Here is a 57671-nt window from a genome sequence, read left to right as displayed (position 1 = left end):
GTAATGCAAATCCTCCGATCTCAGATTTAGAAACAGTAATAATCTCTCTTTCTTTACTGGCTATTCTGGATGCGCGAATTACATCACGGTAGGCCAGTTCGGTATATCCACCGGCATAACCCAGGACGGTTTCCAGTGTTTCCCCTTCTTTAACTTCAAATATTGCAGGACGTTTTACCTGGCCTTCCAGCGTTACTCTGGTTTTGTAAGGGTTTATTTTAATAATATCCTGATCCTGCAAAATGATATTATTAGTAAGATCGCCTTTGGTAATGAAATCGTAAAGATCAAAAGTTGCGGTTATGTTACCGTTCCGGATAACCTGTATTGCACGGAATGAACCATTGCTATTGGGACCGCCGGAAACATATAATGCATTGGCAATAGAGGCAAGAGAAGGTAATGTGTAAGTCCCGGGCCTTGCAACTTCACCAATAAGCAGGACTTGTATACTGCGAATGGAACCTAATGTTACCTGTACAAAAGTATTTCCAGATCTGATACCGCTATATATCGTACCCAATTGCTTGGTTATTCTGGTTTTAGCCTCTTCCATAGTTAGTCCGTTTACGTATACCGGACCGATGTTTGGTATACGGACATAGCCTTCAGGACTTACTTTTAGTGAGTGCTGTACTTCGGAATAGCCATAAACATCAATCATCACTTCATCTCCGGCGGCAAGTCTGTAGTTAGTTGGAGTTGGCATTCTGAGGTTAGGCTCGAAAGTCAGGTTTTTGTTTGTAAACAAGTCAGAACCAAAGATGATGGTTTTTGAGCCTACCGCTTCCACTTTTCCGCCTTCGTCATTCGTCATTTTTACCATATCTATCCCACGGCTTGTTTCTTCCGATTCTGTTTGTGGGGCAGAAGAAAACTCCTTATCGAGATTGAGGTTCCGGATTCGGGATCTCAGTTTCGACACTTCAGATTGCGGGATGCCCTTTTGCTGTGCAAATGCATTCAACTGATGGAGACCTATATTGTTTTTCTTCATTTCTACTACCACCTGGCGAACCTGTTCATCCGTCAGATCGTCGACTTTCATCTGCTGAATTTGCGCAGGATCAATCACTTGTCCAAATGAGGAGCAGAGTCCGGTGAGGAGCAGGAAATGAATTATAAGAATTTTCTTCATGTAATTTTCAGATAAAAACTTCTCGAAATTTTGCGAATCCTTTGCAAACTCCTTGCCAATAGGGGGTTTACAGAAATTGATCGGCAAATTTATTAAAAATAACATATAAATGTTACGGGATTGATAAACAATGCTCTTGCTTGCCAGCGCTTCCCGGGCGAAATTACAATTCCCCCGGTTTATCTTCACCGCTAATTCTGGCAATGGGAATAGAGGCTGCTATAACCGAGCATCAACCAGGCTCCTGTCAAGTACTGATTTAGTATCAAATACTACCGTATCGCTGCCGTTTCGCAGGGCAGAGTAGTCAAGTTCAAGAAAGTTAAAGTGGGCCACGGCGAGGATTATCGCGTCGTATTGCCCGGTTGGGGCTGACTTTAGCTGAATATCAAATTCCTGGAAGACATCATTGTGGCTGGCATGCGGATCAAACACATCGACCTCCATCCCGAATTGCAGCAGCTCCCTGTAAATGTCTCCCACCCGTGAGTTCCTGATATCCGGACAGTTCTCTTTAAACGTAACTCCTAATATAAGCGCCCTGGCCCCATTCACCTTCATCCCTTTCCGGATCATCAGTTTCACCACCTTATTGGCCACGAACATCCCCATATTGTCGTTTACCCGTCTCCCGGAAAGGATCACCTGCGGGTGATACCCCAGTAACTGGGCTTTATGCGCCAGGTAATACGGGTCTACCCCAATGCAGTGCCCGCCAACGAGGCCAGGCCTGAATTTGAGGAAGTTCCACTTAGTGCCGGCAGCTTCCAGCACATCATGCGTGTCGATCCCGATCCGGTCAAAGATCAGGGCCAGCTCATTGACGAAGCTGATGTTTACATCCCGCTGGGCATTTTCAATAGCTTTGGCGGCTTCTGCCACCTTGATGCTGGGGGCGGGATGGGTACCTGCAGTAATAATGGTACGATAAAGGGCATCTATGGCAGCCGCAGCTTCCGGGGTGGAACCGGAAGTAACTTTGATAATACGGGTGAGAGTATTGATTTTGTCGCCCGGGTTGATCCTTTCCGGGGAATACCCGCAAAAGAAATCAATATTAAAGCGCAGGCCGGAGTGCTCTTCCAGGATGGGGACGCATACTTCTTCCGTGCAGCCGGGGTAAACGGTGGATTCATAAATCACGTAATCGCCCTTTTTGAGCACTTTGCCCAACATGGCGGATGCAGCGCTGAGGGGGCCGAGGTCGGGTGATTTATACGCATCTATGGGGGTGGGTACTGTTACAATATATACATTACAGCCTGCAAGATCTGCCGGGTTACCGGAAAACCGAAGACCCCGCAAGTTGGCGGATTCCGTGGCATCAGAAAGGGCAGTACGGAGGTCGGGTAAACTGGCTTCGCGGGTATGATCCTCAGCACGGGAAAGCTCTGCGATCCTGTCCGGGTCGATGTCGAAACCAAGCACGGGATAGTGCCTGGCGAATTCGATCGCCAGCGGAAGGCCAACATAACCCAGGCCGATAATAGCTATATGGTAGTTCGGATCCATTCGCGGATTCATTTTATTCGCAGGCAAGATAAGTCATTGGTAATTAGTAATAACAGTATCCGCATTTATAACCACTGTCTTTCGGCTCCGCAAATTTAAATCAGGCGGGGCGGAGTTGTTTTTGGGGCAATACGGTCAATAAAGGAAAATGGTTCAATTATTGGAAAATATTTTTGCAAAACTACAAACCTTCTGCCAATCTTCTGCGTATATACTACAGTCGAAGCGTGGACTTTTTGTGTTATATTCCTATATTTTTATATTCATTCTTAATATTACCCTCCTCCTTTTAAACAGTTATTTACCCCGTTAGCCAATATAATCGTGTGAAGAAATACGTCCCATATTTTGCATAATGCTGATTATGAAATTGTTAATGCCTGCTTTTCTGTGCCGATAACGAAAAAAAATCCAGGAAATTGTTTGGAGTAACGTGTTATTTTGTTTAAATTAGTCTAACAAAAATTAAACAATATGTCATCCGCTGAATTTAACACCCTATTGCTCAGCAACGCTGACTTCCTAAAGCCCTTCGCCATAACGTTGACCAAGGACGCCGAATCCGCCAAAGATCTTTATCAGGAAACCATGTTCAGGGCGCTTTCAAACCAGGAGAAATACCTGGCAGGCACCAACATACGCGCGTGGCTCTACACCATCATGCGTAACATTTTTATTAACAATTACAGAAGGAAATCTAAACAACACGTTTGCTTCGATAACTCGACAAACGATTTTTTACTCAACACCCAGCAGGTTATCATCGGCAACCAGGCGGAAAGCGGCCTGAGGATCAAGGACATCCAATCATCCGTTCACCACCTGCCCGTCATTTTCAAGAAACCCTTCATTTTGTACCTCGACGGATTTAAGTATTTCGAGATTGCTGAAATTCTGGAAGAACCCTTAGGAACCATCAAAAGCCGTATCCATTTCGCCCGTAAAATGTTGAAAGCCCAGGTAGCCCGCTATTAATCATTACTTATCGTCTGATTTCTACTTTCCATCTGCAAAAACATATATCCGACTGAGCCCCGGATATCACCCATCTGAACCAAATCCCTACATTACCTCTGATTGCACCTGCCCGAAATACGGTATCAGGATTGCCATGCCCTGTCTGTACACTGCCAGGCCTGCTTTCCAGATAACCCGCCCTTCCGGTACCTGCTTTCGCATGCCTGATCGTACTTCCGCTGCCGGTAGGCCGCAGCCGGATCATATTTTGCATGCTTTCATGGGAGAATGATGTCAAAATGCCGGGAACTTGCCCTATTTTTATAGCCAAATCATCTCCGATAAGCATGACATTGCCCCCCGTCATCCTCGTCAATGAAAAAGACGAACCAGTTGGCACCATGGAAAAACTGGAAGCTCACCAAAAGGGTCTCCTCCATCGCGCATTCTCCGTATTCGTAATAAACGATGAAGGACAGATGCTGCTGCAACAGCGCGCTGCCGGTAAATATCATTCCGGCGGACTATGGACCAATACCTGCTGCAGTCACCAGCTGCCGGGAGAAGATACCTCAGTGGCCGCACACCGCCGCCTGGCTGAGGAAATGGGCTTCGATTGCCCGCTGGAAGAAGTTTTTAGCTTTACCTACCGCGCAGAACTCGATAACGGACTCACCGAAAATGAGTTTGATCACGTATTACTGGGCAGATACAATGGCCCGGTACACCCCGATGCCGGTGAAGTACAGGCCTACCGTTATCTATCCCTCAACGATATACGTTCCCAACTCGCCACCGCCCCACAGCAGTATACCCACTGGTTCCATATCGCCTTCCCGCAGATCGCAGCTTTTATTGAGGGGAAGCCGGCAGACTGATGCCGCGGCGGAACATGGTGCAGCATTCCCTGATGTAACTGATAAAATCATAATCACTGGCATTGAGCACAAATTCATATGTCGGGCGGTACCTGTTCATGAACATGATCAGGCTGTCGGCCGAAAGCCCCGTTTGCCGGACCACCAGCTCCGCATTGTAACGCTCATTTACGAATTGTGCCCGCTCATGCTCTATGAGCCTTCGGCGGAATGTGCTTTTGGAACGATTGGAGGAAAAGGATAGCGCTTTGTACAATTTATGGATATTCACCCCTATACCCACAGGGGAGATCATAACCACTTCTCTGAAATGTGGCCGCCTGAAGTCGAACCCCGCCCTGAAATTCTCCCTGTCTGCCAACGAGTCCAGTTGCCGCTTCCGCTGTTTTACTTCCACACCCGCCAGCTGTTCTATTCTGGGCCGTAGGTAAATGCGCTGGGGAAGACTTGCCGCAGTGGAGGTCCAGAGCAGGTGCCCCATGGCCTGAATGATCAGGGTATCGCCCTGTTCTGCGGAAATAGTGAAGCGGCCCAGGGCATCTGTGAGTGTAGCCATTTTGTTGCGGATGTTGGCAACGGTGGTGCCGGAAAGTGGTAAGGAATCGAGGCCGTATACGGTGCCCTGTACCTGCTGTGCCCGGGAGGCGGCCGGTGCCAGGAGCCAAATGCAAACAATGAACAGGAACAGGGTACGCATCATACCCTGAAGATATCTCAGCCGTTTCTAACGAAAAGTTAAAAGATATAAGACTATTTTTCCCGGTCTGCCTTGAGCGACCGTATCATTTCTCCATACCCCATATGCCGCTCCAGAGCATTGAGCGATGCGGCTATACGGCGTGCCTTCGTTTCTTCGGTTTTAGCATCATCTATCCATTTGGAGAAATAGCGCCGGTGACTGGGTGCCAGTGATTCGAAGAATTCCTGTGCACCGGGCAGATCTGCGAGGCATTCTATAAAATCCCCGTTCATTTCGAATGGCTTGAGGTCTACTTCCAGTTGCAGCTGTACGGAAGCCCCCTGCTTTTTCCCGATCCCTTTACGCATAACGGCGTTTACGGGCAGTATAAAAGCTCCTTCGCCGGCGGGAAGTAAAGATGTTTGCGAAATAGGATGCTGGTCCAGCAGGCCTTTTACCCGGAACGACTGCTTCATTCCCGGCCTGATCTTTTCCGCAACTGCCGCAGGTATTTCAAGGTAGGTCCAGCCGGTTTTGTCGCCTGCATCGGCAAATTTCTTCAGGATGGCGGTGAATCGGGTCATGTGCCAAATTTCGACAATTCTGTTCAGTATCCATAACGCTGCCTGCGGTAATCACCTGCAGTATCGCGCTGATATTGATAATTGATCCGGCCACCTTTTACTTTCCGGTCGAACCTGCGGTATTCCACAATGCTGGAATCTTTTTTTGTAAAGGTGATTTGGCCGGTAAGGTCTACGCTGATGGTATGTTCATTATTGATCTTCGGGGCATACACGGGGGAATGCGCGAAATCGATGACCATGGAATCGAGGTATTGATATGAGATGTACAGGTAATGGAAGCCGGCTTCCCGCATGCTTTGCATACCGGTCCGGGTATAATCACTATGAAATTCGAAGGAGGTTAGATCGAAAGGGAAATGCCCTTTTTCTTTGGTGTACCGCTTAATGGCGCTGGAGAAGGCATAAGTGGGATAGACCCTGTTCTTTTTCTTCTTTTTCCCAATGGGCAGGCCTTCGAGTGGTTTGGAGGAATCGAAGGTATGGGGCCCGCTGCTGCAGGAAGTAATGAAGCAGATCATTGTCAGGTATAGTATGGCTTTGATCATATTGAGGGATTAATGTTGCAATATTAACCGATCAACTGTTAATCAAAATCCAAAATCATTATTGCATTTGTGTGAGATGGCAGGGATCGTGTCCGAAGTGTCGGATAATGGCGCTGCGAAGTTCCGATGGGGTTTCGAATCCGCAGCGGATGGCGGTTATGAGCATAGATTTTCTATTGCGGTGCAGCAGGTGAAAGGCATGGTACATCACCAGCATCTGGTGGTAATCTTTGGGTGAAATGCCGAATTCCTGCAGGAAGCCATTCTGGAATTTATGCCGGCTGATGTGGTATTGCTCGGTTAGTTCCAGCGTATCGGAAAGCAGCCCCACATCCTGGCGTGCTTTAGTAAATATATCATGGAGGGCTGATTTGTCGCTCCGGCTAAGACGTACATACCTTTTACTGCCGGCCATTCTGCTTTGCGTGGCAGCGGCAAGCATCAGATCGAGACAAACGCGGCGGAGAAAGCATTGGGCGGTATCCCCGATATAGCTGCAATGGATGACCTGGGTCAGTAACAGATTCACCAGCTCATTTGGACGGAGAGGAACTGCCGGCTGGGAGCCATGGAGCCAGCAGGCAGCTTTACCCGCAAGGGTGGTCAGCTGGGGCCAGGAGGCGGAAAGCCTGATGAGATCTTCCGGCCGCAACTCTGCCCTGAAAGTACAGTGGTATACATCCGCTGGCAGCTCGCTGATAGTTTCTGCTCCATGTATATCCTGCCTGGTGCCGCAGGAGAATGAGGCATTTTTCTCCACGGCTTCTGCTGGCTTAATAGATTGCTGCACCTCAATGGAACAACATGGCTCCGGGAGACTGGCCGGGAGCAGCATCATGGGTTCGTGGGTGATAATATCGTGGATGCGGATGGTAAATGGCGGGGCGTGGATGATCTGACTGATACGGTCGTGCGCTTCATCACGGAAGAAATGCTTTGAAGCACAGGGAATCTGCAGCGGCCAGTATTCCTGAGGAATCTGGCGTAAGTCCAGTGCGGCGTCCGTAGAAAGGACGGGAAGCCTCCTGGCTCCGTTGGGAGGTGCCTCAGGAACTGGTGCGGCCTGGCGGTGCGGACTGGTTTCCAGCAGAAAGTAGCGGTAAATGTTCCGCATGTTAAGCCGGAAGTGGGGTGCACCGTAATGGCGGGCCTCCAGGAGGTACATCATACTATAGCGTTCGTGGCGGAAGAAGAGGTCTTTCAGCCGAAGGAACTCCGCTACAGAATGCCTTGGTGCTGGATCTGTGTCGCGCACAGATTCATACATCCGTATAAAGGAAGGGTCTTCGTTTAGCGTAACGTAGCCCGGATGAAATGAAGGAGGCAGGGGATGAAAAAGAAGGTCGTGCAGCAGGAGTGATACCAGGTGACGGACAGGCTTCCGCCTGCGTCTGGTTTGCCGTGGACCGGCAGGGCGTATCCAGCTCCAGAATTTCATGCATTGCAGGGTATGGAGGTAAGCGGCGTGGTAATGGGCGCGGTATTGTATTACCATAGCTTCCAGCCATCGTTGCTCTTGTGGGGGGAGTGCATTGGGCGGTATGTATGCCTGAAGGCTTTTGGTGCCAAGGCCAAGGGAAGTGAGGAGGTCGCTGCCGTCGGCAGTTATACGAAGCAGGCCTGCGGTTTCCTTCAACAGCCGGATCTTTTCCAGGTGCGCCAACCCGCTTAATGCCAGGTCGAAAGGTTGATTACTCCCTGCCAGCGCTTCTTCCCGCGTACACATACCACTACGTTCCAGCCATAAGAGCATATGGAGGTTCTCCTTGGAAAGGATACCGGCATACCTACCGGCCAGCGGGCTACCCGGGGTTCTCATCATAGTCGTTTGGCGATGAAGGGGAATCTGGTCGCATATTAATCGCAGGGATGTGGCAGGTGAATAATTTCGGTTGATTATAAATATAGATGCACCCGGCACCTGTTGGGGGGAATAGGGGGTGGTCCTTTTTACGGACAAGATATGCACATGTCTTTGTCTACTCCGCTTCCGAAATGGTTGATTTGAGCCGGAGCTTTTCTTCCTCCAGGTCTATAAGCCCCAGGTATTTACGGATAACCCCTTCGTCGGTACTATACGATGCTTCGTTGAGATCGTGCAGATGCTTCCGTTGCAGCTCCAGCAATTCCAATGCTGCTTTGCGGTAAAGTATATGGTCGCCGTCGGTCACATTGCCATCTGCCGCCTCTTCCGCAGCATACCGTGCCCGCAGCTGCTGCAGCGGAACATTAGCAGCAAGCCCCGAGGGATACGTTTCATCGAGGTAACGTATGCTGAGCGATGCCAGGGTTTTACGCACCTGGTGATCCTGGTCTTCCACAGGCTCCGGATGGTCGGCATCTTCCATATCCAGTTTTTTGACCAGCCAGGGAAGCGTTAGCCCCTGCACCACCAATGTCAGTAATATCACCGTGAAGGTGATGAACAGTATAAGATTGCGTTGTGGAAAGTGAAGGGGGATAGATAATGCCGCTGCCAGCGATACCACCCCACGCATGCCTGCCCATCCAAAAATAAGCGGGCCTTTCCATCCCGGACTGGGATCGGCAGTAGTAATAAATCGGCTGATAAATACGGTAAAGGCGGATGCGAAATAAGTACAGGCCAGCCGGGTAATAATGAGCAGCACCGTGATGAGCACGCCATACCCAATGGCACTGGGCAGGGAAACACTCCCCAGCTCGCGGACTATCACCGGCATCTCGAGCCCTATCAGCAGGAAAACGAGGCCGTTCAGCACAAAGGCGAGTGTGCTCCAAACGGTGGAGCCGCGCAGCCTGCTGGTGGCATTGAGGAACTGATGGCTGCGGTACGAGAGGAACAGCCCGCCACTTACTACTGCCAGTACGCCTGAATATTCGAACATCTCGGCCGTGATATACATCACATACGGTGCCGTTAGCGTAAGCACGGTATCCATATTGGCCGAAGTGGGCAGCTTGCGGTGAAGGAAATAATATATTACGGCTACCCCAATGCCTATTGCCGTGCCCATTACAATAACCACTACAAAATTGATGGCTGCATCCTGGAACACGAACCTCCCGGTTTCCACGGCTATCAGGGCAAACCGGAATACAATAAGACTGGATGCGTCGTTCAGCAGGCTTTCCCCTTCAATTATGGCAGAGAGGCGCTTGGGTACTTTCACATGCTTCAGTACAGATGTGGCACTCACCGCATCCGGCGGCGATACGATGCCGCCAAGGAGGAAGCCAAGCGCCAGGGAGAAGCCGGGGATGAGCGAACTGCTGACGTATGCCACTATGAGCGAGGTGACGATCACCATAATGAAAGCGAACGAGCCGATGATACGGCGCCAGCGCCAGAGGTCTTTCCAGGAGGTGTACCAGGCCGCTTCATATAATAATGGGGGGAGGAAGATGAGGAAGATGTATTCGGGATTGATGGCCACGGCAGGCATGCCGGGAACGGCGCAAAGGGCCAGGCCGCCCAGCAGCAGCACGATGGGGTAGGCTACACGTATCTTGCGGGACAGCATTACCAGCAGCTGAATACAGATCAGGAGAATAATGAAAACGAAAAACTGATGCTCCATGTAGTTAATTATAGATTTTGCGGCCTGAATTTCTCCGGACGGGCGATGTTGCGTCCTGATTCCATGAATATGCCCTCTCCCCGGTAATGAACCGTTTTCGGAAACCGGGGCCATAAAGCACAGCGTGCATGTGTTACTTCCAAGATAAAGAAATTATACTTCGCGAGCATACGCCTGTCGGCCACCCGGCATTCAAAATGAGCGTAACATTCTTCTATGACCGGGGCGGATACCGTTTGTGCTTCTCCGGGAGTGAGCCCGTACTTCTTAAATTTGTTGACCCGCTTCCCGGAAGTATTGCCGATACCTACTATAGTGTCGAGCATATCAGCTGTAGGGATATTGATCACGCATTCCCCGCTTTTTTCTATCATGTTGTAACTGTGATTGGCGGAAGTGATCATACAGCCAATGAGGGAGGGCGTAAACTCCATGACGCAGTGCCATCCCATGGTGCTGATATTATGGTGGTTTTGCCAGTGGGAGCTGACGAGAACTATAGGTCCCGGTTCCAGCAGCCGCCTGATCCCTGCCAGATCCATTTCGGTTTTTCTGTACACACGTTTCATGATGGAAAGGGTTGATGTTTGTTAATAAAACGTACCGGCCGCAAGTAAGTTTGCGGATCGCAGGGTAATCGTGTCAGCTCCGCATTATCTTTTACAATTCGGGGAGAAGAATTTGTTGCAGTGTTTGGATTTATATAAAAGATCATGTACTTTTAACATATACCAATATCATTTGAACGATAATTATTCCACCGTTACTGGAAACGCATGAAATTTCATGCCTAACCCGCCGCCATTCTATTACCAGAAACGTATTGGGAAGATTGTAAACTCATTCTGTCAGGTTAAATAAATTCCATTACTAAATCGAAAGTTATGGGAACCGGCTATTACGTAAACCAAACTCGAAATCGACATCATTGAACCACGTTCGTTCAATTCATCTTTACTGTCCATTCTAAAAACCGGCGGCAGGTCCGTATCTGCAGACGTGTGCTTGTCCGTGTCCGGGATAATCGTTTGTGCTTAATGCGCATGCCCTATTATTCACCTTTTAAATCCCATGTTATGACATATAAGTAGGATTCCAACATAAACCGGCAATATGGGAGTATTGCCGGCAGGCTAAGCTGGGAGAAGCTTTGCCGAGATACAGTTCAAAATACTTCGCTGAACTATAACGCATCAAAAATATGAAAAAAAAGAGGAATATTGCTTTTTTGACAAAAGCGATAAGTGGAATCTTTTTCCTTATCACCCCCCTTTCCGGTACCCTTTCCGTTCATGCCTCAACCGCCTCCAGCCTGTATTTTCAGCAGGCGCAAACCGTCAAAGGCAGAATCATTAGTGAGCAGGACAAACAGCCGGTTCCCGGTGTTGCTGTTCAGATTAAAGGCACGAGCAAAGGCACCGTTACCAATGAAAACGGAGATTTTTCCATCCAGGCCAATGTGGGCGACGTGCTCATGATTTCCAGCATTGGTTTCACTGCACAGGAAGTTACCGTTGAAGCTGGCAAATCCTATAACATTTCACTCGCCTTTTCCAATACTTCGCTCGACGAAGTAGTGGTAACAGGCTATGGTTCACAACGTGTAAAAGACCTTACCGGGGCTGTAGCCGTTGTAAACGTAAACCAGATGAAGCAGCAGCCTGTGGCCAGCCCTGTGGAGTCCCTCCAGGGTAAAGCTACCGGTGTACAGATCATCAGCGATGGTGCCCCCGGTGCCACGCCTCAGATCCGTATCCGCGGCTTCTCTACCATTAACAACAACGATCCCTTATTCGTTATCGACGGTGTGCCTTACGAAGGGAAACTTTCCTGGCTCGACCAGAACGATATCGAATCCATGCAGGTACTGAAGGACGCATCTTCTGCTTCCATCTACGGTGCCCGCGCCAACAACGGTGTTGTGATTATCACCACACGCCAGGGCGTGAAAGGTCCGCCAAGGATCAACCTCAGCTCCTACTTTGGTACCCAGGTGCCAAATAAGAATCAGTTCCCCAAAATGATGAATCCCCAGCAGTACGCTGAGTATCTGTATGAGGCATTCCGCAACGCGGGCCTCACGCCCGGCCAGGAGGGAACTACCGGTAATAACTACGGCACCGGTGCTACACCCACACTGCCGGAATACCTGGTAGCCGGTGGCAAAACGGGTCAAAAGATCACTGCCGCCGATGCCGATCCTTCCAAATACAACTACAGCCGGTCGCTGTCGAATTTCTACCAGATCACCAAAGCTAACCAGCAGGGTACTGACTGGTTCAAGGAAATCACTGATAATGCTCCCATCCGGAATGTTCAGCTGGGCGTAAACGGTGGTGGTGAAAACGCCACCTATGCCATCGGTGCAGGCTATCTCGGTCAGGAAGGTACCATCAGGCATACCGGTTATAAAAGGTATAATGCCCGCGCCAATACAAGATTCAATGCTTTCAACAACCACTTCCGCTTCGGCGAAAACATGCAGTATAGCTATGAAGAGTTTGTAGGTGTAGGCGTAAACCCAAATGTTTCCGGCGACTATCAGGGAGAAGGCAGTGCACTGGGCTTTGCTTACCGTATCCCTGTAATTATTCCGGTTTATGACATTAAGGGAAACTTCGCAGGCAGCCGTGGCGATAAGCTCGGCAACGCACAAAATCCGCTCGCATTACTTTACCGCGCTAAGGATAACATTCAGAAGCGCAATTTCTTCTTTGGTAATGTGTTTGGGGAGGTAGATCTGATAAGAGGGCTTGTAGCCAAAACCTCGTTCGGTATCCGTTACGAAAACTACAGCGGCGTTTCTTACAACTACCCTAACCTCGAATTCTCCGAAGGCAGCGAGGCAAATGGTATGTCGGAAAACCAGGGCTTTAATACAGAATGGACCTGGACCAATACCCTGACTTATAAATGGGAAGTGGCCAATGTACATGCCCTTACAGTAATGGGTGGTACGGAAGCTTTCCAGTCGCGCAACAGATTCCTGTCTGCCGGCCGTAATGATTACTTCCTCCTCGGCCTTCCGGATTACTACTATCTGCCGGCAGGTTCTTCCAACATCAACAACACTTCCAGTGGTGGTGTTGGCTCACTGTTTTCCATCTTCGGCCGTGCCGATTATTCATTCCTCGACCGCTACCTCGTAAGCCTTACCGTTCGTCGTGACGGCTCCTCCAACTTCAGTAAGAACTACCGCTATGGTACCTTTCCCGCAGGTAGCGTGGCCTGGCGCCTTTCTGAAGAAGATTTCCTGAAAGGCAGTAAGTTTATTACCGACCTGAAGCTCCGTGCAGGTTATGGTATTACCGGTAACCAGCGTATCCCCGGGTTCCAGTACATCGACCGGTATGAAAGCCTTATCGCTAACGCCTTCTATCCATACAATGGAAAGAGCATCACATCAGGCGTTTGGCAGAAAGCATATAAGAATACGGAGATCAAATGGGAAGAGTTGAAATCCTTTAACATCGGTCTCGACTTTACCCTGCTGGATGGTGAGCTGGACGGTGCTATCGACTGGTATAGCCGTAAAACAACGGATATGCTGTATCCTGTTCCCCTGCCATCGGCAGCTATCGGCCAGGGTGCTGCTCCTTTCGTGAATATCGGTGATATGAAGAACTCGGGTATTGAAGTGGGCGTAGGTTACCACTACGGCCAGCGTGCGAACAAGCCCTTCAAGCTCGATCTTAACGTGAACGTTTCCCGTAACGTAAACCAGGTGATTTCACTGGCACCTTCCGTGAAAGAACAGCTTTACGGAACATTCCGCAGTCTTCAGACAACGATCCTTCGCCCGGGTGAACCTTTCGGATCCTTTTACGGATACAAATGGGAAGGGGTATACTCCAGTGCGGATGATCTCGGTAAGAGCCCTAAATATACCGGTGCCCGCGTTGGCGGTCCGAAGTATTCAGACGTAAACGGAGATGGTCAGATCACACCGGCCGACCGTACGGTTATCGGCAATCCGCACCCCGACTTCCTGTACAGCTTTGGTATCAATGCGAAGTATAAGAACTGGGATCTGTCTATGTTCTTCAACGGTTCGCAGGGTAATGATCTGTACGAAGCCACCCGGTATTTTACGGATTTCAGTACGTTCGACGGTACCGCCAGTGTACGGATGCTCGACCGCTGGTCGCCCACAAACACCGGTTCAAAAATCCATACGCCCAACAGGAGAGCGAGTGATTATGAGCTCGCATCTTCCGGCTACTATGTGCAGGATGGCAGCTACTTCCGTATGAAGAATCTGCAGATCGGGTACAATTTCAAGGTGGACAACTGGTTTAAAGGAAACATGCGTACACTCCGTGTGTATGGCGGTGCTTCCAACCTGTTCACAATCACGAAATACACCGGCCTCGATCCTGAAGTAAGCCAGACCAACTCTACCTTCTCTGCGTTGGGTGTTGATTTTGGTGTATATCCGGTAGCACGGCAGTTTATCATTGGTTTCAGTGCAGGTTTCTAATCTAAAAGACTTTTGAACATGAAAAGGATTCATAGCATCATAATAGTGGCATGCGCTACCATATTGGGCTCCTGTGGCGCGGACTTTCTGGAAAAGAACCCGCAGGGAGAATTGACCCAGGATCAGATCACTTCCTCCAGAGGTGTGGAAGGTATGCTGACGGGCGCGTATGGCCTTGTAAACGGAAACGTTAACGGCACCTGGGGTAACTATTCCTCTTCGCCCAGCCAGTGGCTGTTTGGAGAAGTTGGAGCCGATAATGCCCACAAAGGAAGTAACAACGGTGACCAGCCCAACATGAACCAGGTTGAGCTGCACGACGTGTCTGTCTCCAACGACAATACCGAGATCCTGTGGAACCGGTATTATGAAGGCATTGCCCGTTGCAACAATACGCTCAAGCTGTTGAAAGTAGTACAGGCCGGCTCGGCAGATAAGCTCTCCGATGAGCGTGCTAAGCAGGTGGAAGCGGAAGCCCGTTTCCTCCGGGCGCACTACTACTTTTTCCTGCAAAGGATATTTGCAAAAATCCCTTACGTAGACGAGTCTATGACGCCCGAACAGGCGCTTGCTGTTAAAAACGAAGGGGGGGTATATGCTAAAATTGAAGCGGATTTCAAATTCGCGGTAGACAATCTGCCTGCAGTAATGCCGGATGCCGGCCGCGCCAACAAAATTGCTGCGCAGGCATACCTGGGTAAAGTATTGCTGTATCAGAAGAAATACCCTGAAGCGCTTACGCTGCTGAATGCTGTTATTGCAGCAAAGCCCGATCTGGAGACGCTTGATTTCAGAGACAATTTCGATGTAACGAAAGAGAACGGTCCCGAAAGTATTTTCGCTGCTCAGCACGCCATCAACCCCGATGGTAGCGGAGATAATGCGAATGTGGGCGATATGCTCGGCGGTTTCTATGGTACCGCACCGGTTTCCTGCTGCGGGTTTTATCAGCCTACTTTCGACCTGGTTAACTCATTCCGCGTTACACCGGCCGGTTTACCCATGCTGGACGGAAGCTACCGGACCAATCCGTATCTGTCAGATTTCGGTCTCACCGGAAATGCCAAAACCAACTACCAGGTAGATGTAACCTGGGAGTTTGACCCCCGCCTGGATTATACCGTAGGCCGCAGAGGCGTACCGTATCGCGACTGGGGCATTATGCCCGGTGATGCCTGGATTCGTGACCCCGCCTATGCCGGACCATTTGTTGGCGTTAAGCATATGGTGGACGCTACCTCCCGCGGTACTGAAACCGTTGCAGGTGCGCCTTACATTACAAGCCTGAACGTAAACATCATCCGCCTGGCAGACGTATATCTGATGGCGGCAGAATGTTACATCGAGCAGAATAACCTGCCTGCTGCACTTGCGCTGGTGAACAAAGTACGCGCCCGGGCTTCTCACCTGCCGGGGAGGGTCGTAAATGGTGCACCTGCCGCAAACTATAAAGTGCAGCCATACGCAGCTTTTGCAAGCCAGGCGGTTGCCCGCAATGCCCTTCGCTTTGAGCGCAGGCTGGAGCTGGCTATGGAAGGTCATCGTTTTTATGACCTTGTGCGCTGGGATATCGCCAAAACCACAATCGAGAGCTATTCCGCATTTGAAGGAAACCTCCTTACTGCCTTCAAAGGAATCGTTTTCGAAGCTAAAGACGCTATCCTGCCTATCCCCCAGCAGCAGATAGACCGCTCGCAGGGGGCCTTATCGCAGAACTAACCGTTTAATCCTTTGTCATAACCCTACGGTGCCTGTTGCAGAGCAGGCGCCGTTTTTTTTACCCCAATTCACCCTTTTGGGGCACATGATTGCCTGTATGGTAATCATGTTATTTCCATCGCGTAACTGAATATCAACTTCATGATGATTTTAAATAGTCCCGGCACCTGATGCCAATCCACGTTATTTTTGGTCAACCCACCCCGGGACTCTATGCAGAGTCCCGGTTTCTTTTTAGATACTTCAAGGGTAATGAAGCCTTAAGGATAGGGTACTTTATATATATTTTAGGCCCTTTTCCGCTACAGTATTGGGTTTGTACCCGTTTTATATACATTAAGTATACTTTAAGTACTCTTTAACCCTTAAGTAACCATACCTTAAGTGAACCTTTACGCTGGCACAAATGCCCCGTTTTTCAGTTTTCTGTGGCTTTGCTGGTAAAGGGCGGGCGCCGGAGGGCCTGATATGTGAAACCAAGGAGTATGAGCATGAGGCCGGTGTGGAGAAGTACTGCATCAGGGGTGCCAGGGATATGGGTGTGCGGCAGCCATCCTTTTTCCAATAACCCGTTCAGGAAGCGGTGGCTGTAGAGCATGCCGGCAATCATGGGCAGAATGATGAATCCCGATACGGTAAGTGCCTTGTACCGAAGGCGCAACTTCCGATAGATGAGTATAATGGGAATTACCAGTTTTGTGCTTTTCGCTTCCGGCGATTGAAAGTGTTTTGCTGCCATCCTGCAGGTAGAAAACAGCATTCCTGCAGGGCTGTTTTCCGGTTAAGGGGAAGCGGGCTTTTTTCTTCGGTTTTAAGATCAGAGAGGCAAAATTCCCCAAACGCTTCAGGTAAGTTATTGCCGGGCCGGTAAGCAACCTTTTTTCGTTAGATTACATAATCGAAAACCCGTTCCCATGAAATCAATTCGTTACGCTTTAATGGTTAGCCTGCTGGCATGCTCGTTCGCTGGCGCGGCCCAGGAACAGGATATCGCAATCAGCCTGCATACACCCGATTATTACAGCGGCACCAAAGGCCGGTCTATCACCAGTGTGAGAGAATTGCAGATATGGTGTGTGAATAGTAAGCCTGACAGTATCCTCTATGAAGTAAATTCCGGAACCAGGAAGGGCGCGGCATGCAGGGATATGCCCGGTTTAAACGTATTGACAAAAAGGGAAGGAAGCAAATTGCTGGTATGTATCCTTAAACGGCATAATCCTTTCCTGCTTAAGGAGGAAGTGCTGAGTTATTCATATGATTCTCTGAAGAAATGGGACAAGAGGAATCATCCTGAAGATGCGATACCGCGAATCATCACCCGGCTGCCCTATTGTATCAATGACACCATCACCTTCCAGCCTGTGGAAATATACTTTTTCCCTTTTCACGTTGGCTTTACAAGTAAAGATGCCTGTGTGAACGAAATGCCGCTTGCTGCGTCCTTTGGCCGGAGCGGAGTGGCGGAGTTTGGAGAGATGGTTCTTTACTTTAATAAAGCGGATTATTTGTGGCCGGATAGCAGACTGACTATCAGGGTGAAGGAAAACGGCGCTATGCAGGACGATAAGATCAGCAATCAGCTGGTATATAAATCAAGCTATCGTATGACTGATACGCTCGTCATTGGCGGGAAGCTGTTTAAAATGGACAGCATAAGCAGGGAGTGGGATAAGGTATATATGCGCAGGTTGACGGAAACAAAGCTGGTTGCAAGAATGCCGGAAAGTCATATGCGGGAACTGGCGCCCTACTTCGAAAAAGCAAAAGAATACGTATTGCTCGATTTCTGGGGAACCTGGTGCGCCCCCTGTATAGCTGCTATGCCTGAATTGCGGAAATTGTACAATGAGGTTAAATCCGATGTGCCCTTTGTGAGCGTTTGTTTCGATAACCCGGCAAATTATCCGAAAGCGAAAGAAATATTTGTAAAGAACAGGCTCCCCTGGCCCCAGATATTTAACAGCATGGCAGAAAAACAAAACACCCTCACCAGTGATTTATCGATAACAACTTTTCCGACCTATATGCTGGTGAGAAAGAACGGAGATATATTCTACAGTTCCAGCCCGGAAGGGTTTGAAAAACTACGCGGGATACTGCTGCAACAAAAGTAAAAACGTGGTGTGAGCTTCAAAAACTTCGGGTGTAACCAACCCGCCTTCCCCTCAAACAAAATAAAAAACCCGCAAACGCTGCAGTTAGCTTGTTTGCGGGAATATGGTGGTAGCCTCGACAGGAATCGAACCTGTATCTGGAGCTTCGGAAACTCTTATACTATCCATTGTACTACGAGGCCGGCCTTTTTTGAAGGAATGCAAATGTAATGGAAAAGTAATGGAAAAATGAATATTTGGAAAGAATTTTATAAAGTGCCGATGTTGCTCTTGAAAATGCGTACAGCAATGGCCAGCAGGATTACCCCGAAGAATTTACGCAGCACCATCAGCCCTGCTTTTCCCAATATCCTTTCGATATAGCTGAGCGAACGGAGCACGATGAAAATGATGATCAGGTTCACCAGGATGCCCGCGAGGATGTTATAATCCCCGAAATCTGCTTTGAGCGACATGATGGTGGTAAGCGTGCCCGACCCTGCAATCAGCGGAAAGGCGATGGGGACAAGACTGCCCGTTTTGGTATCCTGGTCGTTACTCTTGAAGAATTCTATCCCGAGGATCATTTCGAGGCCGATGATGAATATCACGATGGAACCCGCTACGGCGAACGATTGCAGATCCACGCTCATCAGGTTCAGGAACGCTTTGCCACCCAGTAAAAACGCCACCATCAGTATACCCGATGCTATGGTGGCCTTGGCGGCATTAATCTCCCCGATCTTCTCCTTCAGCGATAACAGTACGGGGATGGACCCCAGGATATCTATCACGGCGAAAAGGGTAAAACTGATGGTAATGATCTGGTCGATACTGAACATATGATGAAATTTTAGCAAAAGTAAGGTTTTCTATCACCTGATATTGCCTTAAAATAGCTATTTTGGCGGGAATTAAGCGTTTGCCATGCAGGAAGATATCATCATACAGATCAGTCATAAAATCAAAGAGAAGCGGAAAGCTAAAGGCATCACCGTGCAGGAGCTTGCCGATAAGGCAGATGTGAGCAAAGGCCTCATTTCCCAGATCGAGAATAACCGTACCGTGCCCTCCCTGCTGGTACTCGTTAACATCATCAGGGCACTGAACCTGGATATGAACGAGTTCTTCAACGACATCAACCAGAACAAACAGGCCGCCAAGGTAATCGTCATCAAAAAAGACCAGTACCAGTCGTTCGAGAAAGAAAATGCCAAAGGATTCCTCTATAAAAGGGTACTTACCCGGAATATCAAAGGCGGCCCCACCGATATCGTACTGCTGGAGCTGAAAAAGGATGCCCGCCGTAACCAGATCGTTAAAACCGACGCTTACGAATACAAATACGTGATCCAGGGCACCGTGGAGTACCTGATCAACAACGAAAAATTCATCCTCGAAGCCGGCGATTCCATCTTCTTCGACGGCCGCCTCGGCCACAAACCTTCCAATATCGGCCCCGATAACGCCCTTCTCCTCGTTATTTACTTCTTCCAGGAAGGGGAGAAATAATTCCGTCAAAAAAATTCAGTTCATGAAAATTTAACAGGTGACTTTATTAAAAATGTTTACTTTTACTATTCAAAAGTTAGCATTTATAAACACAGTCACATGGCTATATCTACCCGCTCCTTCACAGTAAACGGCAAAACCTACACTCCGCCAGCCCGGCCTGTAGTGGTTATCTGCCTGGACGGCTCTGCCGACGAATACCTCGATATTACGCTTGCGCACGACCGCATGCCCAACCTCAAACAAATGACCCTTGCCGGCTACCGCGGTATGGTTCGTGGGGCACTGCCTTCGTTCACCAACGTAAACAATTCCTCTATTGTAACCGGTGTTACCCCGGCCGTACATGGCATTTGCGGGAACTTCTTTTTTGATACCGACAAGCAGGAGGAAGTAATGATGAACTCTGCCGCTTACCTCCGTTCCGAAACCATCCTCGCCGCCGCAGCCAATGCTGGCCGTAAGGTGGCGGTAGTAACCGCGAAGGAAAAACTGCGGGATATCCTCAGTCATAAAATGACCGGCATCGCCTTCTCTGCCGAGAAAGCCAACCAGGCCCAGGAAGCCACCCATGGCATCGGCAATGTGGAAAGCGTGCTCGGCTTGCCCACTCCGGCCATTTACAGCGCGGATGCGAGCCTTTTTGTGCTTCGTGCAGGTGTGGCCCTCATCGAGAAAGGCATGGCCGATTTCCTCTATCTCTCGCTTACTGACTATATGCAGCATACTTATGCTCCGGAAGATGGTCCTTCACTGGCCTTCTACGAAGCAATCGACCATGAGCTCGGAAGGCTCCTGGCTGCCGGTGCGGTTATCGGCGCTACGGCAGACCATGGCATGAATGCCAAGCAGAAAGCAGACGGAACGCCGAACGTACTCTATATCGAAACCATGCTCACCGAAAAGTTCGGGGATGGCTTCCGGGTGATCTGCCCCATTACTGACCCTTACGTGAAACACCATGGCGCACTCGGTTCCTATGTGGCCGTACATGTGCCGGAGAATGTAAGTGAAGGCGATGTGGCTGCATGGCTGCAGGCTCAGCCGGGTATCACCGAAGTGCATAACCGCGATATGGCCGTGCATTTACTTGAACAGCCGGCCGACCGTATTGCCGACCTCGTGGTACTCAGTGCCCGCGATGTGGTGGTAGGGCGTACACCTGCGCATCACGACCTCACTGCGCTCGACTCAGGCCTTCGTTCGCATGGCGGCCGGTACGAGGAAATGGTGCCGCTGCTCATTTCGCACCCGCTTACACCGGCATACCGCAGCAAAGCCGGCGGCGACCCGCGCAACTTCGACGTATTCGATTTCACCGTTAACGGTACTACCCTCAACTAATACCCCTGTTTATGTCACATACCATCGCACCAGACGCCACTTTATCCCTGACCGGTTATATCGCGGGGCGGCCCGTTACTTCCGCACAAAAGCTGGAAGTGCGCAGCCCTTACAGCGGCCGGCTTTCTGGCACGGTAACGCTGGCAACACGTAAGGATACAGAAGCCGCCATTGAGGCGGGCCTTTCTGCCAGTGTGAAGCAAACCCGCTACGAGCGTTATGCTGTGCTGGATAAGGCACGGCAGCTGCTGGAAGAGAAGAAGGAAGAATTTGCACGCCTTATCACTTCAGAAGCCGGCCTCGCCCTCCGCGAAGCACGCTATGAAGTAGGCCGCGCACGTGATGTACTGCATTTTGCAGCGATAGAAGCATTGAAAGACGACGGGCAGATCTTTTCCTGCGACATTTCCCCGCAGGGCAAAGCCCGTAAAATATTCACCACCCGCGAGCCGCTTACGCTCGCCGTGGCCATCACTCCGTTTAACCATCCGCTGAACCAGGTAGCACATAAAATTGCACCGGCCATTGCCACCGGTACACCCGTTATCCTGAAGCCTTCCGAGAAAACTCCGCTTACCGCCATCCGTTTTGTGGAGTTGCTGTATGAAGCAGGTTTGCCTCCGGCTATGCTGAGCGTGCTGCTGGGACCTACTGCAGAAGTGGCGGAAGTGCTGGTAACAGATCCCCGCGTGGAACTCGTTTCCTTTACAGGCAGCGTGGCAGTTGGTAAGCTGATCGCCAAACAGGCAGGCTACAAGAAAGTAATCCTCGAACTGGGAGGGAATGATCCCCTCATTATCCTGGAAGATGCGGATATGGACCTCGCCGTTACCCTCGCTGCCGAAGGTGCTTACCGCAACTCCGGCCAGCGCTGCACTGCGGTGAAACGCATATTGGTACAGGAAAGCATCCATGATGCGTTTGTGGAAAAGCTGGTAGAGAAAACGAAGGAATACCTTGCCGGTGATCCTGAGTTGCCAGAAACTCGCGTTGGTACGGTGATAGACGAGCCTGCTGCGAAGTACCTGGAAGATGTGGTGGTGAAAGCTGTGGCGCAGGGTGCCAAAGTACGCATCGGCGGCCGCCGCACCGGCGCATTGCTGGAGCCTACTGTTATCACAGATGTGCCCCGCGATGCACAGATGGTAGTGCAGGAATCTTTCGGCCCACTGGCGCCTGTTATGAAAGTGAAAGATCTTGAAGACGCAGTAGAACTGGCCAATGGCACAGCCTACGGCTTATCTTCCGGTATAGTTACAAAAGACATGGAGAAGGCGCTTTACGCGATTAAGAATCTCCGCATGGGAACGGTTAACATCAACGAAGTACCGGGTTACCGGATCGAAAGCTCGCCCTTCGGCGGCATTAAGGATTCAGGACTGGGTATCAAGGAAGGTGTGATCGAAGCCATGAAATGCTTTACATATGTGAAAACATTTTCCCTGCCCTGGTAGGGTACTCTTTTAATGTTTGTATGAGGCGGCCACGGATTTCCGTGGCTGTTTTTTTTGATGGATACGGTAAATTAAAAAGGCGCTGTCCCGGTACGGGAGCGCCTTTTGCATTTACTGTGCTGTTTAATGGTTATTTGGAGGTGGCGGTTTGTTTTTCCATGATCTCGCCAATGGCATGTACGAGCGCACTCACATCTTCCGGGAATATCTGGCCGATGTTGCCAATACGGAAAGCATTGGTTTTGCTCAGTTTGCCGGGATAGATAACGAAGTTGCGGCTGCTGAGTTGCTGGTAGAAGTCTTCGAAATGGAAGTTAGGATCGTTCGGGTAAAGGAACGATGTGATAATGTGTCCCTGAATTTCGGGGCGGAGATATTGCTGAAAGCCAAGGGCTGCCATTCCGCTGTCGAGCGTTTCCTTGTTTTTGCGGTAGCGCGCTTCTCTGGCAGGGATGCCGCCTTCTTCCTCCAGTTCCCGCAGCGCCTGGCGGAAAGCCATGATGCTGAGGGTGGGCGGGGTGAAGCGGAATTGTCCGTTTGCTTCCAGGCCATTCCATTGCTCGTACAGGTCGAGGCTAAGGCTGCGGGCCTGTCCTTTCGTTTTCAGTAATTCCTTTTTCTCTGCGATGATGAAAGCAAAGCCGGGGATGCCTTCAATGCATTTGTTGGAAGAGGAAACCAGGTATTGAATGTTTGCCGCGCGCATATCGAGTGCCACGCCGCCGAAGCTGCTCATGGCATCTACGATAAATGTTTTGTTATGTTCCGCACAAATAGTTCCGATCTCTGCTATGGGATTGAAAAGGCCGGTAGTAGTTTCGCTGTGGATGCAGGCCACGTGTGTGATGCCTGGCTGCTGCTCCAGCTGGCGGCGTACTACAGCGGGGTCGGTGATTTCATCTTCTTCAAAGCGGATAACGGTATGTGGCAGTTTGTGGATCGTACACATTTTAACGATGCGCTCGCCGTATGCACCGTTGGAAAGTACGAGCAGGTGGTCGTTTTCTCCGATGGCGCTGCTGATCACGCTTTCCACGCCAAAAGTACCTGAGCCCTGCATCAGTATGGTCTCATATCCTGCAGCCTGCGACACATGTGCCAGGGCCAGCAATTCGTCGCGGATCTGTTGCACGGTTTCTACGAATGCGGCATCGCGCGAACCCATGTCTTCCATGGCGGCGGCTTTAACGGTGCGGGAGGTAGATAATGGTCCTGGCGTGAATAAAAGCTTCTTCATAAATGTATTGTAATGTTATGCAGTTTGGGCGCCGGAGGCTCGGGTTTATCCCACAGCTTGCGGAGGCCGTGTTTGCGGTTGAAATATACGAAAGCAGTAACTAAAAGCGCGAGGCATACGAAGCACAGCAGGTAGCTGAACTGCATGAGTACGCGGCTCCAGCGGAGGTCTTTCATAAAGAACTCGCGGTAGAGCAAAAGGCCCACGCTGCCGAGGTATCCTACGGCATCGCAGCCATATACAAAAAAGCCGGCATTGGCTTTCATCTTAAACAGAGCAATGAGCCGCTCGAACACCGCTACCTGAATGGGGATGTATGCGAGGAAGAGCCCTGTGCCCAGTGTCAGCATCCAGCTGTAAGGGCCTATGGCATTCCGGTGAAAGAGCATGGTGCTGGCCCCGGTCATGAGCAGGCCAAAGGCGATAAGGCCCAGCGTAGCCCAAAGCCCGCGGATGTTGTTGCGGATCAGGGAAAGGGAGGAAACGCAAACAACTACGATCACGGTGGATATTAATTCTGTTTGCGCGAGGATGCTTTTGCTCCAGTGGTGGCCGCTGATCTCGTTCCATATCTCCACACTGAAGTTGTCGCGGAAATCGCGCAGGGTGGTGAGCAGGCAATAGATCAGTAAAATGCAGATGAGGCCGGGCCAGAAGTTGCGGATGATATCAGATTTATCGCCCGGGCCCATAGGGGCGCGTTCTGCACGGAGGAGGCGGTCAGTTTCTCCCGGAGCGGGTATCACGGAAAGCATCCAGATAAACAGGCAGGTGAGCGGGAGGAAGATAAGGCCGATAAGGAAAGGCATCCAGAATTCGGACAGTGCCGGGAGCAGACTGTGTAATTCGAGATAGATGGTTTTGAGGATACCGGAAGCAGCGATAATGGAGATACTTAACCCCATACCGAGGATTTCCGTGAAGCGCCGCCCTTCCAGGAAGCTGAAGATAACGCCCCATACCATGCCCAGCGGCAGGCCGTTCAGGAACAGGAACATAAAATTATAGGGGTAGGGTACCAGTGCAAAACCCAGTAAGGCCAGCTCTGCAAAGAGGATCAGGCCCGCTACCAGCCGGATGCGCTTATTGGGCTGCAGCTCGGAGATAATCTTGATACCGGCGAATTTAGAGACCATATATCCTAATACCTGTGCAATGATCAGCACGGTCTTATATCCCAGCCCAAACAGGGTTAGCCCTTCATACAGCCCGGTATTGAAGGGTTTGCGGAATGCATACATGCAGAAGTAGGTGCCGAAGGAAGCCAGCAGGCACCATACGATAAAAAATAAGCCCGAGGGCTCTTGTAGCCTTTTGGTGAACATAGAACGGTGTGTTTAGTATAGCCAACCTTGCACCATCTTTGTGTTTAATATTTGTAAATTATAAAATTTCTTTAAATTCGGGAAAGATTCCACGAAACTTTTTTGAAGAATCAAGAATTATCCACGTAGATAGGCCCTAGAATTGCTACTCGACAAAATTCGCCCGTTTAGGGCGACCGGAAGAATTTGCCACGTTAAGGAATTATTATTTTAATATTTCTATACTATTAAATTTAGCCATACTTAACATTTCGTTTAAACAGACTCCCCATTTTTGTTTCGCTAACGCTTAATCCTTTCCTTTATGCAACACGTTTTACAACCACTTCTCAGGGTAGCGCTGCTGGCGCTTGCCCTTGCGCTGCCATGTGCCGATGCATGGGCGCAACATCTGGTTTCGGGCAGGGTCGTGTCCGAAGATCAGCAACCAATTCCAGGCGTCACCGTTAAAGTAAAAGGCGCCAACACCGGCTCCGTTACCGACGGCGACGGCAAATTCTCCCTCCGCTGTGCTTCCGACGCAGTATTACAGTTTACCTCCCTGGGGTTTCTCACAAAGGAAGTACCCGTCAACGCACAGGCTTCCATCAACATCACCCTCGCCACCGACAATAAGTCGCTGGATGAAGTGGTAGTTACTGCCCTCGGTATCAAAAAGGAAAAGAAAGCCGTGGGCTTCTCCGTTCAGGAAGTAAAAGGGTCCGACATGGTGAAGGCCCGCGAGCCCAATGCCCTCAACTCCTTATCGGGTAAAGTATCGGGCCTGCTCATCGCTTCCAGTTCCAACCTGTTCGGCAATCCCGAAATCCGCCTCCGCGGGGTGAGGCCCCTCATCGTGGTAGATGGTGTGCCTATCAGCTCCGACTCCTGGAACCTCAGCCCGGACGACATCGAAACCTACTCGATCCTGAAAGGCCCCACCGCTTCTGCGCTCTATGGCTCGCGTGGTGTGAACGGCGCTATCCAGATCACCACCAAACGCGGCACAACCGGTACCCGTGTGGAGTTCAACCTCAGCAACCAGCTCCAGGCAGGCTACAACGCCATCCCCGAAACCCAGAACGATTACGGTCCGGGTGATTATGGTGAATACGCCTTCGGTGATGGTAAAGGCGGCGGTATCAACGATGTGGATTACAACCAGTGGGGCCCTAAGTTCAATGTAAAAGATCCTTCTACCGCCAGCGGCTGGAAAGAACTGCCGCAGTTCGACAGCCCGATTGATCCCGCCACAAACAAACCCATCCCTACCCCCTGGCTGCAACGCGGCCCCAATAACCTCCGCAACTTCCTCCGCAACGGTTTCCTTTCCACTGCCAACGTGGCCCTCTCTTCCCGCAACGAGAAAACAGACATCCGCCTGTCTGCATCACACACCTATCAGCGCGGCCAGGTGCCCAATACGCATGTGAACATTACCAACGTAAATGTGGCCGGCGGCGTGAATCTTACTGACCGTTTGCGTGTAGATGTTACCGTGAACTACAATAAGCAGTACACGCCTAACTTTCCTAACCTGGCATATGGCCCCAACAGTTTTATTTACTACCTCACCATCTGGGGTGGAGCCGACTTCGATGTGCGCGATCTGCGTAACTACTGGCAGCCCGGTAAAGTAGGGATGCAGCAGTATAACTTCGAATACTTCCGGTATAACAACCCCTGGTTTATTGCCAACGAATGGCTGCGCGGTTATTATAAAGACGATGTGTATGGCTACGTTTCCGCCAACTACAAAATCGCGAAGAACTTCAACGCCATGCTGCGTACGCATATCAATACCAACAACCTCTACGAAAGCAATAAGCTGCCTTACTCCGCCGGTGCCTACGAGGCTAACCTGAAAGGTAAGTACCGCGAATGGTGGACGTATAATTTCGAGAATAATACCGACTTCCTGCTCACATACGATAAGGACTTCGGCCGCCACTTCGAGCTGTCGGCCCACGCAGGCGCCAACCTCCGTACACTCAACACGCGCAATATCTATGGCGAAACTGCGGATCTGCTCATCCCCATGTGGTATAACTTCGAGAATACAAGCGAGCAGCGCAAGCCCACCAACTACACCGCTACCAAGCAGGTGGGGAGCGCCTATGCAGCAGTGGACCTCGCTTACCGCAACTACCTCTTCCTGGGGCTTACCGGTCGTATGGACAGGTCTTCCACCCTGCCTATAAGCAATAACACGTACTTCTATCCTTCGGTATCACTGAGCGGTATAGTGTCTGACATGGTGAAGCTGCCCGGCTTTATCAGCTTCTGGAAAGTGCGTGGTTCCTGGGCGCGTGTGGGTGGTGATCTGGATCTCTATTCCAACATCGCCAACTATTCTCTCGGTACCCGCTGGAACAATATGCCATCGGCCACCTATGCAGATAAGATCTTCAACGACCAGATCGAGCCGGCCTTCAGCTCATCTGTGGAAGTGGGAACAGATATGCGCTTCCTGAAGAACCGTATCGGGTTCGACCTGAGCCTGTACCGTAGTGTGGATGGCCCCCAGGTGTTTGATAACCCCGTATCCGAAGCATCGGGCTATACCGCTAAAAAGCTGAACGGCCTGAAGTATGAGCGCCGCGGCGTTGAGGTTTCCGTGATGGGTACGCCTGTATCGTCAGGGAAATTCAAGTGGGAACTGTTAGCTAACTGGACTACCTATAAGCCCATCCTGAAAGAGATTTACGGCAACCAGCAGAAGCTGGGGAACATCAAAGTGGGAGAGCGTTCCGATGCTTATTACACCACTGATTTCTACCGTTCTCCCGATGGTAAGATCGTGTATGGCACCAATGGTTTGCCGGTGCGCGATCCCCTGCCGAAGAAAGTGGGCTATTTCACACCCGATTGGTTTGGTGGCCTGAGCAATACGTTTACGTACGTCGACTGGCGGGTTACCTTCCTGTTCGACGGGCGCGTGGGCGGTAAAACACTGAACTATGTAAACAAGAAACTCTGGGAAGGCGGCCGCCATCCGGGAGCAGGTGTTCCTGAAAGAGAGAAAGACGCACTCCGCGATCCTGTAACCAAGAAGCCCATTCCTCACTGGACGGGCGATGGTGTAGTGGTAACAAAAGGCGAACTGAAGCGTGATGGTGATGGTAATATCATCTCCGATACGCGCGAGTTTGCGCCCAATACCAATAAAACAACTTTCCAGGACTGGGCTTACAACCTGAACGGGGCCGATATCAGCAATATCATTGATCAGACTTTCGTAAAGCTCCGGGATGTATCCATCACTTACACACTGCCGGCCAGCAAGCTTACACGTACGCCGTTTAAATCAGCCAATGTATCGCTGGTAGCGCGTAACCTGATGTATTTCACGAAGCACAAGAACATCGACCTCGACCAGTTCATCGAAGGCAATAACGGTTTGCAATCGCCTTCCGTGAAAAGCTATGGCGTGAATCTCAACTTCTCCTTCTGATCCTGAAAACTAACGACATGAAACACTTAGCTAACATTATCATATGCGCGGGACTGCTGCTGGGTGCAGCATCCTGTAAGAAATTCGATAGTCTGCAAAACAATCCAAACAAACCCACCGTATCGCCCCCGGCGCTGTTGCTGACAGGTGTGTTGATTGATCTGAAGGAAAATCCCTGGGATCAGGCACAGCGCGAAAACCAGTTCTGGGTATCTAACTTCGACTATTACGCCAGCCAGGGTTATAACTGGAGTTCTACCAGCATGCGTTACGGGGCGCTTCGCAACATCCAGAAAATGGAGGAAGAAGCTAACCGCCTAGGTGGTGATGAAAACAAGCCATACCTGATCATTGCCAAATTCCTGAAAGCCTGGTGCTACCTGGATATGACGATGAAGTTCGGCGATATCCCCATGAGCGAGTCCATGCAATCAGGGGCAGATAATTTCACCCCGAAGTACGATGCGCAGAAAGATGTGTTCCGCCAGATATTACAACTGCTGGAAGCATCCGGATCGGAAATGAAAGCATTTCTGGATGCGGCCAAGCGTAACAAGATCAGTGGCGACTTTATGTTCGACGGGGATCTGGACAAATGGCACAAGCTGATCAACAGTACCCGTTTGCGCGTACTGATCAATCTCAGCAAGCATGCAGATGATGCTGACCTGCAGGTGAAAACCAAGTTTGCTGCCATCGTAGCCTCGGCTGCTAATTTTCCTGTTATGGAAAGCAATGCGGACAATTACCAGGTAGTGTTCAACGGCAACATCCAGGACAACCGTTACCCGCTCGGCCCCTACAACCGTGGCTTCGACCGTGGCCGTAACAATATGGGCGCCACCTACCTCGATTCACTGACTGCTTACCGCGACCCTCGTACGTTCGAGATTGCGGAACCCGTAGATACTGCCAAAACCAATAACGTTCCCGGCTACGCTACCCGCTTTACTTCTTACAAAGGCGGCCGCACGGGCGATGTACTCAGCGATCTTTCTTCGCAGAATGCTAACGGTTATTTGTCTTACGGCAACGAGCGCCGTTACTGGCAAACAGGCAGTGGCGAACCCTGCATTCAGCTGGGCTTCCCTGAAACCTGCTTCAACATCGCCGAAGCTATCCATCGCGGATGGGCGCCGGGCAATGCGGAAGACTGGTATAAGAAGGGCATCAAAGCTTCCTTTGCTTTCTATACCCTGAACGAGCAGGTGTTTAACGACTGGTACGCCGCCACGCCTAAGGCGCAGTACAAGGGTAATAATGCGGAAGGGCTGAAGCAGATCCTCCTGCAGAAGTACCTCGCGTTTTTCATGAACTCCGGCCGCCAGGCGTATTATCAATACCGCCGCACAGGCATCCCGCAATTCGATATCGGGCCTGCCAATGCCAATGGTGCGAGGATCCCGAAACGCTGGCTTTATCCACAGCGGGAGTACCAAACAAATAACGATCAGGTAAAAGCTGCCATCCAAAGACAGTTTGGTGGTACCGACGATATCAACAGCGAAATGTGGTTGATTAAATAAACAGTGATTAGAATCGACGAAAAGGGCTGTCTTCGGACGGCCTTTTTCGTTTTTACAATTATCAATATAAATATTTCAATTGTGCAGCTCCATTGCCACATCCCAGCTTCTGTCTAATCGCTCTCCTGTAAGCTTCCAGATATAGGGTAAATAGCTGCTGGAAGGCGGCAGAATTCATATATGTCTAGGGTATATCTAGCCTATATCTAGGGTATGTTTAGGGTATGTTTAGCCCTAATAAGGGGCTAGATATACCCTAAACATAGGCATGTTATATGCCGGATAAAGGCTAGTTATATATCAGTATACAAGCTATTGTCAGGCTGGTTAGGATAAGTCTGGCAGGGGGCAGGAACGGGATTAGCGGGAAATTAAAAGGCCTTCCGTAGTGGAAGGCCTTGGGTTTATGCGGTAACTGCTCTGGCGTCTGGTGAGCAGAATTTATGTTTGAGATGTTCCGGCGGGGGGAAGATGTGCGGGTGAAAGAGGTGGGCGAGCACTTCCACACCATCGGTGAGGGTGCTGGCGCTGGGCTGGGTAAAAAGGTCGTAGTCGGCCAGGTGAACTTCGTTGTTACGTACGGCCTGCAGATTTTCCCATCCGGGTACTTTGGTAACAAGGTCGAGCTCTTCGAGGGAGCGGCCTGTAAGGAAGCCGCAGGGGGCAATAACGAGCACTTCAGGGTCGTAACGGAAGATCTTGTCCCAGGGGGTAACGATGGAGTCGCCCGCCGGGTTAGACAGCATATCTACCCCGCCTGCGTAGGCTACCTGGTAGGGGATCCAGTGGCCGCAGTTGTAAACGGGTGCCATCCATTCCATGATCATCACCCGGCGGAGGGGGGAGCGGTGCTGGCGGAGGCGGTCTGTCACTGCATCCAGTCTTTGCTGGAGTGCGGTCACATAGTGGAAAGCGGCAGCTTCTTCTCCCATCGCGCGGCCAATGGTAATGGCGCACTGGAATACATCATCGAGGTTATTAGGGCTGAGGCTCACCAGCTGCGGCTGCTTTGGCAGGTTATGTACGGCCTGCTGCGTGCACTGGGTATCTATCTGGCAAACTTCACAAACATCCTGCGTGAAGATCACATCGGGAGCAATGGTGGCCAGCAACGGTTCATCTACGTAATAGAGGCTTTTACCCTGCGCTTTGGAGGCGGAGAATATACGGTCTATCTCTTCGCTGCTGTATTGCTTGCCTTCCAGTACGCACCTTACCACGCGCTGCTTTTCTGCCAGTGCGGCGGGCGGGCACTCGAAGGTGATACCATCCAGCAGGTGCTGGAGGTTCATATCATAAATCATCTGTGTGGCGGCGGGGAGGAAGGAACTGGCAATCATTTGCAAAGCTGTTGTGATGGGTGAAAATAAAAAGGCCGGTTTGAGGCCGGCCTTTTCGAATATTTACCGTGCGGAAAGCGCCGGGATCCTGTTTTCGAGCCATGAGAATAATCCGAAGAAGATTCCGCTGTACACGAGGTTAGAGATCAAAGTGTTTTTGATGAAGGGAAGGCCAAGGGCGTAGCACTTCATCAGTCCGGCAAAATCCCTGCTGAAAGGCAGGCCGGTAGTGATATCAATACTGGAGGGGCGCATAAAGGTGCCGAAGTCAACGATGAGCCAGTATACCAGCGCTGCAATTACAGAACCGGCGATAACAGGTAGTGCTTTCACGTTGCGGATAACCAGCTGGCCAACCAGTACCATAGCGGCAAAGCCGATATAGTTCCAGTACCATCCTTCAAACAGGAACCCATCCGCATATGCAGCATATACTGTTTTCATCATGATCACATCGCTGAGGAAGAGTGCGAGTAATGGGAAGAGGTAGCTTTTCCATTTATCGGCAAACATGGCGCCACCGAAGAGGGCCATGGCTCCCAGCGGGGAGAAGTTGGAAAACGGTGTGATATTGCCTGCGGCAGTTACCCGGAGGATGCCGCCGGCTACGATGAACAGCAGCAAAACAATAAAGCGCGGCTGGATTTGTTTGATAGACATAGGTCAGTTTTTAAATCAGAATGAAAAAGATACCCCGCTCTGCATGTTGAAACCCAACACGGAGTAGCCGTAAATTTCCCAATATTTTTTGTTATTGGTAATGTTATTTGCGTTGAAGAACACACGGGCCTTGCCGAGGCGGTATTCCACGTAAGCGTTCCACATGGTATAAGCTTCCAGGGCTACGTATTCTGCAGCAGGGAACTTATAATACAGATCAGCACGGGTGCCGGTATGTTTGATGTTGGTGCTTACGAACAGTTTATCCGTTACCTGGTAACCGATATCGATCTGGCCGGTATGGTTAGGGCGGCGGATGAGGTTGGAATACGTAGTGTCTTTCCCGCTGCCGCCAACTGTGGTCACCTCACCGTCTACATACGCATAGAACGCTTTGATGGTCAGTTTGTCGATCGGGCGGATGGTGGCTTCTACTTCCACACCTTTATCTTCCTGCTTGTTGTAATTGATGTATTTGTAGTTGATGTAGGAGATCTGGTCTTTGATGTTCCTGCGGAAGCCTACCACGCGGAGGTCGAGCTTATCGTGGAACAGGAAGGTTTGTACCCCTGCTTCATAGCTTACGGCATGTTCAGCCTTCAGGTCTTTATTGCCATAGATGCTGTAGAGGGATGTAAGGGTGGGTGCTTTAAAACCGGAGGCTACACTGGCAAACACCTTGAATTTGTCGGAGAATACGTACGAGGGGTTGATGGTGTAGGTGAACTGGTTGCCGTACTGATTGTGGATAGTATAGCGGCCTCCCAGTTCAAAGTTGAAGCCGGCGAGGTTTTTCAGGAAGAGAGACGCATAAGGGCTGATGGAGGATTGCTCATGCGTACGGTACTTCACATCTTTGAAATTCGCGGTGTCGGTCAGTTCGGTTTTACGGTATTCAGCACCTGCCAGTACCTGGAACCAGCTGGTTACATCGTGGTGGGCGTAAAGTTCGCCGAAGTAAGCGCGGCCGTCGGTGTAGGTTTTACCCCAGGTAGTTTCATCGTCGCGGGTTACTTTCTGGTAAGCGAAATTACCGAAGATGGCGCCTTTCTTCAGGTCGTACTGTCCGCGCACGCCGGAATGGAGTGCATTGGAAGCGTTCCTGTTGAGCACGGCGTCTACAAAAGAACCGCCATCGAAGCGGCTTTTATAATCGCTGTAAAACAGGAAAGGCTGGATACGGAGGTTTTCGGTAGCCTGGATGCCTACGGTGGCGTTGAGGCCGTTGGATTTATAACCGTCGCGGTCGTAATCTGCCTTGCCGGTAGTATCGTTTGCTTCGGAGATACCATCGGTAGTGAAGTGGGTGAAGCTGATATTGTAATCTACATTATCCTGCTTGCCACGGAGGCCAACGGAGCCTTTCATGCTACGGTTGGTACCGTATACGAGGTCGCCATAAACATTAACGGGTTTAATGCCGCCTTTTTTAGTGATGATGTTGATGACACCCGCAATAGCATCGGCTCCGTACAGGGTGGTTTGCGTACCACGGAGGATCTCGATGCGCTCTACCTGGTCGATGGGGAGGAAGCGGAGATCGATAGCGTTGCCGGTGAGGCCGGTAGCATCTGCAACGGGGATGCCGTCCATAAGGATGGTGGTGTACTGGGAGGTGGCGCCGCGGAAGTAAACTTCGCGGTTTTTGCCGGGGTTAGAGTAAGCGCCGCCGATCACGATGCCGGCCTGCTCGTTGAGCACATCGGCTACGGAGCGGCCGATGTTCTGTTCGATAGTACGGGCGGAGATGACGGAGAGTACTTTGCCCGTTTCGCTCTGTTTCTTGTTGAATTTAGTAGCGGTAACCACAACAGTGTTGAGTTGGGAAACCCCGGAAGAGTCTTGCGACTTGGCGGAGACACCGGCGCAAAGGATGCCGGTTGTCAGGATCAGGTGTGTTTTTTTCATGTAGGCCATAGATTGTAAAAAAATCAGTGGCGCTGAGGGGAAATTGAAAAGTACGTATGTAGGCCATAGCCGCATATGCCCTCCGCTTTTCACCCGAAAGCGCGGAAAAATCAAAAGGTATGCGGCAGGTCTTCTGGCTTTGCCCGCTTTTCAGGAGGCCTTCCCGTACCGGGTGAACCGGAACAGTGGCTGGAGGTACTGAAAAACGTATGCGGGCTTACAGCTACGGGGATAGCTCCGGATTTACACCGGATTCCCTATTAATGCCTGCCCCGGAAAGGGCGAGGCAACCGTTTACCGGGCGCAAACCTACGGATATTTTGGTAAATAAGGCGTTAATCGGTTATCTTGTACAAATGAGCATCAAACCGAAACTCGGGCCTTTTGACCTTACCATGATAGTGGTGGGACTGGTGATCGGGATGGGGATTTTCCGCACGCCCATCAGCGTAGCCCGTGAAACCGGGACGCCTTTATTGTTCTACCTAGTATGGGTGCTGGGCGGCCTGGTAACATTGTGCGGGGCACTCACCTATGCAGAAATCGGCTCCCGCCTGCCCGTTGCCGGCGGGTTTTACAAAGTACTGTCTGTCGGCTTCCACCCTGCCTATTCTTTCATGATCAACTGGACCCTCGTGATCTCTAACGCCGCCTCCATTGCGGCGGTTTGTATTGTGGGGGCCGAATATATCGGCCCGGTCATCCTCCCGGCAGATATGCAGCACGAAGGCGGGCGTAAGCTCATCGCCATCGGGGCGGTACTGATGCTCTACGGTATCAATATGCTGGGCATCCGTATGAGCGCCAGCTGGCAGAACGTACTCACGGTTTTTAAGATCACCCTGGTGCTCCTGCTGTGCCTGGCGGCCTTCAGCAACCAGGTAGCCCCGGCTGCAGAAGTAGCCGTTACCTCCGTAAATCACAGCTGGGCATATATCTTTGGCGCGGCGCTGGTGCCTGTATTCTTTACCTACGGCGGCTATCAGCAAACCATCAACTTCGGGTCGGATGTGCGGGAACCTGCCAGGAATATGCCACGCGCCATATTATTGGGTATCTGTATCATCCTGGTACTGTATCTGACCGTGAACTACGCTTATGTAAAAGTGATAGGGTTCGAGCAGCTGAAATCTACCGAAGCACTGGCGGCCAGGATGGCAGAAGCGTTTTTCGGGGAATATGGTTTTAAAGTAACTTCTGTATTGCTGTTCCTTTCTGTGCTGGGGTATGCCAACGTCAACCTCATGTCTAACCCGCGGATGTATTACGCCATGGCGGAAGATGGGGTACTGCCTGCTGTATTCCGCCGCGTGAACAACCGTACACAGGTACAGGAAGTGGCGCTTTCGGTATTTGCGGCGCTTATCATCGGCATGCTGTACTTCCTCAGCAACTTCGACAATATTATCCAATATGTCATGCTTTTTGACTCGATAGGGCTTGCTTCCGCGGCAGCCACTATCTTTGTGCTGAGGCGGAAAACTGCGCATCTGGACGGGCAGGGGATTTACAAGATGAAACTCTACCCCTTAGTACCCGCATTTTTCATTACCGTATATTTATTTGTAACTGTAAATATTTTCATCAAAGATTTAAATCAGGCGCTTGGCGGTATGTTTTGGTTTGTAGCCGGACTGCCCATTTATTTTTTCATGCGCTACGCCGTTAAGCGGCCAGGCGGGAGCAATCAGTAATTATGGATCTTTCTTATATCATTAACCAACTGGGAGAAGACAGGGAGCAATACTTTAATGCCATCGCCCCACCAATTATGCAAAGCAGCAACTTTGCCTTTAAGTCGGTGGGTGAGATGCGGGAACTGCTGCAGGACGAGTACAAAGGCTTTCTCTACACCCGGGGTAATAACCCCACTATCGAAATCCTCCGGAAGAAACTGGCTGCGCTGGATGGTGCGGAAGACGCACTGATCTTCGGCAGTGGTGCCGCGGCAATCTTCGCCACGGTACTTTCACAGGTAAAGCAGGGAGATCATATCGTTTCTGTCCGTGATCCTTATAACTGGGCGGGGCAGTTGTTTACCCAGATACTTCCGCGCTTTGGTGTGGAAACTACATTTGTGGATGGTACGGATACCGCTAATTTCCGGAACGCCATAAAGCCCAACACCCGCGTGATCTACCTCGAATCTCCCAACTCTTTCACCTTCGAGTTGCAGGACATTGCCGCCGTGGCAGCCCTGGCGAAAGAAAAGGAGATTGTTTCCATTATCGACAATAGTTACTGCACACCTATATTTCAACGCCCGCACGATCTGGGGATCGACCTATGCCTGCAATCGGCTACTAAGTTCATCAGCGGCCACAGCGATACCATGGCGGGTGTGCTTACCGGCCGGCAGGAGGTGATCCGGAAGATATTCGCTTCAGAATTACTGAACATCGGCAGCGGCATTGCACCTTTCAATGCATGGCTGCTCCTCCGCGGGCTCCGTACTTTGGAGATCAGGCTGGAGCGGAGTGCCTGCAGTACAGAAAAGATATGCGCATGGCTGAAGGAGCAACCGGGAATAGAAAAAATCTTTTTCCCTATGGATGCCGGCTTCCCGCAATATGAACTGGCGAAAAAGCAGATGAGCGGCGCCGCAGGGCTGCTTACCATTCAGCTGAAAGCCAGCCGCCGCGAACAGGTGGAAGCATTCTGTAACGGGCTGCAGCGCTTCCTGATGGCGGTATCCTGGGGAGGGCATGAATCGCTGGCATTCCCGGCATGTGCTTCCCTCGCGGAAAGTGAATTCGATCCCACGTTAGAAAAGCACCGGATGGTAAGGCTGTACATCGGCCTCGAAGATCCGGACACGCTCATTGCAGACCTGGAGCAGGCATTGCAATTGATCCGCTAAAATGGTATAAAATAATGAAGGGGTCCCGGCAACGCCAGGACCCCTTTTCTATGTTCAAAGTCGCATCAGGTCTTACGGGTGACCTTCGGGATGCGGATCGTTACTTCAAAAGTGCCGGCTACCAGTAACCGGAAAGCGAAACGGGGATTCACATTATAGATGGAGGCCGGTGTAGGAGCCACGCCAGGGTCCAGTATCACATACTGGCTGGGGATGCGGTAATACATCAGGTATCCGTATCCGGGGTATTCCTTCAGCGGGAAAGGCGTGAGCTCATAATTGCATACCATCGTGGTGTCGGTATATTCCACAGGGTGGAATTTGGCATAGGTCTCGAACAGGGGGCGGTCGCCACGCTTGATGAGTTCACCCGTTTTGGGGTTGAAGGGTTTCCCGTTTTTATCCACAATTTTCAGTCTTACCTGGTATCCCTGATCTGAAATTTTTTTGTAGGTCATTGTGGGCGTACCAATGTCGCCGCTGGTAGTGGTGCCATCTATGAAGTAAGCACATCCGGGCGCACCTTCCTGCCTGAAAGCCAGTTCGTATAACTGTATCACGGAAATATTGCGGAATGTTTTGGTGCCGCTGCCATTGGTAACGCCTACATCAAAGGTGTAATTGCCCGGAGGTATTTTCTGGGTGCCTTCGTTAAATATAAGCTGGCCCGATTTCTCGAGCAGCTTCAGCGGAGGAACGGATTCCATTTTACGCTTCTTATTCAGCAACGCTACCGTAGTGTCGGAATTGGGATCGAAAAGGGCTGTCCAAACGAATACTTCATTCGGCTTATCAAAATAATCTACAGCCTTACCGGTAGCAAGATCGCGGATCTCCAGCATCTTCACCGAGATGGGGTAATTGGAACCGTCGAGCTCAAAGGCTTTTGGATCCGAATTCCAGTTAGTGCCCCGGATAACACGGAAGGTATCATTCACATACCGGATCTGGTCGCTGATATAACCCACCGGAACTTTTTTACAGGATATTGCGGCGGAAAGGAGCACCACTGCTGCCATCGCGCATCCTGTGATTTTGTATGGGAAATTACTGAATGTCATGTGGATGGTTATTTAGGTTCTTTAGCAAAAGTGAAAATGTGGTTGTTAGACAGTACATGCAGCACACCGTTGTTGGTGATAATACCCGTGGTTTGGGCTACAATGCGCGTGTCCTTTTCCTCGTCGGGCACCTGGTCATTTACGATAGGGTCCACATCTCCATATACCTTCATGAAATAGATGTATTTCGGGATGGTAGTGAGTCCGCTGTTCTGATAGGTGTTGGAAGGATCGTCGCGCAGGGCGATGTATCTTCTTTCCCCATCTTTCGATGTAAAGTATTTACCATCTTTATTCAATCCGTCCCGCACTATCTTCTCCCCAAAAATGTATGCCCTCAGGGAGTCTTTCAATTGTGGGTAGTTCAGTTCATCGAAGTTGAAGACGAGGTTCTCGTCGTTGGCTTCGAGCTGTTTCCTTTTCTGTACAACTTTCTTCACGTAGTTGTGGATGGAATAATCGCTGGGTGCAAAAAAGGTGGTACCGGCAGCGTTTACTTCATCTTTAAGGCCCGTTCTGTCGATAAGCAACAGCAGTGTATCGAACAGCGGGTTGGTTTTTAAGTATTCGTAGGTAGTGCCTTCGAACTTCGGATTATGAAGGCTGCCGCCGATAAAGTAATCATCCTTCTTGCAGGAAACGAAAACTGCTGCCAGCAGGAGGATCCGGATATATATTAAGGTCGTTTTCATGATACTGTTTTTAAGTGATGACGGATCAGAGCCTGCCGTTCCAGTAAGGCGTCTGTTTCATATGCAGGTTGTCTTTGAACAGGATGCGGGGGATGGGCCAGTAGTTCATACCGAAGCGGGTAGAACCGGGTACGGCGGCATCACTGAACGAAGGATTGAAATCGTTGATGTATCCTGTCCGCAGCAGATCCCAGAAAGCATGGCCTTCTGCAAACAGTTCCCGCTGCCGTTCGGTAATGGTGTAGTAATACAGGTCATCGCCGGCAACGGTACCATCCAGTGCTTCCAGGCGGGCGCGTGTGCGGATGAGGTTTACCAGATCCCTTGCTCCGGATTCATTACCGGTATTGTACAGGGCTTCGGCACGGAGCAGAATGATGTCTGACAGGCGGAAGATGAGCAGGTTGTTGGAGAAGCGCGGATCTTTCCGTACATCACCGTCTTTATAGGTAACGTTGGAGTATTTCTTCAGCATCACCATCGGCAGGTTGGGATCGAAGTAGAACCAGAGATCGGCACGCAGGTCGCCATCTTCATAGAAGAGGTTCTGGGCTGTTTCTGTATTCACCAGCCAGGGCACATCGTCTTCACTACGGGGATCGCGGGTGGCGAGGTATGGCTGATACAGTGTTTTTTCGCCGATGCCTTTGTAGGTTTTGTAAATGTCGTGGCCCAGGCCTTCGTTCTGCTCATCGCTGATATTGATCTCGAAGATGGCTTCGGTGGATTTGCCCACGCTCATCCGCTGGTATTGTACGGAATCGGTGATGAGGGAAAGCCCGAATTCGGCAGGAGTGGTCACCAGGTCGCGGGTTACTTCCGCGCATTTGGCAAAGTCTTTCTGCCAGGCATAAATATGTGCTTTAAGTGCAATGGCCGATGCTTTGGTAGCGCGTACTCCACGGTCTTGCGAAGAAATGGGTGTTTTGGGGAGCAGGGGCATTGCGGCATCGAGGTCTTTGAGGCATTGTGCCAGTACCACGGACTGTTTCTCACGTCCTATTTCTTCCGCATCCGCCAGATCTTCCACCGGCTTCAGTGTAAGCGGCACATCGCCCCACACCCGGGAAATATAGAAGTAGAGGAAAGCCCGCATGAAGTAAGCTTCGCCGAGATAATAGTTCTTGTGATCCTGGTTGCGGAATCCGGTAACAGGAATGCCGGCAATCTTGTCCACCAGTAAATTAGCCTGTGCAATTGCCTTATAGAACTTGGTCCAGTTCTGCAGGTTTTCGAGGTAGCCATAATAAGTACCGTCGAGCAGTCCATCGCGGATCTGGTGGATGGAATAGTCGGATGAGTAAGTGATCCGGAAGGTATTGGCGGTAACATCGCCATATACATAGAACCGGTTCTCGTCCGTCAATGCATCGCGGACGAGCGAATAGCCACCCAGCAGGCCGGCAAGTGCATCTTTATCGTTTTTCCAGAAGGCATTACTGGTAGGGCCGCTCTTAGGCTCCAGGTCAAGCAGCTTCTTGCAGCCACCCAGTATGAGGGCGCTGGTCAGAAGGATGGGAAGTATATATTTGAATCTTTTCATGATCGTCAGTTTAATGTGTGGATACGCAGGTTAGAATCCAATGTCGATACCGAAAGTGAACTTGGTGGGAATGGGATAACCGTCGCCGGTATAAACGCCATACGCATTCACTGCTTCTGCATCAGGCACATCCGTTTTCTGGAAGGTGTACAGGTTATCAACCACACCATACAGCCTGAGGCGGTTCAGCTTCAGTTTGCTGAGCAGTGTTGGCTGGAAGTTGTAACCAAGGGTAATAGTCTTGATACGTACATAGCTGCCATCTTCGATGTAGAACGTGTTTTTATCGAGGAAGCGGTAAGGAGAGCGCTGGCGGCTAACAAGGGAAAGCGTGGGCAGGTCCGCAACGTCGCCTGGGCGCTTCCAGTAATTGAGCCTGTCTACATTGATCATCCCTCTGCGTGCCAGTTTATTTTCTCCATCATCACCGGTTGATTCAAACAGGTATTCCAACCGGCGGTTCAGGAAGCTGTTCATGATTTCCCGGCCAAAGGTGTAGCTGAGGAATACGCCAACTGAGAAGCCTTTCCATTCGAAAGTATTGTTAAGGCCACCGTAGAATTTGGGATTGGGGTCACCACCTATGATCTGATCCATGGGCTCCTTCAGGTCAAAGTTGCCATCCTGGTCGATCAGGATCGGGTCGCCGGCATGGTATTCGTAACCAACGAAGTTCGTCAGCTTCCGGCCGGTGAGCAGGTTAAAGGGAATATCTTCATCCCTTGAATAAATACCCCTTGATTCAAACACATAATACTGGTTGGCGGGCTTGCCTACCGTAAGCAGGTAATCGAGCCCGTAAACACCGGAATTATAATTGAACACGATGCTGCGCCCGCCGTTGGGAAGAGCGGTGATCACGTTCTGGTTCCAGGAAAACACAAAATCGGTATTCCACTGGAGCGGGTTGCGGGGCGCCATATTACGGGTATTGAGCGTGAGTTCGATACCAGCATTGCGGAGGCCCATAGCATTGGTCTGCGCTTCTGTATACCCGCTGGAAACCGGCAGGCGGTAGGTGAAGAAGCCTTTGGATGTGCTGCGGTTATATCCATCCACAGTAAGCCTGATCCTGTCTTTAAACAGTCCCATCTCGAAACCGATGTTTCCCTGGCGGGATTCTTCCCAGGAAAGATCTCTTTGCGCAATACCATCTGCATAGTTGGGGGTAATAACCGCTACGCCGTTATAGGAGGTGGCGGCGTCGTTACCTTCGAAACCTGCAACGTTCACGCGGTAAGTATTATAGCCGAGGTAATTCCTTTCAGGCTGAGTACCGGTAACACCGTAGCTGCCACGGATCTTCAGGAAGCTTAACCATGAAAGATCCTGCATAAAAGGTTCATCGCTCATGATCCACCCGGCTGAAACGGATGGGAAAATACCCCAGCGGTTGTCTTTACCGAACTTGGAAGAAGCGTCGGCATTGAATACCGCAGAGAGCAGGTAGCGGTCGTTAAAGGAATAGTTTACGCGGGCAAAGAGGCTTTGCAGGCCTTCTTCAGAGATGGAGGAATAGGTGTTGGAATAGTTTTTATTCGCTACCGTCACCTGCCATACATAATCGTTCGGGATCAGGTCCGCACTGCCGAAATTGGTCTGATATTGCGAGTATTCCGCATTCTGCCCTACGAGGAAGTTAAGATCGTGCTTACCGAACCGGGTGGTATAGTCCAGCGTGTTGTACATAATCAGTCCTTCCGTTTTGCTGGAGAAAGCAGATCCGAAACCATAACCGTTATCGCGGACAACGCCGGGCTGGTAGAAGTTCCGGGCGCCGTTTTCGCTGGTATAGGTAACGGTGGTATTGAAGCGGAGGTTCTTCAGGATGTCTGCATTGAACACCGTGCTGATCTCCATGGAGTTATTGATGTTCTTGTTGAGGCTTTTATCGCTGCCCAGCAAATATTCGCGGGAGTCTTCCGTAAGTGCGTAGAACGATGCCGGAAGGGAGTAAGTGTCGAAAGCGAAGAAGCTTCCGGTACGCTCATTGGCTGTTCTGGGCCTGTCGGTACGGCTGAGGCGGAAGCGTGTCTGGTTACTGAGCCAGGGTGTGATCTTGGCGCCCAGTCTTGCCAGCACGGTATAACGTTTGAAGCCGGTGTTGCGGATAATACCATCTTCCTTATAATGCCCGAGGCTCACGCGATAGTTGAATACATCGGTGGCGCCCTGCATGGAGAGGTCGTAGTTATTGATGAGGCCCGTTTTATAGAACATGCCCTGCCAGTCGGTCGCATTATTGAAATCAGGGCTGAGGCTGTCTGTCAGCATCATGGGCAGGAATTCATTGTCTACAGATTCGTTGTAAAGGTTGAGGAGTTTCATCTTCATCCTTCTTTCTTCTGCGCCAGCCACTACTTCAAAGAGTTTGGGCCTTCTGGTAACGCCCATATAGGAGCTGAAATTGAACTGGGGCTTACCGAGTTTAGGGGTTTTGGTTTTGATGATAATGATGCCGTTGGAGCCGCGTGAGCCATAAATGGCGGCGGCGGAAGCATCTTTCAGGATGTCGATAGACTCGATGTCGTTCGGGTTAAGCCCTGCAATGGGGTTGGTACCGGTGCCATTGCTTTCGAGAATACCGGCTTCGGAGGCGGTGCTGGGGATCCCGTCGATCACATACAGGGGGCGCGACAGGGCGCGGGCTTCATCGTATCCCCTTAGTACGGAGGTGTTGCCGCGTACCACGAGGGAATTGCGGACACCGGGTTCTCCGGAGAAGTTTTGCACGTTTACACCACTTACCCTTCCCTGCAGCATCATATCCACGCTTACTGCGGGCAGGTTTTCAATTGTTTCGCCTTTTACGGTGGCAATAGAAGCGGTGTTTTTCCGGCGGGATACTTCCTGGTATCCGATTACTACATAGTCGCCCAAAGTTTTGGAGCTGACCTGCATGGTGATGTTGATCACCTGCTGGCCGGCTACGTCCACTTCGCGGGTCTCGTACCCGATAAGGCTGAGAATAACGACGTTTGAGTTGCCTTTAAGGGTCAGCGCGAAAGATCCGTCGCCCGTAACGACGGACCCGTTGGTCCGGTTCCCTTTTTCAACAACGGTTACGCCAGGCAAAGGACTGCCGTCTTTGTCCTTTACCGTGCCGGTAATCCGGCGTTCCTGGGCGTATGCGAGGGTGCATAGCAGCAGGAGCTTTAAACAGAGGATGTTTTTGAACATAGAGGTGAGTTTTAGAAGACAGATTTTGGTTTTAGTCAGGCATAGAAATTTTGGCATAGCAAGCCCTGCCGCGCAATATCAGCGCGGTGTGGCAGGGAGAATTGCATAGTGTTGGAAGCTGGCGGGCATGCCGGTGGCGGCACGTGTGCGCACGTAGATACTCAGGTTAATGCGGATGAATTAAAAAAGCTTCCCGGATTTGTGTTAAAGGCAAGGCGTGGCCCTGGGCATTGCCCGTGATGGCGTTAAAGAAAAAGTAGCTATGCTCTCAGTAGCGCTCAATCGGGATACGCTGCGGTGTTCCTGTGCTGACTGAATTTGTTTAAATGATGAATTTTGGTTGAATATTGTCGTTTTTAACTGGTATATGCTTCAAGAGCTCTCATGCTGAAGCATGCATATCAGACTATTGATTCGATTCAGAATTTACCCTAAAGGCTTATAATACCTTACAATATCGATTTAGCAAATGATTTGGTTATGTTCGCTGTTGAATAAAATTAACAAAATATTCTGTTTTCACAAGCTGGTTTGTATTTATTTTTTACAGGACGCTGACAACATAAAAAAAGCCAGCCGGAAATACGGCTGGCTTCTTCATATAAGTATCATATTTCATCAACCTGGCATCCGGCTGATGTATTTGTCCATTTCCTTGATCTGGCTAACGATTTGTTCGGTAGTAGGTTTTTGTGATTTGGCGCGGCGGAAGTAATCCTTGGCGGATTTGAAATCGCGGCGGCTCATGGCAATAGAGCACAGCATGAGGAGGGCGCCTGCGGTATTTTCCTTATCGGGGAGGCCGAGGCGTACTGCTTTCTTAAGGTTAGTGTCGGCAGATTTGATATCGTTTTTCTGGTAAGCAATGGTGCCCAGCTGGAAAAACTGCATGCCTTCATACTCCTTCATGGGGCTGCCCGATTTGATGCTGGCCTTAACGGCAGCTTCCGCCCTGTCAAAGTCCTGGTTTTGCATGGCCAGGTTGCTTTCCATAAAGTAGTATACGGAACGGATGGGCTTGATGAGCAGTTTAGGGAATTTAACCGAGTTCATATAGCGCATGGCACCGTCCACATCCCCGGCTTCAACGGCTTCCTGTACAAGGCGCATAGGGCCGAAGAGGAAATGCGTTACAATACAAACGAGGGCAAGAATGAGAAGGATCGATGATTCCCACCAGCCCACGGTAAGCCCCAGGGCGATACCGCCGATCAGAAGTACCAGTCCGAGTGGCAGGCGGTATTTAATAAATAAGTTAAATGCTTTCATAATTTCTTGAAACGAAGGGCAAAGATACAATAACTAAAAAGGAAAAAGCAGGGCAAATTTTGCCCTGCTTTTTCCTTTGGTGGTGCTGACAGTTAATGAATTACTGCCTGCTGAATGAATATACTACGTAAGCAGTTTTGCCTTCATATGTTACGGGTGCACGCCAAACCATGCTCGCCTGGTCGGCCGAAGCCAGCTCTACACGATAGCCGTCGGCAATGTTCTTCGCTTTCACGCCGGAAACCATTTCCTTGAATTGCAGCATAACAAGGCCGCCCTGGTTAATGGTGCTCCAAACGATGTCCTGCGTGCCTGTTGGGCAGCCGGTAGCCGAGCTGTTAATGGTAAAAGATCCATTGCTGTTGGAAGGCAGCACCCAGTTACTGCCTTTCAGGCAATCCGGAGGGATATTCGAAAACACAGTGGATATCTTGGCGGTAGAGGGGAGCCCTTCGTAGTTAATAGTGTTAAGGGTCCATTTGCCGGTGGCGGCTTTGCGCATGCCGCCTGCGGTTACTGTGGTGCTCTTTTGGGATGCACACGCGCTGAATATCAGTGTGGATGCTCCCAATACCATAAAGAGGCGGGTCAATTGCTTTGTCATTGTAAGGAGGTTTTTGTTGCTATGCTAACAAATTTCCGGCCAAAAGTGTTGCAAAAGGAAGGGGCACACCGGAGGTGTGCCCTTTGGGGAACAATGTGATGTTGTCTGTAACAAGTTCAGGGGCTACCTGTTATAGGTATATGTAACAGTGGATCTGGATATTACGTTATGGTCGGGATTGTAAGAGACTGTTGTTCTTTCAGTGGGTAATCCCCCGCTGTTGAACCGGAAAGTATATTCCGTTGTCCATTCTTCAAATCCGTTCCCGTCAAAATGCGCTTCCTTCGTGGCCAGCCTCGGTGGCAGCTTCAGGCCGGGATAATGGCGCAGGGAGTTCAGGAATTCCTGCGTATCAGGATTATTGACAAACTGGCTGTATACGGTATACTTTTCCCTTGTGAACGTACCGGTATGCGCCAGATCGGTATAAAATTCCTTCTTCACCAGGTTTCCCTGCTCATCGTAGTAGCATAACCGTTTCTGGTTGGCTTTCCATTCTCCGTTTACCGGTTCGCATCCCAGTTCAAGTACCAGTCTGCCGTTTTGGTACTCGTAAATCCAGAAATACTGCAATCCTTTCCCTGCTTCATGCACTTCCATTTTCATCAGTTTATCTACAAAATAGAAGTAATGCGTTTCGTCGGTTCCTGCGGTCATTTTCACCGGCAGCCCGTTGCTGTAGGTGAAATCCATGTAAACGGAATCTACCCCAACAAATCCGGGGTGGTAGCATTGCCTGCTTAGCAGTCCGCCGGAGGTATATTCATACCGGTTTACTTTGCGCTGATCTTCCGTTACTTTCATCAGCAGCCTCCCCGATTCCACCGGACGGGGCTTTTTGTCTTTTTTGCAGGCTGCCATTGTAAGTAAGGCAACCAGGCAGATCACTACATGCTTTGGGGTAAATGGATTCATGACCCGTTGGGTTAAATGGTTTCTGAAGCTGCCGGTATATTTCCGGCTTTTCTGAGTGCAAAATTGAAAAAGAAAAGGCCTCCCCGCAACCACATAACAATGTGATTCGTTCAGGGGAGTGAGCGGAGGGCCGGTTGTACAACCGGCTAAGCGGTAAGGAGTTGGCTGCTTTTTAAACGAGTTTATCCCTGAAAGCCTTTGCTACGGCTTCGGACTTGGAGTTTACATGCAGTTTTTCATAGATTTTCTTAATATGGGAGCGTACCGTATCAATAGAAATGAAGATCTCCGATGCGATCATTTTATAGCTATACCCGTTCACCAGCAACTGCAGTACTTCCTTTTCCCGGTCGGAAAGGTTGTACATCTCGTTGCGGTCGGAGGGCTGGCGGGCAAAGAGCTGAAGCACCTGGCGGGCAATGCTCGATGTCATAGGGGCGCCACCATCATACACGTCCTGCAGGTAATCGAGCAGTTTATCGGGCGGGGTCTTTTTCAGCAGGTAGCCGTCGGCTCCGGCCTTGATGGCTTCGAATACATGCTGGTTGTCATCGAAAACGGTGAGCATGAGAATGGGCAGATTGGGGTAACGGGAACGTACCATGCGCAGACCTTCGATGCCGTTGGTGCCGGGCATGTCGATATCCATTAACAAAACGTCGGGAAGCAGATCGTCCATCTGCTGAAGGATATTATCGCAGTTGCGGAATGCTCCGCATACTACAAAATTTTGTGCTCCATCGATCAGTAATGTCAGGTTCTCTCGCAGTTTGGTGTTATCCTCATATAACACGATTCGGATCATATCCTGGGTATTGGAGGGGTGATAACTTATAGTAAAGGTAACGATCGCATGGCTAAGCACCAATCACATGGTTATGTGGTTGGGAACATGAGCGTAACAACGGTGCCTTTTCCGAGCTGGCTCTGTATACTGAACTGCCCGTTCATCCGGTATGCGCGGCGCTGCATATTCATCAGTCCGTCTCCATCGCCTGCCTCATTTACGTTGAAGCCCACTCCATTGTCCTGCACCCGCAGTACCAATTGGCCTTTCCTCAGCTGAATCCGGATGTCGGCAAAAGTACACTGTGCGTACTTGGCAATGTTGGTGATGGTTTCTTTATAAATCATGAAGAAGTCGTGCCGGTTCTCCAGCTGCAGCTTCCGGTTATAAATCTTATCATCGATTGTAAATGAGAAACCGATGCCGCGTGCTTCCAGCACACTGGTGGTAAATTCGCGCATGCGGGCTATTACGCGGGGCGTACTGTCGTTCAGGGGGTTGATGCTCCAAACAATATCATCCATGCTCTCCATCATGCGTGTAGTACTTTCCCCGATCTTTGAAATGAAATCCCGCGTTTTCACCATATCGCCCCTGTCTGCACTTTTGCCTGCCATGGAACTCATGATGTTGATGGATGTAAGTGTACTCCCCATATCGTCGTGCAGGTCGCGCGCGATGCGGCTTCTTACTTTTTCCGTTGCCAGGATGTGGTTAATGCGCAGCCGGTGCACCCCGTAAACGATCCCTGTCAGCAGCAATGCCACCACGCCGTAGAACCATCCCTTTTGCCAGATGGGTTTCTGGATCACAATATACATGGTGGTTATTTTTTGCGAACCCAGTCCTTCCCCGTTCAGGCAGTACAGCCGGAAAGTATATTCGCCGGGAGGAAGGTTCGTGTAGCTGGCATATTGCCGCTTACCGGCATTTACCCAGTCTTCGTCTATCCCTTCCAGCTGGTAATGGTAGGTGAGATTATCCTGCTCCAGGTACGCGGGAGACATGAAGCCTACCGTAAACCCTGCACGCTGGTGACTGAGCAGGATACGTGGTGTATCCATCCTTAGCAAAGGGTTCGATCTGTCATATGTATCATCTCCGCTTTTGAAATGTTGTATCTGGATATCAGGCGGGCGTTGCGGCGGCGGCAGACTATCCGGATGGAAGGCGAAAACCCTGCGGGCGGAGCCAAAAGCAATACGGCCATCATGGAGGCGGATGGCTGAAGGCAGCTGGAAGGATTCGTCTGCAATACCATCGTTCCTCCCGAAGTGGGTGATACTGCCGGTTTCGAGGTTTACCTTACCGGCGCTGAAGTTGGTGGTGAAAAATACCTCGCGGTTGTTGATGGGGAGCACATTGGTGATGTGGCTCATGGGCAGCCCGTTCTTTTCGGTAAGCACGGCGGTCATGGTGCCGGAGCGTATATCCAGCAGGGCAATGCCGCCTCCTGCAACCAGCATTTTACCGCCGGGCAGGGGATGTAAAGCTCTTACGTTATTGGCAGGGAGTTTATAAAGCGGGTCGAACCAGGAATAGCGCTGGCGTACATGCCCGGCGGTATCCATCCGTAACAGCCCGTGCGTGGCGGTACCCACCCAGATATCCTGCCGGGGGCCTGCGTAAATATCCATCACATCGCCCCAGGTATATTTGCCGGAAGCATACGTACTGTCTGTGAACTTGCGGAGTTTATTGGATGATACATTCCATCGCGCCACAACTCCATGCGATGCGCCTATCCATACATCCCCTCCGGGTGCAAGTGTCATGCGCCTGATGGTCCGGTTATCGATCCCGTCTACATACCGCTGCCGTGATTGCCAGGTAGTGCCGTTCACTTCCAGCACCCGTGCATGCTGGCCACCTATCAGCACGCGCCCGTCGGGCAGTGGCTGGATGCACCATAGCATATTGTAATGGTAATCGGTACCATGTATATGCTTTTTCAGATGGGTGAGGGTGCTGTCGTAAATAAGCAGACCCTGCCCCCAGCTGGTTACCCAAATATCTCCGCCGGGATGCTGCCAGAGGTCGGTGATCTCAACAGGTGGCGGCGGCTGAGGGCCTTTCTCCGGTTTGAACTCAATACTATGGAACTGCTGGCGGGCGTAATTAAAAATGTATATCCCGTGGCTGGTGCCCAGCCAGAGGTTACCCATATTATCTTCTGCGATCGTGAAAAGGTCGGTATAGTCGAGGCCGTATTTGGAATTGGGGTCGCGGGGGAACTCGCGGGTACTGCGGCCGTCTGCACTGAAGCGGAGGAGTTTATTGCCTGCACTCCAGGTATGGCCCGAGCGGTCGCGCATCATAAAATCGATGCCGCCCAGGTTACCATATCCGGTAAACAGCTGACCGTTGCTTTCATCATACCGGAAGTAATCGGGGAATTCCTGTCCGGAAGGCCAGGTACAAATGAAGAGGCCCTGCCGGCTGTCGGCAAACAACTGGGTTACTGTTTTCCGGAGAGCGGGTATTTTGAGCAGGGGGATGTTACGGGGATTATGGTCAGGAGTATAGACCGTTTTTTCGCCGAGGTCAAGCATCCCTATTCCCTGGTTGGTACCCAGCCAGTAACGGTCTTTGCCGGGCGCCTGTTCTATCTGCATGATTTTAAGGTGGCGGGTATTACTGTAGAGGGAGTAAAAAGGGATGAATTTACCTTCCTGTTCCCGGAGCAGGTAAGCGCCATGGTGAGCTGTGCACAGCCAGATATTCTTTTCCCGGTCGTGCAGTACCCTTGTTACCCTGAACCCTGTAGCAGTAACGCCTTCCAGTTCGAGCAGTCGAGTTTGGCGGGTGGCATAGTTATAGGTGAAGGCGCTGGTATTGGAAAGAATCAGCAAAACGCCGGGCCTGATTTCTGAAATATGGGTGATTTCTCCCTGGGGGAGGGTTGAAATGCCGGTGAGGGGGATGTATTCGAATTGCCGCCCGTCGTACCGCTGCAGGCCCCCCTGGGTGCCTATCCACATAAAGCCTTCCCTGTCCTGACAGATGGCTTTCACGTAATTGCTCAGCAGCCCGTCTTCCACGGTGAGGCGTGTATAGCGGTGCGAAGGTGGCTTTGCCATGGCCGAAGTGATGAAGAAGGCCGGTAGCAATACGGCCAGTAGCAAGCGTTTTAGAAGGGGCGGTCGCATAAAACGGGTGAATCGTGTAAAAATAACCGGTTTACTCCATTAATCTTACGCTCTATCCGCTGAAACTGCCATTTCACATGTTTATGTGGTTGGGATTCAGGTTAAGCGGTTTACCTTTGATTTACGAGAAACAATGCAACGCATAGCCCCATGTACTGACTCCGAACCTGTGAATCTTCAGCTACATCGCGGATACCCCCGCTGCCGGCAAAAAACTGCCCGGAGGGGACTCTGTGCAACTGCATTTACTTTATAAAAAACGCCTTATAGGAATATGCTGCTAATATAACGGGCGCAAGCTTCTGCTTGTGCCTTTCCTTTTTGTATCAGTCTCCGCCTCCGCCATCTCCGCCTCCACTGTCACCACCGCCGCTATCTCCCCCGCTGTCGCTCCAGTCTCCACTAGCACCGCCACCACCGCCATCTCCTCCGCTATATCCGTCGAAGCCTCCGTGATTGCCATCGGAGTTAAACTGCGGGGTATCAGTAGTGCCCCAGGTAGTGGGGACGCCGGCAGATGTGTCGATATTGCCGTTGTTATTACGCCTGCCTTTCTTTCCAAAAACGCCTCGTAGGAATACGATGAAGATTATACCGGAGAAGATCCAGAAGAAGATAGTTCCGGGATCGGGAGTGATAAGGAAGACGAGGAATGAGCTGGTCAGGAGCATAGGGATGTTAATTTGAGTTTTCTTTCCACGGGAATTGCTATTTTAGGGAAATTACCCATTTTATCACCGAAAGTATTCAATTTTCGCATGCCGGGTACCTATGGCCAGGACGAAGAACTGAACAATTACTGGGAAGCAGTCCGGAGAGACGATCCCGGGGCTTATGCACAGGTGCATGCGATCTTGTATCCCCTGCTTTACCGTTATGCCCTGGCTATTCTGAGCGATGAAGCGCTGGCAGAAGATGCCGTGCAGGAAGTATTTATCCGCATCTGGACTAAGAAAGCATCTGTCGGTGCAACACGCAACCTCCGTGCCTTTTTCTTTACTGCCCTGCGCCGGCATTGCCTTAACCAGCTTCGCAGCCTGCGCATGCTCCAGGTATTACCTTCTCCCGGCCCTGATATTGAGTTTTCGCCGGAAGACATACTGATTTCCGAAGAATCCCGGGAGATACGCCGGGAAACAATTACCCGCTACCTCAACCAGTTACCCCGCCGCCAGAAAGAAGCGGTTTACCTCCGCTATTACGAGGCCCTGTCGTATGAAGAGATCGCGGTTATTATGAAGGTAAACTACCAGTCGGTAGTTAATCTCGTATTTAAAGCCATTGCCCAGCTCAGGGAGTGGCTGGGTCATTTGCCGCTATGGTGGCTGCTTTTACAGGTTTTCTAAAGTTTTTTGGTTAAAAAGGAGTATCCCGGAGCCGGTTGCGTGTCTTTCTAATAAACACGTTATGGAAGATCCTTCCTTGCCGCAAGGCCCGGATAATGTTCCTTTCAGATTCAATCGCCGGGAAATTTCCGAAACTCAGATCAATCAAAGCTGGAACCGCATAGCGCCGGCCCTGGGCCGTAATGCCCGCCGCAGTCCGCGGCGGAGAATGCTACGCATGGCTGCCGCAGTGTTACTCATCCCGGCAATTGCTTATGGCGGTTACTCCCTCTATTGCAACCTGATGGCCGACGGAATGCGTGTTTACCGTACGGCTTACGGGGAAATGCAGCAGGTACTCCTGCCGGATAGTTCAACAGTATATCTGAATGCCAATTCCACCCTGCGTATACCCGAAGAATGGAAGAGTGAGGAAAGCCGGAGTGTATACCTCGACGGGGAAGCTTATTTCGAGATTACCAAACGCCCCGGTGCCGCAGATGCACGCTTTATCGTGCATACCCCTGAAATTGATGTGGAAGTACTGGGTACCAAGTTTAATGTTAATATGCTGGAAGCCCGCACCACCGTTTCTCTCAAAGAAGGGAAGGTGCAGCTGACCGCTAAATCAGAGATCAGCGAAGGCCCCAAGGTGATCATGATGAAACCCGGCGATGAAGTGCTGGTGGATCATGAGAAATCCCGCCTGCGCGAATCCGTTAACACCGATCAGATAGCAGACTGGCGCAATCACCGCTATCATTTCGAGAATACATCCATGCAGGAAATCGCTGCGATTATCCGCACCAAATTTGGATATGAAGTCACACTCAGTGCCGCCGCCGCAAAACGTACCATCAGCGGCGACCTGTATGCCCAAAATATTGAACAGTTATCCAAGGCTTTATCCGTTACCATGAACCTGCAAATCGAGCAATCGGACGGGGAGCTATTAATTACGACCAAAGACTAATTCGAATATATCAGTAAACGTATCTGATTGTCTTCTGCAGAAGCAACGGTAAGCCACAGGCATGCCGGAAGGGTATATTATATCAACCAAAAATGTTTCACCCATTTTAAAATTCCATTTTATGCTAGCGAACACTTTGTTGCGGACCACCTTGCTGGCAGCTGCCATCGCAGCCGGTTCCTCCCTGGCCATACAGGCCGGTGCGCAGGATCTGGCTGCGAACAGCAGCACTCCGCATCATCTGCAGCCCGGCGGCGATGCCCGCAGGCAGCAGAAAACATTGGAACAGTTGCTGAGGGAAATTCACAAAACATATAAGGTAGACCTGCTGTATGAATCACGTAAGCTGCCAAAAGTAAAAGTCAACTTTAAACCATCGGAATTCGATAATGTGGAAGAAATGCTGGAAGCACTGCTGCACCCGCATGGCTTACAGGCCCAGTCTGTTCAGCCCAATACCTGGGCCATAGTACCACTGCCGGATAAGGGTACACGTCCTAAAATGGAAACGCCCGTTAAACGCAGTACCGGTAACTCCGCCCCTGAATCACAGCCGCTCACACGCCTCAGCAGCGCTGCTTCTGTAGCCTACAATGGCAGCGTGGCAGACACCGTACGGAGGGTGCGCATTCAGGGTAAAATCAGCGATGGCGAAAACGGATCCCCGCTGCCCGGTGTATCTATCCAGGTGAAAGGCGAAACACGCGGTGCCACTACCGACGGTGATGGCCGCTTTGCCCTGGATGTTGCGCCTGGCACCGTGCTCCTTGTAACCCTGCTGGGATATGAAAGTAAAGAGATCCCCGTGGGTAATAACCGCAACTACGATCTTACGCTGGATGTGAGCAACCGCGCACTCAACGAAATTGTAGTGGTGGGGTACGGCTCCCAACGCAAAAGCCTCGTAACCGGCGCCATTTCATCCATCAAGGCTGCTGATATTGCCACCGTTTCTGCTACCCGGGTGGAGCAGGCATTGCAGGGCCGCACTTCAGGGGTTACCGTACTGCCCGTTTCCGGATCTCCCGGCAGCGGCATGCGTGTAAGGATCAGGGGTACGGGATCCAACGGATCGTCCGAACCACTGTATATCATAGACGGTATGCGTGCCGGTGGTATGGAATACCTCGACCCCTCTGAGATCGCATCCATCGAAGTATTGAAAGATGCTGCATCCGCCGCGATATACGGTGCGGAAGGAGCCAATGGGGTAGTGATCATTACCACCAAAACAGGGCGTAAGGATCAGGATTCCCGTATCGACTTCAGTATGCAATACGGCCGGCAGTCGCTCAAGAACAATATGCCCATGATGAATGCCGAGCAGTACAGCCAATATCTCACAGACGCGCAAACGCCGGGAGATATCCCCAATCCGGGAGAGTGGAAAGGTAAAAAAGGGACCGACTGGCTGGATGAGATCAGCGAATCCGCACCCCTGCAACGTTACACACTTAATTTCAGCGGCGGTTCGGAAAAGTCGTCGTACCTGCTGGGTGGTACCATGTTCCGGCAGGATGGTCCTATCGGCGGCAGCAAAGCCCGCTTCGACCGTTATACCGTGCGCCTCAATTCCGATCACCAGATCAAGCCCTGGCTTACAATAGGCAACCGCTTGTCTTATGCCTATCATAAAAGAAACGGGGTGACGGAAGATTCTGAATTCGGGTCTGTTATCAACAACGCCATCCTGCTCGATCCGCTGTTCCCTGTTGTATATACCGGTGCTATTTCGCCCCGGGCGCAGAACGCGCTGAATGACGGGTATACCCTGGTGAAAGACCGACAGGGCCGTTATTACGGTGTGTCGGATTATGTTTTCGGAGAAGCAGGTAACCCGGTAGCGCTGATCGATGTTACCCATAACACTACCACACAGCATAAAGTAGTCGGTAATCTGTACGGGGAATTATCTCCCCTGAAAGGATTGAAAATTACTTCGCGCTTTGGGCTGGATGCTGCATTCCAGCGGCAACATGCCTGGACGCCCACTTTCTGGTGGAATGCCAACCGCCTCAATACCGTTCCCAGCTCGGGAGATAACAACCAGAACTGGTATAACTGGCAGTGGGAGAACTTCGCCACCTACAACCATGTAATCGGCAGTCATGATATTACCGTGATGGCAGGTATGAGTGCATTGCGCCGCAATCATGACAGGCTTGAAGGTACCGCTTCGGGCATGTTCCTCGAAGATCCGATATTCAGCTATCCCGATTTTATCCCTGATGCGCAGGACCGTATCGCCGGTACGCAAACCAGTACCTCGCTGGTATCCTACTACGGACGTATTCAGTATGATTATAAAGGGAAATATCTCTTTAACGCCACTATCCGCCGCGATGGTTCTTCGCTGCTGCCGCCCAATAACACCTGGGGGACATTCCCTTCGGTTTCTGCGGGGTACGTAGTGTCTAACGAAGGATTTTTCCCGAAGAATAAAGTGCTCAACTATATGAAGCTGCGTGCCAGCTGGGGGCAGAACGGCAGTATCGCCAATATCAATATCGGCGACTGGAAAGCCCTTATCACCACGCAGGGTATTTCTTACCCCGATGCAAACGGTGTATATCATGTAGGAGCAGAACCCGCCGGACTGGAGAACCCGTTGCTTAAATGGGAAGCCAGTGAGCAGCTCGATTTTGGTGCAGACTTCGGCTTCTTCGATAACCGCCTCAGCTTTGTGGCCGATTACTACCGCAAAGTCACCAAAGGGCTGCTCACTCCCGGCAAGGTGCCCAACTTCCTGGGTAACGTGCTGCATATAGTGAACGGGGGAGATGTGCGGAATAACGGTTGGGAGTTTGAAGTGGCCTACCGCAACGATAATAAGAACGCCCTCAGATTCGAGATTGCCGCTAACCTGACTACGATCAAAAACGAAGTACTGCGGCTCAACGAATTTACAGACCGCATCCCCGGTACTACTGTGGGTACGGGCTGGACCGCTTCCTGGTTTGAGAAAGGGATGCCTATCTGGTATTTCCGCGGATATAAAACTGACGGCATCTTCCAGAATCAGCGCGAGATAGACGCATGGAAAGCGATCTATACCACAGATGAAAATATTCGCCCGGGTGATCCGCGGCCGGTAGATGTGGATGGTAACAAATCCATTTCAGTAGGTGATTATGATTACATCGGCAGTCCGCACCCCGATTTTGTATATGGCGGCCGGGTGAGCCTGAACTATAAGGGCTTCGATTTCCTGGTGCTCGTACAGGGCCAATCCGGGAACGATGTGCTGATGGGCTTTAACCGTACAGACAGGCCAACCGGTAACCGCCCTCTTTTCCTGTGGGAAGACCGCTGGACGGCGGAGAATACCAATGCCAAATGGTTTGGCGCCAATACAGCGAGCACCTTTGCCTATAACAGCGACTTCATGGTGATGGACGGATCTTACATGCGTATCAGGCAGCTGCAGCTGGGATACACCATTCCGCAATCGGTGCTGCGCCGTGCCAAGATCAGTAACGCACGTATCTATTGTTCCCTCGACAACTATTTCACTTTCACGAAATACAAAGGGTTGGATCCGGAAGCGGGCAGTAACGACGATAATAGTCTGGGAATCGACCGCGGCGTATATCCCATCCCGCGGGTAGCAATGTTCGGCCTTTCATTTTCATTTTAACCTGCAAACATTCCACTCATGAAACCAAATCATAAACGTAATACGATCATCATAGGAGCGGCGCTGTTGCTGGGCGTGGGCTGCGGAAAGGGCTTCCTGGAGCAGGATATCCCGGGCCGGTCGCCGCTGGAAGGATATTATAAAACCGATGTGGATGCCACTGCTGCCACGTTTGCGGCATATGACATGCTGCAGGCGGAATACAACTGGGGATGGGGCAGCCCGCTGCTGCTGAAAACCCTGCCGTCTGACGAAAGCAATGCAGGCGGTAATGGCCCCGGCGATCAGCCGCATTATCAGGCATTGGACAATTTTACGCACGATTCACAAGGCGAGAGCATTTTATGGGTATGGCGTATGAATTACTTCGGTGCCTACCGCGCAAACCAGGTGATCAACCGCGTAGCCGGAACGTCGGACCTGCAGAAGCGCCTCATCGCAGAATGTAAAGTGCTGCGGGCATATTATTACTCCGAACTGGCCGTACTCTGGGGCGATGTTCCATTAGTACTGAAGAACCTGGAGCCGGGAGAATATACCAAAACACCCCGCACGCCCCGTGCCCAGGTATACGCCCAGATCGAGAAAGATCTGAAGGAAGCGATCCCTGTGCTGCCGGTTAAAAGTGCTTTGGGCGCCAGTGAGCGGTTCCGGGTTACAAAGGGAACTGCCCAGTCCCTGCTGGGTAAGGTATATCTCTACCAGCAGAAATGGGCTGAAGCTGCAGAGCAGTTTAATGCCGTGATAATATCCGGAGAATATGATCTGGAAGCATCAGTGGCAGCAGCTTTTTCCAAGCAGGGAGAGTTTGGTAAGGAAAGTGTATTTGAAGTTCCCTTCACCGACCAGAAGCGTTATACCTGGGATAATTTCCCCTGGGACCGTTTCCGTGAAATAGAGAGCAATATCCACATTAAGCTGATGGGCCCCCGTGAAGAACACTATACGCGTATGACCGGCGATTCGCTGGATGGCGGATGGGGATTCAATACGGGCAAGAAAAAGCTGTACGATGCATTTGTGGCAGCAGGGGATGTGGAGCGGAGGAAGCAAACTATTTTTTCCATTGCAGAGCTGGAAGATGGGGGAGGTGAATTCGCTGATCCTACTGTCTGGGATTTCGAAGGTTACATCCAGCGTAAGTACGGATCGTTTTCCACCTTTACCACGCATCCCGATGATGGAACGCCGGATCTGAACTACGGTTCCAATTCCCGGCTGATCCGTTATGCAGATGTACTGCTGATGGCAGCGGAGGCATATTACCGTGCGGGGAACGAAGGGCGTGCGCGTACGGAGCTGAATAAGGTGCGGAGCCGGGCTAAGCTGGGTGATGTGCTGATCGGAGGCAATGCCCTGTTTGAGGCGATTGTGCGGGAGCGGCAGCTGGAGCTGGCATTTGAAGGCTTCCGGTACCTGGATCTCGTGCGGTGGGGCAGGGCGGCCACTGAACTGGGAGGACTTGGGTTTAAACCCAACAAGCATGAATTGTTGCCTATTCCGGACGAAGATGTGCGGATAGGGCACCTTGAGCAAAACAAAGGTTACTAAACAACCTGATTTGATAAATGCGATATACTTAAAGTAGTAACAATGGTAAAAGGGCTGCCTGTCAAGGCAGCCCTTTGAAATAGGGGTGTCACAGAGGACATGGTTGGTTATGCGTTCTGTGTAATACTTACACGATAATTAATATCTGGTTCTTCCATCCGGCTTTGGAGGAGGAGGGATTCGAGTGCTTCTGTGCGCAGAACATTCACCGGGGAGATAATTGAATGGCTGGCAG

At 50.8% G+C, this 57671-nt stretch carries 42 protein-coding genes, 1 tRNA gene and 1 riboswitch (2 of these 44 running past the window's edge); of the genes, 16 read left to right on the top strand and 27 right to left on the bottom strand.

Features of this window, described 5'->3' with window-relative positions; translation table 11 throughout:
- On the bottom strand, nucleotides 1–1342 hold the 5' portion of the coding sequence (locus DEV76_RS03125; RefSeq protein WP_157962692.1) for an SLBB domain-containing protein. It extends 1310 nt beyond the left edge of the window; the window shows 1342 of its 2652 coding nt (coding positions 1–1342); the start codon lies at nucleotides 1340–1342; its stop codon lies beyond the left edge, outside the window.
- A gap of 15 nt (nucleotides 1343–1357) precedes the next feature.
- Nucleotides 1358–2650 carry a nucleotide sugar dehydrogenase gene (locus DEV76_RS03120; protein ID WP_109694962.1) on the bottom strand — a complete coding sequence of 431 codons (1293 nt, stop codon included), beginning with the start codon at nucleotides 2648–2650 and terminating at the stop codon, nucleotides 1358–1360.
- Between the two features lie 474 nt (nucleotides 2651–3124).
- Between DEV76_RS03120 and DEV76_RS03115 the strand changes: the two genes are divergently transcribed.
- Nucleotides 3125–3625, top strand: coding sequence for an RNA polymerase sigma factor (locus DEV76_RS03115; protein WP_109694960.1), 501 nt, complete (start codon nucleotides 3125–3127; stop codon nucleotides 3623–3625).
- 329 nt (nucleotides 3626–3954) lie between these two features.
- Nucleotides 3955–4485: an isopentenyl-diphosphate Delta-isomerase gene (gene idi / locus DEV76_RS03105; RefSeq protein WP_109694957.1), complete on the top strand. Its 531-nt coding sequence runs from the start codon at nucleotides 3955–3957 to the stop codon at nucleotides 4483–4485.
- On the opposite strand, the gene DEV76_RS03100 is transcribed toward idi, so the two are convergent.
- The 6 genes from DEV76_RS03100 to DEV76_RS03075 all read right to left on the bottom strand — a co-directional run bounded on the left by DEV76_RS03100 (nucleotide 4460) and on the right by DEV76_RS03075 (nucleotide 10425).
- Complete coding sequence (locus DEV76_RS03100; protein ID WP_109694955.1) at nucleotides 4460–5185, bottom strand: hypothetical protein; 726 nt, start codon at nucleotides 5183–5185, stop codon at nucleotides 4460–4462. The two genes, idi and DEV76_RS03100, sit on opposite strands and share 26 nt — an antisense overlap.
- Nucleotides 5186–5235: 50 nt before the next feature.
- Nucleotides 5236–5748 (bottom strand): YdeI/OmpD-associated family protein, encoded by a 513-nt coding sequence (locus DEV76_RS03095; RefSeq protein WP_109694954.1) that lies wholly within the window; start codon nucleotides 5746–5748, stop codon nucleotides 5236–5238.
- A gap of 23 nt (nucleotides 5749–5771) precedes the next feature.
- The gene (locus tag DEV76_RS03090) at nucleotides 5772–6296 is read right to left on the bottom strand and encodes a hypothetical protein (RefSeq protein WP_109694952.1); all 525 of its coding nucleotides are present in this window, start codon (nucleotides 6294–6296) and stop codon (nucleotides 5772–5774) included.
- Between the two features lie 58 nt (nucleotides 6297–6354).
- Nucleotides 6355–8118, bottom strand: coding sequence for an AraC family transcriptional regulator (locus tag DEV76_RS03085; protein WP_109694950.1), 1764 nt, complete (start codon nucleotides 8116–8118; stop codon nucleotides 6355–6357).
- A gap of 157 nt (nucleotides 8119–8275) precedes the next feature.
- Complete coding sequence (locus tag DEV76_RS03080) at nucleotides 8276–9856, bottom strand: Na+/H+ antiporter (protein WP_109694948.1); 1581 nt, start codon at nucleotides 9854–9856, stop codon at nucleotides 8276–8278.
- A gap of 8 nt (nucleotides 9857–9864) precedes the next feature.
- Nucleotides 9865–10425, bottom strand: a complete 561-nt coding sequence (locus DEV76_RS03075; RefSeq protein WP_109694946.1) for a flavin reductase family protein — start codon at nucleotides 10423–10425, stop codon at nucleotides 9865–9867.
- A gap of 659 nt (nucleotides 10426–11084) precedes the next feature.
- Between DEV76_RS03075 and DEV76_RS03070 the strand changes: the two genes are divergently transcribed.
- A complete protein-coding gene (locus DEV76_RS03070; RefSeq protein ID WP_232826861.1) occupies nucleotides 11085–14336 on the top strand; it encodes a SusC/RagA family TonB-linked outer membrane protein in 3252 nt (1083 codons plus the stop codon).
- 18 nt (nucleotides 14337–14354) lie between these two features.
- Complete coding sequence (locus DEV76_RS03065; RefSeq protein ID WP_109694942.1) at nucleotides 14355–16055, top strand: RagB/SusD family nutrient uptake outer membrane protein; 1701 nt, start codon at nucleotides 14355–14357, stop codon at nucleotides 16053–16055.
- Nucleotides 16056–16473: 418 nt separating this feature from the next.
- Here the strand turns inward: DEV76_RS03065 and DEV76_RS03060 are convergent, their stop codons facing one another.
- Nucleotides 16474–16794, bottom strand: a complete 321-nt coding sequence (locus tag DEV76_RS03060) for a hypothetical protein (protein ID WP_109694940.1) — start codon at nucleotides 16792–16794, stop codon at nucleotides 16474–16476.
- A 175-nt stretch (nucleotides 16795–16969) separates the two neighbouring features.
- Here DEV76_RS03060 and DEV76_RS03055 point away from each other — a divergent pair, with 175 nt between their 5' ends.
- Complete coding sequence (locus tag DEV76_RS03055) at nucleotides 16970–18172, top strand: TlpA family protein disulfide reductase (protein WP_109694938.1); 1203 nt, start codon at nucleotides 16970–16972, stop codon at nucleotides 18170–18172.
- Between the two features lie 107 nt (nucleotides 18173–18279).
- Here DEV76_RS03055 and DEV76_RS03050 read toward each other — a convergent pair.
- Both DEV76_RS03050 and DEV76_RS03045 read right to left on the bottom strand, forming a co-directional pair.
- A tRNA-Arg gene (locus tag DEV76_RS03050) sits at nucleotides 18280–18354 on the bottom strand.
- 66 nt (nucleotides 18355–18420) lie between these two features.
- Nucleotides 18421–18993, bottom strand: a complete 573-nt coding sequence (locus DEV76_RS03045; protein ID WP_109694936.1) for a MarC family protein — start codon at nucleotides 18991–18993, stop codon at nucleotides 18421–18423.
- Nucleotides 18994–19078: 85 nt separating this feature from the next.
- On the opposite strand from DEV76_RS03045, the gene DEV76_RS03040 reads away from it, so the two are divergent.
- The 3 genes from DEV76_RS03040 (at nucleotide 19079) to phnY (ending at nucleotide 22461) form a co-directional block, all read left to right on the top strand.
- Complete coding sequence (locus DEV76_RS03040; protein ID WP_109694934.1) at nucleotides 19079–19663, top strand: helix-turn-helix domain-containing protein; 585 nt, start codon at nucleotides 19079–19081, stop codon at nucleotides 19661–19663.
- 99 nt (nucleotides 19664–19762) lie between these two features.
- A complete protein-coding gene (gene phnA, locus DEV76_RS03035) occupies nucleotides 19763–21007 on the top strand; it encodes a phosphonoacetate hydrolase (protein ID WP_109694932.1) in 1245 nt (414 codons plus the stop codon).
- Between the two features lie 11 nt (nucleotides 21008–21018).
- Nucleotides 21019–22461: a phosphonoacetaldehyde dehydrogenase gene (gene phnY, locus DEV76_RS03030; protein ID WP_109694930.1), complete on the top strand. Its 1443-nt coding sequence runs from the start codon at nucleotides 21019–21021 to the stop codon at nucleotides 22459–22461.
- A 130-nt stretch (nucleotides 22462–22591) separates the two neighbouring features.
- Here phnY and DEV76_RS03025 read toward each other — a convergent pair whose 3' ends face one another.
- Together DEV76_RS03025 and DEV76_RS03020 are read right to left on the bottom strand one after the other, a co-directional pair.
- Nucleotides 22592–23698: a 2-aminoethylphosphonate--pyruvate transaminase gene (locus DEV76_RS03025; protein ID WP_109694928.1), complete on the bottom strand. Its 1107-nt coding sequence runs from the start codon at nucleotides 23696–23698 to the stop codon at nucleotides 22592–22594.
- A complete protein-coding gene (locus tag DEV76_RS03020) occupies nucleotides 23695–25023 on the bottom strand; it encodes a DUF5690 family protein (RefSeq protein ID WP_109694926.1) in 1329 nt (442 codons plus the stop codon). The genes DEV76_RS03025 and DEV76_RS03020 overlap by 4 nt, the downstream gene beginning before the upstream one ends.
- 304 nt (nucleotides 25024–25327) lie before the next feature.
- Between DEV76_RS03020 and DEV76_RS03015 the strand changes: the two genes are divergently transcribed.
- Complete coding sequence (locus DEV76_RS03015) at nucleotides 25328–28456, top strand: SusC/RagA family TonB-linked outer membrane protein (protein WP_109694924.1); 3129 nt, start codon at nucleotides 25328–25330, stop codon at nucleotides 28454–28456.
- A gap of 17 nt (nucleotides 28457–28473) precedes the next feature.
- Nucleotides 28474–29982 carry a SusD/RagB family nutrient-binding outer membrane lipoprotein gene (locus DEV76_RS03010; RefSeq protein WP_109694922.1) on the top strand — a complete coding sequence of 503 codons (1509 nt, stop codon included), beginning with the start codon at nucleotides 28474–28476 and terminating at the stop codon, nucleotides 29980–29982.
- Between the two features lie 404 nt (nucleotides 29983–30386).
- On the opposite strand, the gene DEV76_RS03005 is transcribed toward DEV76_RS03010, so the two are convergent.
- The 3 genes from DEV76_RS03005 to DEV76_RS02995 form a co-directional block, all read right to left on the bottom strand.
- Nucleotides 30387–31322, bottom strand: coding sequence for an ABC transporter substrate-binding protein (locus tag DEV76_RS03005; protein ID WP_109694920.1), 936 nt, complete (start codon nucleotides 31320–31322; stop codon nucleotides 30387–30389).
- Nucleotides 31323–31385: 63 nt separating this feature from the next.
- Complete coding sequence (locus DEV76_RS03000) at nucleotides 31386–31982, bottom strand: DUF6580 family putative transport protein (RefSeq protein ID WP_109694918.1); 597 nt, start codon at nucleotides 31980–31982, stop codon at nucleotides 31386–31388.
- Nucleotides 31983–31997: 15 nt separating this feature from the next.
- Nucleotides 31998–33890 carry a TonB-dependent receptor plug domain-containing protein gene (locus DEV76_RS02995; protein WP_198651926.1) on the bottom strand — a complete coding sequence of 631 codons (1893 nt, stop codon included), beginning with the start codon at nucleotides 33888–33890 and terminating at the stop codon, nucleotides 31998–32000.
- Between the two features lie 106 nt (nucleotides 33891–33996).
- A riboswitch (cobalamin riboswitch) is annotated at nucleotides 33997–34200 on the bottom strand.
- A gap of 46 nt (nucleotides 34201–34246) precedes the next feature.
- Between DEV76_RS02995 and DEV76_RS02990 the strand changes: the two genes are divergently transcribed.
- Entirely contained in the window at nucleotides 34247–35584 is a 1338-nt protein-coding gene (locus DEV76_RS02990; RefSeq protein WP_109694914.1) for an APC family permease, read from the top strand.
- A gap of 2 nt (nucleotides 35585–35586) precedes the next feature.
- Entirely contained in the window at nucleotides 35587–36750 is a 1164-nt protein-coding gene (locus DEV76_RS02985; protein WP_109694912.1) for a trans-sulfuration enzyme family protein, read from the top strand.
- A 65-nt stretch (nucleotides 36751–36815) separates the two neighbouring features.
- Here the strand turns inward: DEV76_RS02985 and DEV76_RS02980 are convergent, their stop codons facing one another.
- From DEV76_RS02980 to DEV76_RS26085, 10 genes are all read right to left on the bottom strand, one after another.
- Entirely contained in the window at nucleotides 36816–37811 is a 996-nt protein-coding gene (locus DEV76_RS02980) for a DUF5007 domain-containing protein (RefSeq protein WP_109694910.1), read from the bottom strand.
- 8 nt (nucleotides 37812–37819) lie between these two features.
- The gene (locus DEV76_RS02975) at nucleotides 37820–38503 is read right to left on the bottom strand and encodes a fasciclin domain-containing protein (RefSeq protein ID WP_109694909.1); all 684 of its coding nucleotides are present in this window, start codon (nucleotides 38501–38503) and stop codon (nucleotides 37820–37822) included.
- A gap of 25 nt (nucleotides 38504–38528) precedes the next feature.
- A complete protein-coding gene (locus DEV76_RS02970) occupies nucleotides 38529–40046 on the bottom strand; it encodes a RagB/SusD family nutrient uptake outer membrane protein (RefSeq protein WP_109694907.1) in 1518 nt (505 codons plus the stop codon).
- 30 nt (nucleotides 40047–40076) lie between these two features.
- Nucleotides 40077–43226 carry a SusC/RagA family TonB-linked outer membrane protein gene (locus tag DEV76_RS02965; protein WP_157962691.1) on the bottom strand — a complete coding sequence of 1050 codons (3150 nt, stop codon included), beginning with the start codon at nucleotides 43224–43226 and terminating at the stop codon, nucleotides 40077–40079.
- A 618-nt stretch (nucleotides 43227–43844) separates the two neighbouring features.
- A complete protein-coding gene (locus DEV76_RS02960; protein WP_109694903.1) occupies nucleotides 43845–44495 on the bottom strand; it encodes a tetratricopeptide repeat protein in 651 nt (216 codons plus the stop codon).
- A gap of 100 nt (nucleotides 44496–44595) precedes the next feature.
- A complete protein-coding gene (locus DEV76_RS02955) occupies nucleotides 44596–45099 on the bottom strand; it encodes a hypothetical protein (protein ID WP_109694901.1) in 504 nt (167 codons plus the stop codon).
- A 123-nt stretch (nucleotides 45100–45222) separates the two neighbouring features.
- Complete coding sequence (locus tag DEV76_RS02950) at nucleotides 45223–46014, bottom strand: hypothetical protein (protein WP_109694899.1); 792 nt, start codon at nucleotides 46012–46014, stop codon at nucleotides 45223–45225.
- Between the two features lie 172 nt (nucleotides 46015–46186).
- Nucleotides 46187–46819: a response regulator gene (locus tag DEV76_RS02945; RefSeq protein WP_109694897.1), complete on the bottom strand. Its 633-nt coding sequence runs from the start codon at nucleotides 46817–46819 to the stop codon at nucleotides 46187–46189.
- 71 nt (nucleotides 46820–46890) lie between these two features.
- Entirely contained in the window at nucleotides 46891–49950 is a 3060-nt protein-coding gene (locus tag DEV76_RS02940) for a sensor histidine kinase (RefSeq protein ID WP_109694895.1), read from the bottom strand.
- 326 nt (nucleotides 49951–50276) lie between these two features.
- A complete protein-coding gene (locus tag DEV76_RS26085) occupies nucleotides 50277–50621 on the bottom strand; it encodes a hypothetical protein (RefSeq protein WP_198651924.1) in 345 nt (114 codons plus the stop codon).
- Between the two features lie 87 nt (nucleotides 50622–50708).
- Here DEV76_RS26085 and DEV76_RS02935 point away from each other — a divergent pair, with 87 nt between their 5' ends.
- The 4 genes from DEV76_RS02935 to DEV76_RS02920 all read left to right on the top strand — a co-directional run bounded on the left by DEV76_RS02935 (nucleotide 50709) and on the right by DEV76_RS02920 (nucleotide 57436).
- The gene (locus DEV76_RS02935; RefSeq protein ID WP_109694893.1) at nucleotides 50709–51296 is read left to right on the top strand and encodes an RNA polymerase sigma factor; all 588 of its coding nucleotides are present in this window, start codon (nucleotides 50709–50711) and stop codon (nucleotides 51294–51296) included.
- Nucleotides 51297–51357: 61 nt separating this feature from the next.
- Complete coding sequence (locus DEV76_RS02930) at nucleotides 51358–52248, top strand: FecR family protein (RefSeq protein WP_109694891.1); 891 nt, start codon at nucleotides 51358–51360, stop codon at nucleotides 52246–52248.
- A 121-nt stretch (nucleotides 52249–52369) separates the two neighbouring features.
- Nucleotides 52370–55885: a SusC/RagA family TonB-linked outer membrane protein gene (locus tag DEV76_RS02925; protein WP_198651923.1), complete on the top strand. Its 3516-nt coding sequence runs from the start codon at nucleotides 52370–52372 to the stop codon at nucleotides 55883–55885.
- A gap of 18 nt (nucleotides 55886–55903) precedes the next feature.
- On the top strand, nucleotides 55904–57436 hold the full coding sequence (locus DEV76_RS02920) for a RagB/SusD family nutrient uptake outer membrane protein (RefSeq protein WP_109694889.1): 1533 nt from the start codon (nucleotides 55904–55906) through the stop codon (nucleotides 57434–57436).
- A gap of 107 nt (nucleotides 57437–57543) precedes the next feature.
- Here DEV76_RS02920 and DEV76_RS02915 read toward each other — a convergent pair whose 3' ends face one another.
- Nucleotides 57544–57671, bottom strand: partial view of a hypothetical protein gene (locus tag DEV76_RS02915; RefSeq protein WP_109694887.1) — the final stretch only. 235 nt of this gene lie beyond the right edge of the window; the window shows 128 of its 363 coding nt (coding positions 236–363); its start codon lies beyond the right edge, outside the window — the gene reads right to left on this strand; its stop codon occupies nucleotides 57544–57546.

It is taken from the genome of Chitinophaga deserti (genome assembly GCF_003149455.1).
Classification (GTDB): domain Bacteria; phylum Bacteroidota; class Bacteroidia; order Chitinophagales; family Chitinophagaceae; genus Chitinophaga; species Chitinophaga deserti.
Note: the sequence above shows the minus strand (reverse complement) of the source record. Positions and strands in the feature narration are given on the sequence as shown.

Excerpts from the sequence above, each read along its gene's own strand:
- DEV76_RS03120 (WP_109694962.1), bottom strand. The coding sequence starts at position 2,650 with ATGGATCCGAACTACCATATAGCTATTATCGGCCTGGGTTATGTTGGC.
- DEV76_RS03115 (WP_109694960.1), top strand. The coding sequence starts at position 3,125 with ATGTCATCCGCTGAATTTAACACCCTATTGCTCAGCAACGCTGACTTC.
- idi (WP_109694957.1), top strand. The coding sequence starts at position 3,955 with ATGACATTGCCCCCCGTCATCCTCGTCAATGAAAAAGACGAACCAGTT.
- DEV76_RS03100 (WP_109694955.1), bottom strand. The coding sequence starts at position 5,185 with ATGATGCGTACCCTGTTCCTGTTCATTGTTTGCATTTGGCTCCTGGCA.
- DEV76_RS03095 (WP_109694954.1), bottom strand. The coding sequence starts at position 5,748 with ATGACCCGATTCACCGCCATCCTGAAGAAATTTGCCGATGCAGGCGAC.
- DEV76_RS03090 (WP_109694952.1), bottom strand. The coding sequence starts at position 6,296 with ATGATCAAAGCCATACTATACCTGACAATGATCTGCTTCATTACTTCC.
- DEV76_RS03085 (WP_109694950.1), bottom strand. The coding sequence starts at position 8,118 with ATGATGAGAACCCCGGGTAGCCCGCTGGCCGGTAGGTATGCCGGTATC.
- DEV76_RS03080 (WP_109694948.1), bottom strand. The coding sequence starts at position 9,856 with ATGGAGCATCAGTTTTTCGTTTTCATTATTCTCCTGATCTGTATTCAG.
- DEV76_RS03075 (WP_109694946.1), bottom strand. The coding sequence starts at position 10,425 with ATGAAACGTGTGTACAGAAAAACCGAAATGGATCTGGCAGGGATCAGG.
- DEV76_RS03065 (WP_109694942.1), top strand. The coding sequence starts at position 14,355 with ATGAAAAGGATTCATAGCATCATAATAGTGGCATGCGCTACCATATTG.
- DEV76_RS03060 (WP_109694940.1), bottom strand. The coding sequence starts at position 16,794 with ATGGCAGCAAAACACTTTCAATCGCCGGAAGCGAAAAGCACAAAACTG.
- DEV76_RS03055 (WP_109694938.1), top strand. The coding sequence starts at position 16,970 with ATGAAATCAATTCGTTACGCTTTAATGGTTAGCCTGCTGGCATGCTCG.
- DEV76_RS03045 (WP_109694936.1), bottom strand. The coding sequence starts at position 18,993 with ATGTTCAGTATCGACCAGATCATTACCATCAGTTTTACCCTTTTCGCC.
- DEV76_RS03040 (WP_109694934.1), top strand. The coding sequence starts at position 19,079 with ATGCAGGAAGATATCATCATACAGATCAGTCATAAAATCAAAGAGAAG.
- phnA (WP_109694932.1), top strand. The coding sequence starts at position 19,763 with ATGGCTATATCTACCCGCTCCTTCACAGTAAACGGCAAAACCTACACT.
- phnY (WP_109694930.1), top strand. The coding sequence starts at position 21,019 with ATGTCACATACCATCGCACCAGACGCCACTTTATCCCTGACCGGTTAT.
- DEV76_RS03025 (WP_109694928.1), bottom strand. The coding sequence starts at position 23,698 with ATGAAGAAGCTTTTATTCACGCCAGGACCATTATCTACCTCCCGCACC.
- DEV76_RS03020 (WP_109694926.1), bottom strand. The coding sequence starts at position 25,023 with ATGTTCACCAAAAGGCTACAAGAGCCCTCGGGCTTATTTTTTATCGTA.
- DEV76_RS03015 (WP_109694924.1), top strand. The coding sequence starts at position 25,328 with ATGCAACACGTTTTACAACCACTTCTCAGGGTAGCGCTGCTGGCGCTT.
- DEV76_RS03010 (WP_109694922.1), top strand. The coding sequence starts at position 28,474 with ATGAAACACTTAGCTAACATTATCATATGCGCGGGACTGCTGCTGGGT.
- DEV76_RS03005 (WP_109694920.1), bottom strand. The coding sequence starts at position 31,322 with ATGATTGCCAGTTCCTTCCTCCCCGCCGCCACACAGATGATTTATGAT.
- DEV76_RS03000 (WP_109694918.1), bottom strand. The coding sequence starts at position 31,982 with ATGTCTATCAAACAAATCCAGCCGCGCTTTATTGTTTTGCTGCTGTTC.
- DEV76_RS02995 (WP_198651926.1), bottom strand. The coding sequence starts at position 33,890 with ATGAAAAAAACACACCTGATCCTGACAACCGGCATCCTTTGCGCCGGT.
- DEV76_RS02990 (WP_109694914.1), top strand. The coding sequence starts at position 34,247 with ATGAGCATCAAACCGAAACTCGGGCCTTTTGACCTTACCATGATAGTG.
- DEV76_RS02985 (WP_109694912.1), top strand. The coding sequence starts at position 35,587 with ATGGATCTTTCTTATATCATTAACCAACTGGGAGAAGACAGGGAGCAA.
- DEV76_RS02980 (WP_109694910.1), bottom strand. The coding sequence starts at position 37,811 with ATGACATTCAGTAATTTCCCATACAAAATCACAGGATGCGCGATGGCA.
- DEV76_RS02975 (WP_109694909.1), bottom strand. The coding sequence starts at position 38,503 with ATGAAAACGACCTTAATATATATCCGGATCCTCCTGCTGGCAGCAGTT.
- DEV76_RS02970 (WP_109694907.1), bottom strand. The coding sequence starts at position 40,046 with ATGAAAAGATTCAAATATATACTTCCCATCCTTCTGACCAGCGCCCTC.
- DEV76_RS02965 (WP_157962691.1), bottom strand. The coding sequence starts at position 43,226 with ATGTTCAAAAACATCCTCTGTTTAAAGCTCCTGCTGCTATGCACCCTC.
- DEV76_RS02960 (WP_109694903.1), bottom strand. The coding sequence starts at position 44,495 with ATGAAAGCATTTAACTTATTTATTAAATACCGCCTGCCACTCGGACTG.
- DEV76_RS02955 (WP_109694901.1), bottom strand. The coding sequence starts at position 45,099 with ATGACAAAGCAATTGACCCGCCTCTTTATGGTATTGGGAGCATCCACA.
- DEV76_RS02950 (WP_109694899.1), bottom strand. The coding sequence starts at position 46,014 with ATGAATCCATTTACCCCAAAGCATGTAGTGATCTGCCTGGTTGCCTTA.
- DEV76_RS02945 (WP_109694897.1), bottom strand. The coding sequence starts at position 46,819 with ATGATCCGAATCGTGTTATATGAGGATAACACCAAACTGCGAGAGAAC.
- DEV76_RS02940 (WP_109694895.1), bottom strand. The coding sequence starts at position 49,950 with ATGCGACCGCCCCTTCTAAAACGCTTGCTACTGGCCGTATTGCTACCG.
- DEV76_RS26085 (WP_198651924.1), bottom strand. The coding sequence starts at position 50,621 with ATGCTCCTGACCAGCTCATTCCTCGTCTTCCTTATCACTCCCGATCCC.
- DEV76_RS02935 (WP_109694893.1), top strand. The coding sequence starts at position 50,709 with ATGCCGGGTACCTATGGCCAGGACGAAGAACTGAACAATTACTGGGAA.
- DEV76_RS02930 (WP_109694891.1), top strand. The coding sequence starts at position 51,358 with ATGGAAGATCCTTCCTTGCCGCAAGGCCCGGATAATGTTCCTTTCAGA.
- DEV76_RS02925 (WP_198651923.1), top strand. The coding sequence starts at position 52,370 with ATGCTAGCGAACACTTTGTTGCGGACCACCTTGCTGGCAGCTGCCATC.
- DEV76_RS02920 (WP_109694889.1), top strand. The coding sequence starts at position 55,904 with ATGAAACCAAATCATAAACGTAATACGATCATCATAGGAGCGGCGCTG.